We start from the raw sequence: 56,292 nt of genomic DNA, 5'->3' as shown, positions 1-56,292 counted from the left end.
ACCTCACCGTCCTCGACACGGCCTGGGTCAAGGCCTTCGGCGGGCAGATCCTCTCGCGACGCCCGCCACGTCAACCACTCACACCAGGCCAACGCGGTGCCGACGACAATCGCCCCTCTCGTCCAAATCCCCATGCCTCCATTCGACCATCCCGGTGATTGGGCGGCCGGACGTCACCCCGTCAAGAGCACGAAAACGACGCAGTGGTCGATCCGCCGTGACAACTTTGACCATTGCGTCGGTCCCGGTGGGACGCCTGCCCTGACTCTTGACCAAAATCGTATTTTGGTCAACGCTGGAGTTGTGGATGCGCGACAGGAGCGTGCTGACCGGATTCTCGACACGGCCAAGGATCTGTTGTTGCGCTGGGGCTATCGGCGGATACGGATCGACGAGGTCGCGAAACGGGCCGGCGTCGGCAAGGGCACCGTATACCTGCACTGGCGGACGCGTGAGCAGATGTTGTCGGCTGTCGGCACGCGGGAAACCGCGGAGATGGTGGACGCTGTCGTCGCGGCGTTGCGGGTCGATTCGGCGGAGGTGGCGCCGCATCGATTGATGCGGCGCATCTTCGTGGAGGCGATGAGCCGACCGGTGTTGCGGGCGATCTACACCCAGGACATCGAGACGGTGGATGCCCTGGTTACCGATGGTGCCCAGAAGGCCATGGGTGCAGCGAATTTCGCCGGGTGGCGGGAGTATCTGACGATCGTGCACGAGTACGGTCTGCTGGGCTCGGGCCTGCGACCCGAAGATGTGCATTACCCCCTTACCGCGTCGGTCTTCGGCTTCTTCGCGGCCGAGCCCATGCTGCCCGGCGAGCTCGGCCTCACCTTGGACGAGAAGGCCGACCAGCTGGCCAGCACGTTGCGCCGCGCATTCGAACCTGCACGATCTCCCGCCCGCAAGCACCTCGACGCTGCCGCCGCGAAAGTGATCGCCCACTACGAGCGGCTCGCCGAGGAATTCCGGGCGCTTACCTATGGAGGAGACCAAGATGATCCGAAGTGACAACGACAGCTGGGATTTGGCGTCAAGCGTCGGTGCGACGGCGACCGTGGTGGCAGCTCAACGCGCCATCGCGGCTCGCGGGCCGGATCCGCTCATCCACGACCCATACGCCGAACCGTTGGTGCGTGCCGTCGGCTCGGACACCTCGATACGCATGCTCGATGCTCCCACCGACGAGGAGTCGGGTGCCTACGGTCTCAAGCAGGTGGCCGAGGCGATGGCGGTCCGTACCCGATTCTTCGACAAGCTGTTCGCCGACGCGGCAGCCGCGGGCGTGCGTCAGGCCGTGATCCTGGCCTCCGGGCTGGATACCCGGGCCTACCGCTTGGAGTGGCCGGCGGGCACGGTCGTCTACGAGATCGACCAGCCGGCGGTCATCGAGTTCAAGACCAACACGTTGGCAGGCTTGGGTGCGTATCCCACCGCTGAGCGGCGGACCATCAGTATCGATCTGCGCGACGACTGGCCGAAGGCCCTGCTGGACAGCGGGTTTGACAGGAATCAACCCACGGCATGGATTGCCGAGGGGCTGCTGATCTACCTGCCGCCCCAAGCCCAGGACCGGTTGTTCGACAACATCACGCAGCTGAGCGCGCCGGGCAGCCACCTCGCCACCGAGTACATCCCCGACGCCGCGGCGTTCTCCGACACCCGGTCACGACGCGTCTCGGACGGCTTTCATCGATTCGGCTTCGACGGTCAACTGTCCGACCTGGTCTATGAGGGCGAGCGCAGCGACGTGACCGACTACCTGAGCGCACACGGCTGGGACGTGACGTCACAGACCCTCGAAGAGGTCTATGCCGCCAATGGATTCGAGTTGCCCGGTGATGACATGTTCGCCGCGTTCGCCGACGCCCGAACGGTCAGTGCGACACTCCGAGCAACTGCGTCCTAGACGAGTTGGTCTGTGGTCCTGGCGATCTCAGCATGGCGAAGCCTGGCGATGATGCCGTCGAGGTCACGGATGAACATGTCGGGCCGGAAGACGTGGCCGCCGGGCACCTCGTGCCATTCATGCGGGATGCCGGCCTGGCCGAGGCGTTCGCGGAACTCCCGCTGGCCGGCGAGCACCTGGGTCTCGTTCACGCTGTCGAACCAGTTGAGTGGGTCGGGGCTGGTGCCGGCAAGCAGGAAGATCCGTTTGTTGCGGTAACTCTCGATGCGCTCGACCGGATTGTCGGCACTTACCCTGGCCTGATCCCAGAACGGTGCGCCATAGACGGTGCCGCCGGCGAGGTCCAAAACGGCCGAGGTGATGTTCGCCCAGTGCACGACGAGTCCGAAGTCGCGGCGCAGACTCGCCGGGCCCGAATGGCTGCTCACCGAAGCGAAGTGGCCGAAGTACTTGGCCGCGTACTTCAGCGCGCCGAAACCACCCATCGAGAACCCGCACACCGCGCGGCCGTCATACTCGGCGAAGGTCCGGAAGTTCGCGTCGATCCACGGCAGCAGTTGGGCGATGTGGAATGTCTCCCAGTTGCGTGGGCCGACGAACGAGGTGACCGGGTTGGAATACCAGCCCGCGTGCCCGCCGTCGGGCATCACGACGATGATCGGTTTGCCTGCGGTCCAGTCGCGGATTCCCATGAAGTCGAAGCTGCGGAAATCCGCGTCGGGGCCGCCGCCGTGGAAGAGATAGAGGACGGGGTAGGTGCGTCCGCTGGTGCGGTAGTCGTCGGGAAGCAGCACATTGACACCGGGATTCCAGCCCACCGCGGCGGTCTGGAACCGGTAGTACCAAAGGCGCGGATCGTTCTCGTTGCGATCGACGATCCGCAGGCCGAATCCGTCACTGCGCCCAGTGAATACGACCAGTACCTGCCCGACGTTGATGACGTCGGGATTGGCGATTCCGTTGACCGTGGCCAGCAGCGGATGGAACGAGGCGTTGCCGTAGAACCGCGCCGCCAAGGCGGCCAGCGTGTCTCCTGCGACGACGCGGTGGCGCGCGATGTCCGGGATGATCAACCGCTGCCCGGCCGCCAGGGACGCGGATGTGTTGGTGCCGCTGGCGCCTGCGATGAACCGTGCCAGTGCGGTGTCGCCGTAGAACCGCTGAGCCACTGCCGACAGAGTGTCGCCTGCGCCGACGGTGTATCGCGTGAAGTCGGGGAAGACCAGCGGTTGGCCGACATTCACCACATCCGGATTGGGTATCCCACTCGCAGTGGCGATCAGCGGATACAGTTCGGCTTCGCCGTAGAAGCGCAGCGCCAGTGCCGAGAGCGTTTCCCCCGCGACGACCGTGTGTGTTCTGACCATCTCCACCCCTGAAGTTGAACCGGCAACTATCTCAATTGTGCGCCCGATCACACTCGAAGACGATCGATTCACCAATGCGACACCGGCAGTTGGGTCTTCCCCTCACCGCCCGTTGGCCGTCGCGTCGCCGAGACACCGCACGCTGACGCGCATGGCCCATACCGATCGGCGACCGATGCTGCCCCGTCGTACCCTCCTCCGCGCTTCCCTGGCCGGTGCCTTACTGGTCCCCGCCGCGGCCGCACTGCAAGCCTGCGGCACCTCGGCGACCGGAGGCCCGCAGACGACGACGGGTCTGATCACCAACCGCCCGCGTCTGACCCATGGCGTCGCCACCGGTGACCCGCGAGCCGACGGTGCGCTGGTGTGGGCCCGCTCCGACTCGACAGCCCGGATGATCGTCGAGACCTCGGCCACGGAGTCATTCTCGAACCCCGTGCGTGTCGAGGGACCGCAGTTGACTCCGGCGACCGACGGGACCGGACGCGTGCGCATCACCGGTCTCGAGCCGGGACAGGCCGTGCACTACCGCGTGACACTGGAGGGGGAGAACGGCGCCACGTCCGAACCTGTGGCGGGTGTCTTCAAAACCGTTCCCGCACAACCGCAGGACATCAAGTTCGTCTGGTCGGGCGATGTCGTCGGTCAGGGCTGGGGAATCAGCCGGCAGGGCGGAATGGCGATCTTCGGTGCGATGGCCGACCGCAATCCGGATTTCTTCGTGCACTCCGGCGATGCGATCTATGCCGACAACCCGGTGCCGGCGAGCCAGGAACAGAATGACGGCCGTATGTACGAGAGTGTCACCGCGCCGGCCAAGGACCACGTCGCGCAGACACTCGATGACTTCCGCGGCAACTATGCCTACAACCTCAGCGACGAGCATTACCGCCGCTTCAATGCCACAGTCCCGCAATTGGTTCAGTGGGATGACCACGAGGTGGTGAACAACTGGTTTCCCGGCGAATCGCTCGCCGGGCAGAATCGCAAGGGTTACACCGAAACCGACGCCGACAAGCTCGCGGGCTACGCATATCAGGCGTGGCGCGAGTGGCAGCCGGTCGAGCCGTCGGAAGCCGTCGACGGCCGACTGCACCGAAGGATCTCCTACGGCCCGCTGCTCGACGTCTTCGTCCTGGACATGCGGTCCTACAAGAACCCCAATACGCAGGCATGGGTCCAATCCGACGACGGCGGGGTCCTGGGACGCGAACAGACGCAGTGGCTGATCGACGGTCTCCGGCAGTCGAAGGCAGTGTGGAAGGTCGTCGCGAACGACCTTCCGATCAGCATCGTGGTACCGGACTCGGCCACCGATCCGGTCGACGGTCCCAAATCGATGGAGGCCGTCGCACAAGGTGAGAACGGGCGGCCGCTGGGACGCGAAATAGCCTTCTCCCGCATCCTGTCCGAGACCAAAGACGTTCAGAACGTCGTCTTCGTGACGGCCGACGTGCACTACACGGCGGCGATCTCATATCACCCGGATCAGGCCGGCTTCACCGACTTCACGCCGTTCTGGGAGTTCGTGTCCGGGCCGCTCAATGCCGGTTCGTTCCCGGAGAGCCCACTCGACGGTACGTTCGGCGCGCGGTACGAGTTCGTGCACGCGCCGGCCGAGAAGAACACGTCCCCGGCCGAGGGGTTTCAGCATTTCGGCGAGGTCGTGATCGACTCCGATTCCCGGACGCTGACGGTGAACCTGTGCGATGCCGCCGGAAAGCCGTTGTACACCAGGGAATTGCCGCCCGCATAGCGGGCGTGTGATCCGACGGTGGTGTTGCCCGCAACACGAGATGCGCGCGTACTCGGTCGTTGCATCCGTGAAGATTCCCTCACAGAAGTTGCTGGAGCGGGCGCGCGGGTGCCGCGGTGTCCGGTAACTTCTGCTCATTCTTTCGAAAGGCATGGGATGGCTAAACGCACGGCATCGGTCCTGGGCGGCGTGGCGTTGACGATGGTCGCCACGCTGGGCGTCACTCAACCCGTGACGACCGTGCAGCTCGCGGCGCTCATCATCGGCGCGAGTTCGACCAACCCGAGCGGTGACGGCGTCGAGGATTTCTACGGCGGGCTCTATCAACAGGGGCCTGGTGAAACCGTCGTCGCCAATTTCTTCACCGGACCACCTGGGATCTATCGGGCGATCTATGACAACCGGGACGACGACGACAACGTCGTGCTGACGTCGGGATGGGGCGCGGCCAACACGAGCCTGCTGCTGAGTTATCTCAAAGCGACGAACGATCCGGTGCTTGCCGACCCCAACCTGTACGTGCTCGACAACAACGTCGCCAGTCCCAATGGCGGATTCGGGACCCGGCTGCCGGCTTTCGCGGTCATCGGCGTCAATCCGATACCGACGCCGACCGATCCGGGCGTGCCCGTCGTGAACGTGGTCTACGAGTACGACATCAATTCCAATATCCCGGCCTACCTCTGGAACGCGCCCGCGATGGCGAACTCGCTGATGGCCTACTTCGAGCGGCGGCTCAACCAGGAAAGTCTGGACTTCCCGATCGATGCCGACGGGCAGGTGCGGGACTGCGACGCCGCGTGCGAGGCCACCCTGGACTCGGGCGGGACGATCGAGCGCACCATGGCCGACGGCCAGACCGTCCGCATCAGCCGCGTCGACGACACCACCTATGTCGGCTACGAATCCACGAACCTGCCGCTGGTGGCGCCGCTGCGGGCGTTAGGCGAACCGGGCAACCGACTCGCGGATGCGGTGACGCCTGCGCTCCGCGCTGCCGTCGACTATGGGTATCCCGACAACGACCCATTGGCCAACCCCGACAAGTACGTCTCAGCCCGGCTCGTGCCGACCCGGCAGGAGACCGAGCGATTCGTCGACGAATTCAGGGCCGGCATCGACGAGGGCGTCGAAATCCTTCGAGGCGACGACGAGTCATCGACAGTCACCCGACCCCGCGTCCGCAAGAGTCTCGATTTCTCACCGAAGTCTTCGCGCGATTCGAAACCGCGGCGGCCGGAGGCGGCGATGGTCGAGTCCGTTGTGGAGGGTGTTCGCGAAATGGTCGAGCGCTTGAAGGTCGAGCGACCTGACCAGTCCTCTACGCCGGCCGAATCGCCGGAGCCCTCTGCCCAACCGGCCGGAGACTGAAGAGGATCTGAGGCTCTCGCTGCCGCCCCGCCTGCCTGCTTCGCAATGACATTGGAGTACTTGTACTTTCGTGATGAATGGCATCGTCACTGTTTCCGATTGCAAATATTGATTAGTCAATTAGTTGCTAAGGTCGCCTCAGCTATTGATCTTGAATAACGCTACTCGCTGGAGAGCGACACTAAAGCGACAGTTGTTCCAGATGAGGCGCACGTTCAGTGTTCGAAGCGTCGGTTTTCAAGATCGAGGTGAACATTCGTGGCAAATGCATAGTTTCCCTCGAATTGCGGCGTAGGTTTCTCGCTACAAATCGTTGTTTTCCAATAAGGGGGACGGGTTCATGGCATTTCGGCCGGGTATAACGACGAGCGTCGCAGCTCTTGTTGGCGCAGGCGCCATCGTTGCCGCGACACCAGTGATTGCGCCGCCGCTTACTCCGCGGGATCTGCAAGTTGCCGCAGACGTTCAGACCGAGCTGACTGCTGCTCAGACGGATCTTCTCCGATCGGCGCAAGCGATGACCGTCTCGCCAGAGGAATTGGCCAGCGCGCTGCGGACCGTTTCCACATTTCGCGCGATCTCTGGAAGCTCGACCACCGGTGGCGAAGTCGGTCCGTTGCTCGTCGGTGAGCCCGCCACTTCCATCGACGACATAGTCGACGACTTCTTCGAGGGCGGGTTCACGCAGGCCATCGGAAGTGTGTTGTTGGCGATCAGCCTCGCGATCTTCGATGGTGGTGTGGCGCCTGGGCCGGGCCAGACAGCCTCGCTGCCATCAACTCTCGTGGATGGCTTCTTCTTCGGATATCCGACCGGCGACGACGCAGCCGGGTTTGTGGCGGTGGCGCGCATCTTGTGGGACGCCACTTTCGGCGGCGGACTTGAACCCAGCGAGCCCGCGCCTGATCCGGCGCCACTCGTCCCGCCAGCCGATGGCGAGGTAGCTCCGATGCTGGTCGGCGACCCCACCAACAACATCGACGACGTAGTCGACGACTTCTTTGAGGGCGGGTTCACGCAGGCCATCGGCAACGTGTTGTTGAGGGTCAGTCTTGAGATTTTCGACGGCGGGGTGGAGCCCGGGCCGGGCCAGACCGCCTCCCTGCCCACGACGCTCGTGGATGGGTTCTTCTTCGGATATCCGTCCGGGGACGACGCTGCGGGGTTTGTGGCGGTGGCGCGCATCTTGTGGGACGCCACCTTCGGCGGCGGCATCGAGCCCACACCCGTCGAGGAAGAAATCCTTGCCGCAGACGACCTTGCGGAGCAGACACCGGCGCGGTCCGGACTCTTCGGCGCGGACCAGACCGACAACCCCGCGGCCGGCAGTTTCCAATTGCCGACGCCCAAGAATCTCCTCGAACGGCTTGTGCCGCGCCAGTCCTCGCCCGCTGAAGAACCTGCTGAAGAACCCGCTGAAGAAACAGAGACCGACGTTGCGACCGAGTCGCCCGCCCCGGAGGGGCAGGAGGAGCAGGCGCCACCCACATTTGGTGCGAGGGTGCAGGAAGGAATCGCCGACTTCCGTGAAGCGGTCGCTGATCAGCGCGAGAAAGTCCGTGAGTCGTTGAACTTCTCGCCCGGAAACTCCGATGACACCGAGCTGACCGTTGACGGAACGACTGGTTCTGAGGAAGCCAAATCGGGATGGAAACCCGGTGATGGCTTGAAGAAGCTTCGTGATCGATTAGGGAAAGCCGGGAAGTCGAATGACGGGCAGACCGGAAGTTCCGAGCAGGGAAGTGACGACGGCGAGTAACCGCGGAACTGCATGACGAACAGCAGTGCCTGGCAAACATTGTCACTGTTTGATTGGTTGCCAGATCGGCGATCGTGATCGATCCCAGCACGAAATTAACCTGACGGACAACGGGAGGTGGTTGCCGCAACATACGGGATGTGGTTAGTGGACGGACTTTGCCTGGATTTCTTGGGGAAACCCGCACCACGGACATAAGTGGCCCTGGCCCGCTTCCAAAGGCGGATGGGGTTTTTGAGGCTCGGACGGCAGCCGAAACCGTGCGCGTTTTCGGCTTGCCGGGGGGCAAACTTGCCTTTACGATCTCTCAGGAACTTCTAAGTTGCGTCAGTCGAAGCGCTTAATCCACTGTCGCCCCGTCCCCCAGGGAGTACTGCATGGCACTTAAGCCATACATCACCACCGGCACCGCGCTTCTGAGTGCCGCCGCAGTCGTCGCGGCGACCCCGTCGCTGTTCGTTCCGAATGAAGAAGTTGCGATCGCGGCTCCTTCCGCCGCGCCGGCGCCAACGACCAACAAGCTGAGTGTCGAGCAGTACAACCTGTTGGCGTTCAGCCTGGCGGGTGCCTGGGACGCGTTCTTCGAAGGCTACGGCGGCTACTACTACCAGGGTGTCGTGCCCGAGGTCGACGAGAATGGGGAGCCCGTTCTCGATGAAGACGGCAACCCCGTCTACGTCGCAGATCCCGGTAACTGCAGTGCAACTGGTGCTGTGTGCCACCAGGGCTTCACCGGCCTTGCGTACTACGCGAGCAATGAACTGCTGCCGTTGGGCCCGATCGACGACATCTTCTTCGAGGCCGGATTCACCGAGTTCGCGCGGATCGCCTCCGTCACCGTCGCCGCAACGATCGACGCGCTCGATCCGACCGGTCGTCTCGACCTGACCCGTCGTGTCGAGGACCTGTTCGCCGGCGGTGCCGCCCTGGTTGTTCAGAACCTGATCAACGACAACCTGCCTGACACTCCGCTGGGTGAGTGGACCAAGGGCCTCAACAACGCGTTCTTCGAAGAGGGCGTCGTCGGAGCGTTCAACTACGTCGTCGGTAACCCGTTCGAGGTTCCCGATGAAGAGGAAAGCAGCTTGGTCTCCACGCTCGTCGCCAATGTTGAAGGCGCCGAGGAGACCTCGACGGAAGACCCCGGCGTTGCGAAGCTCAACCTCGGCAAGCTGGTGTCGCTGAAGGCCGAGCCCGAGACCACCCCTGAGGCCACCCCGGCTGACAAGGTTGTGGAAGAGGCCGAGACGCCGGCCGAGACCGTCAAGGAAAACGTCGAGAACGCCGCCGCCACGGTCCAGGAGAACATCGAGAAGACCACGGCCGCGGTCCAGGAACAGGTCGACAAGACGGCGACCGCCGTCGAGGAGACCACCAACGAGATCCAGAAGACGGCCGAAGAGCGTCGGGCCAAGTTCCAGGCGCGCGTCGCGGAGCGTCGTGAGAAGGTTCGCGAGTCGCTCGGCCTGTCCTCGCCCAAGGACTCGGAGTCGGAGAGCGCCACGTCCGGTTCGGAGACCAAGGACACGGCAACCAAGGACGCCGACACCAAGGACGCTGGGTCGAAGGAAAGCAAGCCGGAGAAGAAGACCGAGAAGAAGGCCGACACCAAGAAGGCTGAGAAGAAGAGCGACTCTGGCGACGAGTAATCAATAGCCAAAACAGCGGCCCCCTCCAAAATGGAGGGGGCCGTTGTGTTTTGGAGGATTGTGAAGTCGCTGTGGGTTGGCTGTCTGAATTTGTGAGCGACGGCGGAACACCGAATGAATATCGCTACCAGTACCTTTCGCGAACTCACCCAGTGCCATACGTTTCCTCCGGGCCAGCGGCAATGTCGCCGTTGGCCCCAATACGACTGTGGCGCAACGCCAATCATGAGAGGCAACGGGCATGGCAAAACATCGGAAGATCTCCGAGCGGTCGGTGCGGACCCGGACGTTGGTGGGCGGTGTTCTCGCGGGCGGTGCGTTGGCAGTGGCCGGTCCGGCGGGTGCGGCATTCGCGGTGCCGACCAACACCGGCAACCCGTCCGCTGACGCCGTGGGCAGGGCGTCGCTGGACAACCCTGCGCCGGGCGTCCGTGCGGCACAGGCCATCGGGGATCACGTCTTCAACCAGAACACCCCGGTCAACAAGGCTCTCGACGACAGCGGGCTGGGCCGCGTCTACCACCTCAACTTCGGGACCACGAGCGCAGACGGCATCACCCCGGGCAAGAACGGTGTCGTCGTGGGCGAGCTGAACGTCAACGCCGGCAAGTACTACTACGACCAGGCACAGGCCGCGGGGCTGCCGCTGCCGGGTGAGAAGGATCTGCCCGGTGTCGTGCCGAAGGTGCTCAGCGGCAACGCAAAGGCCGCCAAGACGGGCTCCGCGGAGAAGGTGTCGAACACCTGCACCGCGTCGACCGCCAAGACCAAGGTCAGCGCTCAAGCCGCCAGCTGCTGACGTCCTCGAACAAAGATGGGCGGGCCCTCGGGCCCGCCCTTTTCGTCCGCTCCTGTCGAGCTAGCCGATCTGCTTGCGGCGTTTCTTGCGCTTGACGCCGACGCTGCCCCACAGGGAGAACCCGCGGACGTGGACGCGGGGGGCGCCGGGCGTGCCTTCGCCGTTGACGCTGTGGTCGAAGTTCCCCATGACGCCGACGCCGTGCACGTCCACGTTCACCTCCGGCGGCACGAGGATCGTCTGGCCACCGCAGATCGAATAGGTGCGGATCTCGACGTCGGTGGCGGTGAAGTCGGCGTAGCGCAGATCGACCACGCCACCACCGAAGAGCGCGAAGGTCGTCAGTTTCTTCGGCACGTTCCAGCGGCCGCGACGTTCGAAACCGCTCATGATCGCCAGCAGCAGCGTCGAGGGACAGGGGCGGCCGGCACCGCGGGAGTAGTTGACGGCACCGGGTAGGTCCGCGCTGATTCGGGCGAGATCGCCGTAGGTCTCGGCCGAATATGCCTTTGCTAGCCGGTCCTCGTATTCGGTCATCGGCAGCCGGCCCGCAGCGGCAGCATCAGTGAGCAGCTGCGCCACCTGAATTCGATCGGTGTCAGCAGCCCGCAACGACCCATTCTGCGACGCTGAAGTGCTCATCACTGATGAGCCTACGACTATCGCTGGCACATGCAAGGCCGATGGCCGAACTGTGGCGCTACCTTGACGCGGCGAACCCAGTAGGCGGCCAAAGTTTATGCGGTAGAACCCAGATAATCCTGGAAAGTTGTGGTGCCAACGCTGTTCTCCGGGGTCAGATTGGCTCCAGATCTGTAACCCGCGACGATGCGCCCAGGCATCGTGAAACTGACCACGTGTCGCCCGCTATTGTGCGCTGAGAGATACAAGTGTCCCAATTCTGAGTGAGGGCGAACCTCCGGTCCGCCTATATCGGCGACGCGTCCGGACGGTTCTGTATCGATTAACTCGACGAGTCGGCGCGCGACATCACGAGTGTCGATCGGCTGGAATCTCACGTCGCGCAATGCCCACAAAACGGGGGAGAACCGCTGGATCGAGAAGATCATTTCGATTAGCTCGTGGAACTGCGTCGCGCGCAGCACGGTGTAACCCAAACCCGACGAAGCGAGTAACTGCTCGACCCGCAACTTGGTCTTGTAATACGGCAACGGAATGTCGTCGATCCCCACGATCGAGATGTAGATGAGGTGCCCGACGCCGGCGCGGCGGGCGGCCTCGACCAGGTTCCGGGTGGCCGTGACGTCCTTGCTCCCCGTGGGCTGGGTCGCACAGTGCACGACGACGTCGACGCCGTCGAGCGCGCCATCCAACCCGTCAGCTGCCAAGAGGTCACCACGCTGCCAGTGCACACCGGTGTAGCCCACGCGGTCCCGGCGGCTGAGCGCCTTGACGTGATGACCGGCTTCGGTCGCCTCGGGCACCACGTGATGGCCGAGGGTGCCGGTCGCGCCAGTGACGAGCACAGTGCGTGGCATGTGCGCCACGCTACCGATGCATCACCGATGCTGTCAGGTACTTCGGGTGGTCAGCCGATCACTGGCTGACCGGCGAGCGCAACCACACGAGTGTGTTGCCGCGGCCGACGTAGCTCAGTTCCAGCCTGTCCTTGGCGACCTTGAGCGGTACGTAGACGAAATCGCGATCGCCTGCGCCGTCGGTCCACTGCAACCACAGCACGCACGTGTCGGCGGCGGACTCGGGTTGGCGGTCCTTTGCCGGTGTCTCGTCCCAGCGAGTGAAACGCCAAGTGCCGAAGTCGATTACGCCGTCGGCGTCGGACTTCAGCGCGCCGTGCGCGCCCAGCGAGATCGTGGTGGGACTGTCCTGCTCCTGCCAGTCGCCGATGAACTGCTCGACGGTGAATCCGGCGCCGGGGCACTGTTGATTCGCGGACGTGGACGGAGTCTCTGGCGCGGGGCTGTCGCAGCCCGGGATCACCACCGTGACGAGTGCGATCGCCAACCAGATTCCGCGTTGCCACCGGCGTTCGCTCATGCGACTCATCGTCCACGGCCCGGCGGGAACGTGGGTGCGGGTCTTCTCGATTCAGACGGAATCTTTACGGCTAGGCCGCTGCCTTGTCCTTCGAGGTCTCCTTGGCCGGCTTCTTCGACACCGAATCCTTGGCATCGTTGGCCGCCTTCTCGACCTTCTTCACCACGTCCTTGCCAGCCTGCTCCACCTTGTCGACGGTGTCCTTCACTTTGTCCACCGTCTCTTGCACCGACTTCTTGACCGGATCGCCCGCGTCGGCGGCGTGCTTGCCGGGTGATGCCTTGAACGACTCCGTGATCTTCTTCAAGCCCTTCAGCGGCTCGCGCTCCTTCAGCGAATCCGTCTCGGCATCAAGGTCTTTCACAGCGCCCTTGGTCGGTGTCACCTTCGTGTCTTCAGTTGGCGCTTCAGTTGTCTCATCGGTTTTCTCGTCGACCTTCTCGACCACGGGGCCGACGTCCTCGGCCGACACGTTGAGGGTGCGCAGCGTGTTGTCGTCGGACGGAACGGAAGTGGCCGACAGCGGGCTTGCCGGTCCGCCAGGCGCCGGCTCGTTGACCTTGAACACATTGTCGAGGGCCGCGGTGACCTGCGCGTCGACCTGGTCGAGCACACCGGTGACCGGTGCCAGCCCGGTCTCGACGGCGTCGAACATCGGGTTGGCCGCGTCTTGCATAGCTTCCAGCGCGGCCGAAAGCGCCGCTGCCGCAGTCTCGGTGAGCGGGTTCTCGAAGACCGGCGACAGGTCTATGCCGGGGATCGTCGGGGTCCACTTCTGCGGGTCCAGCGCATTCTCCTGGATACCGTCGATCAGCGCGTTGAAGATCGTCTGCCTCGCCGCGAGCTTCTGCGTCGGGGTGAGCGGCGAATCATAGAAATACGCTTGTTCACCCGCCATGTCGAAGCCCCGTTCGAGCGTCACCGGGTCGACATCCTGGTAGCCCATGTTGACCATCATCCGCAGTGCTTCTTCGAAGCTGTCGGTGATCGGCGTGGGAATGTCGACGCCAGGGAGCAGGCTGACGAGCCGTGGCACCATCCGGAACGGCTCGAGCAACGGCAGATTGCCTGAGTCGTAAGTGATGTACGTTGCGGTGCCGGGGAACTTGGTGGCGTTGGCGACCGCTTCCAACGCTTCATCCAGTCCAAGGTCGAGGATGTCGAGATCGTCGATGACATTCACGATCTCGTTCCAGCCCGGCACCATCTCCAGTCCCTGCCCGCCGGTGATGTCGACCATGACTTTCAGCCCGTCGAGGATCCCGGCCACTGCTTGCGGCAGCACATGGCTCGCGATGTTGTTGCCCTCGCTCGGGATCAGGTATGTCAGGAACACTGCGCCGGTTGCTGCGTTGGCCCACGCCAACGGATTCAGCGTCGTCGGTGCATCCGACAGGATGTTGTAGGCCCAGCTGATGTCGAGGATCGAGGTGTTGAGGACCTTGGTGATGTCGCCGTCGGCGTCCTCGTTGGTGTAGCTACCTGCCGGTGGTGTCGAGAGGTTCAACCCGAACAAGTTGGTAATCGGGGTGGCCAACGCGAAGAGACCGCCGCCGGGACGGCTCGGATTGTTGAAGAAGATCAGCCACTGACCCGTGACACCCTCGCCCCAGTTCGGGTCGTTCGATTGCACCGCTTTGATCATGTCGCGGTACGCGAGCGATGTGGTCAGTCCACCAAGGCTTTCCGAAAAGATGATCGCACGGCGCTGGTTGAGGATGGGTGCCTCGTTGATGATCTCGGCAACGAGACCATCTATCGCACTCCAGATGAGGTCGCCGACGATCGGAATCGCTTGGATCGGTTCCCCGAGGATCTCGGTGACGCCGTCCAGCGTGTACTCGAGGCCGTTGACGGCGTTGTACACATCGCTTGGCAGCGGACCTTTGATGCCCGCCTCGACAGGCGAGATCGCGTCGAGCAGTTCCAGGAGGCCGGTTACCGCACCGGCGACTTCGCTGCCGCCGAGTACGCCGGCCGCGGCCTGGATGACATCCGTCGGGGTGAGGCCCAACAGCTGAGCGGCCCAAAACACCGGCCCCACACCGTAGATGCCGACGAGGTCGGGCACGTTCAGCAGGTCGTCGAGGCCAGGCACTGCGGGCAACGCCGCCAACGCAACCTCGGCCTCGACCGTCCGCTTGTGGGCCAAGTAAGCCTCGGGCGCCTGTGAAGCGGCCCCGGCAGTGAGCGCAGCGGTCGTCGCGACGACGGCAGCGGTGACTGCGGCTGCTTTGGCTTTCTGGAGACGGGGAGGGGTTGGCTTGGACATTAAGCGCGCCGCCTTCGGTATGAGCTGGCCAACAGTGCTTGCACACGGTAGCAATTCGTACTCAGCGAAATCTCAGGTTTGCGGAGAAAACTTTCCGTGGCGTCAATCTGTGCAGTTCGGCCTGAGGAAGCACGGATGTCGGCACGCGGATACGCGAGATACTGCGTCCGCGGGTGCGCGATTTCTGAACTCGCCTGGGCGATCTCGCGGTGACCCCGAGTGTGCGTCAATCGCGTCCGGAGTTCTGGCCGGCGCGCCAAGCGCGCGAGGCGATAGTGGCAGTCTCTGCCAAGTTCGTTGCGAGATTCGCATGATCTTGGTGCGTCGCGAACCGCGCGCGATTGTCGATTCAAAAAACTCTGGCCACTTTGGTTGCGCGGATTAACTTCATGTACAGCTGTCACAACGCGGGCCGTGAACGCACGCCGACTTGTCGGTCCTTCGCACTAATGTTCGAATCATGAGCGCGACCGCCGAGCGAATGGATCGCGAAACGCTGCTCGCGCTCTATCAAGTCTTCGAAGAGACCGGTGCCCTCATCGCCGCGGCATCCCACGACACACTGACGTTGCCCGACCTGATGCGGGTGGCGATGCTTCGTGAACGGATTCAACGCGCGCACGGCGCGGTGGACAACGTGATCATTGCCCGTATGACCGCCGAGGTGACACCTCAAGCCATGGGCGGCCATTCGATGCGGGATGTGTTGGTGAACTGCCTGCGTATCAGCCGCGCCGAAGCTGGCAGGCGGATCGCCGATGCCGCTGACCTTGGGCCGCGATGGGCAGTGAATGGCGAATCGCTGCAACCGAAGCTGCCCAAGACGGCGGCCGCGCAGTTGCGCGGTGAGGTCGGCACCGAACACGTCCGGGTGATTCGTAAGTTCTTCGCGAGCTTGCCGGGATGGGTCGGCGCCGATGACCGGGCCAAGGCCGAGACGATCCTCGCTCGGTCCGCTCCGAGACTGTCGCCCGACGAGTTGCGTCAGGCCACCGACCGGATGCTGATGACGATCGACCCGGACGGAAAACCGCCGTCTGATGCGGACCGGGCCCGGCGTCGTTACCTGTACGTCGGCAAGCAGGATCCCGACGGCATGAGCGAGGTCAAGGGCCTGCTCGACCCGGAGGCCCGGGCCGTGTGGGACGCGATCTCAGCCAAATGGGCCGCGCCCGGCATGTGTAATCCCGACGATGAAACTGCTTGTGTCGACGGCGAACCCGACAAAGAGGCCGTCGAACGGGACAGCCGTACCCAGATCCAACGTAACCACGATGCGTTCAAGGCGGTCGGCCGCGCCATGTTGGCTTCCGGTGAGTTGGGGCAACACAACGGGTTGCCGTGCACGGTCGTCGTCACCACCACACTCGCCGAGATCGAGTCGGGGGAGGGCTGGGCTGTCACCGGCGGCGGCAGCATGCTCCCGATGGCCGACGTCATACGGCTGGCCAGCCACGCCCACCACTATCTGTGCGTCTATGAATCGCACACCGAGGTCCCGATGTACCTCGGCCGCACCAAACGCGTCGCCTCACCGGGCCAACGGATTGTGTTGTACGCCAGCGACCGCGGCTGCACGCGGCCGGGATGCACGGCGCCGCCGTACTGGTGCGAGGTTCACCACCGCGACAAGGACTGGATCGCCGGGGGCCATATCAACGTGGACGAGCTGACCTTGGCGTGCAAGCCCGATCATCGACTGCTCACCAACAAGGGGTGGAAAACGCGAATACGCAAAGATGGCCGCACGGAATGGATTCCACCGCCTCAGCTGGACACCGGCCAGGCGCGGGTCAACGAATGCCACCATCCGGAGCGGTACTTCGACGGACCCGAATGCGCCTGAAGCATGCTTGCGCGCCCGAGATTGGGCGAGCGCAGGCGAATGGGCGCGCGTGTGGACGGTTGCGTACCCGGCCGGAGAGGATGCGAAGGACGAGCAAGGGATCCCGCAGCTTGGTCGGCGGGTCGACGAGGTTGTTGACGCGAAGCAATTGCTCCGCGACCCGGGCGTCAGAACGGGCGGCGATGAGCGCGGAGGCGACAAACCATTTCTGAAGACGCTCGCCGAGTTTCGGGCGCTCCGTGGCCGGTGGCGGGACGCGGTCGTTGGCGACGTTCCGTGCCCAGGTTGGGCCGATGTGTTCGGCTGCCCGGGCGAAGAAGCGTCGCCACAGATCATTTGGGCCGGCCTGCAGGCAGTCGCGCAGCGCGAGGGCTTCGAGCGCGGCCATCGTCATTCCCTGCCCATATAGCGGATTGAGGCTGCACAACGCGTCACCGATCACCAGATAACCCGCAGGGAACCGGGGCATCAGGTCGAAGCGCCGCCACACCGAGTCCGTCTTGCGGAACACCGCCACGTCGCCGACGGGTTGTGCACCGCGCAGCCCGGCTGCGATCCGCGCGGGGAAGGCATCCGCGACCGACGCGAGCATGCCTGCGAAATCCGATGGTGGCGCGCCGAACCGGCCTGACCTTCCGACCGCCAGCATCCATCGGCCGTGCTCGTAGGCCACCAGCAACACTCGTGGCTTGTGATCGCCATTGTTGGCCATGAGCAACCGCTCGGCGAACCCGGGCTGCGGCAGTGTCATCAACTGACTCGAATAGGCCCACTCCGACACGCAGGTCTCCTCGGGAGGCGGGCCGTAACCGTGGTCGTCGAGAAATGCGGGCAGTCGCGCGGTGCGCCCTCTGGCGTCGATCAACAGATCGCAGTGCAGTACCGACTCGGTGCCGCTGGTGCGGTTGAGTACGCGCACGCCCGATACCGCAGCATCCGCTGTGACGACCGGCTCGAGCATGTCGTAGCCGTCCAGGAACCTGACATTGTCGAGCGCCTGAGCGCGCCGGCGAACATGCAGTTCGATGAACGGCCGACTGCCGAGGTACAACCGCAATGCCGCCGGATCGGCGAGCCGGCCCGACTGGTTGAACTCATGCCGACCGATGCGGGCATAGATGTGCGACAGGATGTCGTCGTCGACCACGACCGCTCCCGCGGCGCCAAGTTCATCGAGCAGGCCCGGGAAGAACTCCTCGAGCACTTGGGGTCCGCGGCTGAGAAAGCTGTGCAGGTGTCGACCCTGTGGCACGCCCTTGCGTACTACCGCGTTGTCCGGCAACGGATCTCGCTCGACGACGGTAACCGATCGGAAGAACTGCGAGGCGGCTCCGACCGTGAGCAGGCCTGCCATTCCGGCACCTACGACTACTGCGTGTTCGCCAACGATGCTCATGTTCCCCCTCGGCGTCGTACCGACACCGTACCTCGAGTTTAAGAAAAATAAGACAAAAATAAGGTCAAGTTAAGAAGAATCCATTGGGCAGAATCGGAGTATGAGCTTCACGTCTCCCGGCCAGGTGGTGCTTCTCAACGGGGTGTCCAGTTCTGGGAAGTCGACAATCGCTCGCCAACTACTGGCCGACTTCGAGAGCCCGTGGTTCCACATGGCCGTGGACATGTTCGGCGCGATGCGCGCCGAGCAGCGCACACACGAATGCAGCCCCGCTGATCTGCGAGAGGTGCTGCGCCGCACTCGCGCCGGATTTCACCGCGCGGTCGCCGGGATGGCGCGGGCCGGCAACGACATCGTGATGGACCACGTCCTCAGCGAACCTTGGCGATTGCGTGATCTGCTGAAGGTCATGGCCGGTATCGATGTCGTATTCGTCGGCGTGCACTGCGCAGTCGCCGACGCACATGAGCGCGAAGGTCGCAGACGCGACCGATCGTTGGGAACCGCGATCGGTCAGATCGCGACCGTCCACGCCCACCGGATCTATGACGTCGAGGTGGACACCAGCACCGACTCCGTCGAAAGCTGCTCGGCGCAGATCCGCAACTATCTGCGTCATCCCGCGCCGAGAGCGCGCGCGTTCGACCGCCTGCGTGAATCAGCCGCTGGGCGTTGACGGACAGCGTCGCGTCACTCAGGTGTGAGCCGCCTGCGGCCCCGTCGGGACGAGCCCCAATTGCTGCAACATCCCAAGGGTGTCCCAGGTGACCCACGATTCTTCGATCTTGCCGTCGACGATGCGGTCGGTCTGGGTGATCTGAATCCTGCTGTGCCTGCCGGTGGCCGGCCGACCCATGAGCTCGCCGGTGTTGTCGCCTTGCGCTTCGAGCAGTGTGCACACGTAATCGCCCTCGGAGATTTGCAGCTTGACATCGAAGCGCATGTTGGAGAAGGCATTTCGATACATCTGGATGAGGTTTCTCATGTGCTCGGGTCCGCGCTGGCTCCCGAACGGATCTTGCGTGTCGTGAAAGGCGGCTCCCGGTGCGACGACATCGTCGAGCGCGTCGAGATCGCCGGAGGCGAATATCTCCCAAGCGCGCCGAGCCACAGCTTTGTTCTGGTGTTCGGCCATGATTCCGGCCTTTCGGTGAAACCGCGCGGCAGAGGATGTCCGCACAAAAAACGGTATGTCGCGCGCCACCGCTGCGACAGATGCGACGTGTCAAGTTCTGCCGCTGGCAACAATTAATACACCGCAACTACCTATGCTGAGCTGCATAAAGTGCGCAGATACTTACTCGTCAGCATACGGAACTCGCACCAGTTCGCGGTCCGTCCGGCCAGGCGCATCTGATTCGGACTGGTCGAAGGCCCGGCCCCGCCGCTCAGCCTCGGGATTGCCGGTGAACAGTCCGGAATCGGCCTGGGGCCGTCCGACAGTTGTTGTGCGCCTTGGCGGTTCGACTGGCTGCTCACGAGGAATTTCCAGCCGTTGGCGCGGCAGTGCGCCGGGATGGGTCCGTTGCAGCCACTCGACCATGCCCTCGCGGACGTCGCAGCGCAGGTCGAACAACGCACCCGCATTAGATGCGCTCACCAACATCCGCACCCGGACCAGGCCACCGACCGCGTCGGTCACCTGGAGCACGCCGACCCGCTCATCCCACAACGGATTGGCACGCAGCAGCCGGTCGAGCTCTGCGCGCATCTCGTCGAGCGGGACCGTGAAGTCGACGTCGAGTTCGGCCGTGCCCAGCAGTTCGGTGGCGTTGCGGGTCCAGTTCTGGAATGGCGTGGTGGTGAAGTACGTACACGGCAGCACGAGGCGCCGCTCGTCCCAGAGATGGACGACGACGTACGTCAGCGTGATCTCCTCGATGCGGCCCCACTCCTTTTCGAGGACGACGACATCGCCCACGCGAATCGCATCCGAGAACGCGATCTGAATGCCTGCGAACGCGGCGCCCAGCGACGTCTGTGCCGCCAGGCCGGCGACAACCGACAGCACGCCCGCCGATGCGAACAGCGTCTTGCCGATGTCGCTGAACGACGGGAACGTCATCAACGCCGCTGCGGCGCCGAGGACGGCGACGATCGCGATCACGATCCGGCGCAGCACTGTCACCTGAGTGCGGATCTTGCGCCAGTGCCGATCGGCGTCGGTCAGGCCGGTGTCGCCGCCGGCGAAGCGGGCAATCGCGCGCCGCTCGGCGACCACGACCAAACTCGCGACGAGCCACGTGATCGTCGCGATCAGTGCGATGACCAAGATGTGGTCGAGCCAGCCACGCCAACTCGCCTGCGCATCCGAAGTCCGTTGCAGCGCCACCGTTGCGGCGATGACCATGAGCGTGGCGCGCACCGGCCGTCGCGTCAGCTGCGCGATGTCGTGCAGGACCGCGCTGCGCCTGCCGAGGCGTTGCATCACCCACGACAGTGTCAGGCCAACCCCATATGCGAGGGCGACGGCAGCGGCTACCCACGCCGCCGTGATGGCGAAATGGGTGGCGGACTCGAGCTCGATCGTCTCAGGCACGTACCGTGGCCTTCCCACGGCTCCCGGACGGCCAAACCGGATATCGACGCCAATTGCTATTTGAGAGTCAGATCACACCGTCGTCCAACTCGGCGGCCGCTTCTGGAGGAATGCCATCATTCCTTCGCGGGCCTCGTCCGACACGAACAGCCGCGCCGACTGCTGAGTGAGGTCCTCGGCGTGTTCATCGAAACTGCGCAGGATCGACGCAGTGGTCAACGCTTTCGACGTGGCCAGCCCTTGCGGTGAACCCTTGGCGATCTCGCCCGCCAATGCCGCCACAGCGGCGGAGACGTCGTCGGCGGCCAGGGTGATCAGGCCGATCGCAGCCGCCTCGGCGGCCCCGAACTTCTCACCGGTGACGAAGTAACGCCCTGCCGAGCGGGGCGTCATCTTCGGCAACAGGGTCAGCGAGATGATCGACGGTGCAACGCCGATGCGTGCCTCGGTCAACGCGAACGTGCTGTTGGAGCCGGCCACCACCAGGTCGCAGGCGCCGACGAGACCGAGGCCACCGGCGCGGACATGCCCGTCGATCGCGCCGATCACCGGCAGCGGCAGCTCGAGGATCGTGCGCAGCAGCTTGGTCATCTCCCGTGCCCGGTCGACGGCGACATCGCCCGGATCCCGGCCCGCTGCTTCGCTGAGATCGGCTCCGGCGCAGAATGTTCCGCCGGTATGGCCGAGCACCACCACCCGCACGCCGGGTTCGGCGGCGGCGCCGGCGAAACCCTCGTGCAATTGCTCGACGAGTGCGGTCGACAGTGCGTTGCGGTTGTGCGGTGAGTCGAGGGTCAGGCGAGCGACGGCGCCGTCGACCGTGTACTGAACGAGCTTGGACATCAGTACGACCGGGGCAGGCCCAGCGACGTCTGCGCGACGAAGTTGAGGATCATCTCGCGGCTGACCGGTGCGATGCGCGCGAGCTTGGACGCCGTCACCGCTGCCGCGATGCCGTACTCCTTGGTCAAACCGTTGCCGCCCAGGGACTGCACGGCCTGGTCCACCGCACGCACCGACGCCTCACCCGCGGCGTACTTCGCCATGTTGGCAGCCTCGGCCGCGCCGAAATCGTTGCCCGCGTCGTAGAGCGTCGCGGCCTTCTGCATCATCAGCTTGGCGAGTTCGATCTCGATGTGGTTCTGCGCCAACGGATGTGACAAGCCCTGGTGGCTGCCGATCGGAACCTTCCACACCTGGCGGTTCTTGACGTACTCGACGGCCTTGTTGATGGCGAACCGACCCATGCCGACTGCGCTGGCCGCACCCATGATGCGTTCGGGGTTCAGGCCGGCGAACAACTGCGCGATAGCGGCGTCCTCGGAACCCACCAGCGCATCGGCCGGAAGCCGGACGTCGTCGAGGAACACCTGGAACTGGCTTTCCGGGCTCACGATCTCCATGTCGATCTTGGTCCAGCTCAGGCCAGGGGTGTCGGTCGGGACCACGAACAGCGCGGGCTTGAGGTTGCCGGTTTTGTGGTCTTCGGTGCGGCCCACGACCAGCACGGCCTGGGCCTGGTCGATACCCGAGATGAATGTTTTCTGGCCCTTGATGATCCAGTCGCTGCCGTCTTTGCGGGCCGTGGTCGTGATCCGGTGACTGTTGGAGCCGGCGTCGGGTTCGGTGATGGCGAACGCCATGGTGATCGATCCGTCGGCGATGCCGGGGATCCAGCGTTTCTTCTGCTCTTCGGTACCGAACTTCGAGATGATCGTGCCGTTGATCGCGGGGGAGACCACCATCATGAGCAGCGCGCAGCCCGTGGCCGACATCTCCTCCATGACCAGGCTGAGCTCGTACATGCCGGCACCGCCGCCGCCGTACTCCTCGGGCAGGTTCACCCCGATGAAGCCGAGTTTGCCTGCCTCGTTCCACAACTCGGTGGTGTGCTCACCGGCGCGGGCCTTCTCCAGGTAATAGTCCTGACCGTAGTTGGCGGCCATCGCTGCCACGGCCTGACGCAGCGCCTGCTGTTCCTCGGTCTCGATGAAGCCACTCATGACTGTTCTCCTTCAGGGGTTTGGACGCGGGCAAGTACGGCGCCGACTTCGACTTGTTGACCGGCTTCGACATTCAGTTCGGCGAGCACCCCGTCCTCGGGTGCGGCGATCGTGTGCTCCATCTTCATGGCCTCAAGCCAGATGAGCGGTTGGCCCGCGGTCACGGTGTCGCCGACAGCGGCGCCGACGCGCACCACCGAGCCCGGCATGGGCGCCAGCAGGGAACCATGCGCGACGGCGGCGTCGGGGTCGGGGAAGCGCGGTTGGGCCACCAATTGCACTGCACCGAGCGGCGAATCGACGAACACGTCCGCGCCGTAGCGAGCGACCTCGAACGGCCGTTCCACTCCGTCGACGGCGAGCACGACGTGCTCGGGCGTCGCCGATACCAGCGCGACGGCGGCGTTGTCGGGCAGATCGACACCTGTTCGGGTGAACCGGTACCGCACCGACAGATCCTCGCCGGCGCTGTCGCGGAACAGCCGGGACTGATAGCCCGACGCCAGATTGCGCCACCCGCTCGGGGCGGCACCGAAAACTCGTGCGGTGGCGCGGTTGTGCGCGGCATCGGCGAGTGTGGCGGCGACGGCCGACAGTGTCACCGCCGCCGGATCGGTCAGTGGTGCCGCAAGGGCGTCCAGCCCATGTGTGTCGAAGAACGCGGTATCAGTGGCCCCGTCGAGAAAAGCGGGATGCCGCAGCACGTTGACCAACAGATCCCGGTTGGTGCGCACCCCGTGGAGCTTGGTGCGGGCCAGTGCATCGGCCAGGACACCGGCGGCCTGGCGGCGGGTCGGCGCATACGAGATGACCTTGGCCAGCATCGGGTCGTAGAAGATCGACACCACCGAGCCGTCGACGATGCCCGTGTCGACGCGCACGTCACCGGGAACATCGAAGCGGTGCACCGTTCCGGCCTGCGGCTGCCAATTCTTCGCGGGGTCTTCGGCATACAGCCGCGCCTCGATGGCGTGGCCCCGCGACGGCGGTGGTGCGGGATCGAGCCGTGCGCCCTCGGCGACCCGCAGCTGTAGCTCGACGAGGTCGAGGCCGGTGGTCGCCTCGGTCACCGGGTGCTCGACCTGCAGGCGTGTGTTCATCTCGAGGAAGAAGAAATCGCCATGATCGTCGGCCATGAACTCGACGGTGCCGGCACCGGTGTAGCCGATGGCCTCTGCAGCCAGTCGTGCCGCCTCGAACAGCTTGTCGCGCATGCCCGGTGTGCGTTCCACGAGAGGTGAGGGAGCCTCTTCGATGATCTTCTGGTGACGGCGCTGAATGGAGCATTCACGTTCGCCGACCGCCCACACCGTGCCGTGCGCATCGGAGAGCACCTGCACCTCGACGTGGTGGCCCGCGGCGAGGTAGCGCTCGCAGAACACCGTCGGGTCGCCGAACGCCGACTGTGCCTCGCGCTGCGCCGCGGCGACTTCGGCAGGCAGCTCGGCCAGTTCCCGCACGACGCGCATACCGCGGCCACCGCCGCCGGCCGAGGCCTTCACCAGCACCGGCAGCTGATCTGCCGTGACGGTGTCCGGGTCGAGCTCGGCCAGCACCGGGACACCGGCCGCGGCCATCATTTTCTTGGCCTCGATCTTGGAACCCATGGCCTGCACGGCCGGCACGGGCGGGCCGATCCAGGTCAGGCCCGCGTCGATCACCGCGGCCGCGAAATCGGCGTTCTCCGAGAGGAACCCGTAGCCGGGATGTATCGCATCGGCGCCGGCGGCGCGGGCCGCGGCGATGAGTTGGGTGGCATCGAGGTAGCCGTTGCTGCCATCCAGGCGCACGCGGGCGTCGGCCTCGGCAACGTGCGGTGAACCGGCGTCGGGGTCGGTGTAGACCGCGACGGTGCCGATACCGAGACGACGGCAGGTGGCGAACACGCGGCGGGCGATCTCCCCGCGGTTGGCGACCAGCACTCTTGTGATCATCGAGCCGCTCACATCCTGAAGACGCCGAAGTTCGACGTCCCCTCGATCGGGCCATTGGCGATGGCGGACAAGCACATTCCAAGCACGGTGCGGGTGTCGCGGGGGTCGATCACGCCGTCGTCGTAGAGCCGGCCGGACAGGAACATCGGCAGGGACTCGGCTTCGATCTGCGCCTCGACCGCGGCCCGCAGCGCGGCGTCGCCCGCCTCGTCAAAGGCCTGCCCGCGCGCCTCGGCGGCCGCGCGGCTCACGATCGAGAGCACACCCGCGAGCTGCGCCCCGCCCATCACCGCGGACTTCGAACTCGGCCAGGCGAACAGGAACCGCGGATCGTAGGCCCGCCCGCACATGCCGTAGTGGCCGGCTCCGTAGGAGGCGCCGATCAGCAGCGAGATGTGCGGCACCGTCGAGTTGGACACCGCGTTGATCATCATCGAGCCGTGCTTGATCATGCCGCCCTCTTCGTACTGCTTACCGACCATGTAGCCGGTGGTGTTGTGCAGGAAGAGAAGTGGGGTGTCGGCCCGGTTGGCCAGTTGGATGAACTGCGTGGCCTTCTGGGATTCCTCGCTGAACAGCACACCGCGCGCGTTGGCCAGGATGCCGACGGGGTAGCCGTACAGCGTGGCCCACCCGGTCACCAGTGACGACCCGTAGAGCGGTTTGAACTCGTCGAAATCCGAGCCGTCGACGATGCGGGCGATCACGTCGCGCGGGTCGAACGGGATCCGCAGGTCGGCGGGCACGATGCCGATCAGTTCTTCCGGGTCGTACAACGGCTCGACGACGGGCGCGGGCACCGGGCCCTTTTTGCGCCAGTTGAGGCGGGCCACGATGCGGCGGCCGATGCGAATGGCGTCGTGCTCGTCGTTGGCCAGGTAGTCGCCGAGACCCGAAGTGCGGGCGTGCATTTCGGCCCCGCCCAGCGATTCGTCGTCGGATTCCTCGCCGGTGGCCATCTTGACCAGCGGCGGTCCGGCCAGAAACACCTTAGACCGTTCCCTGATCATCACGACGTGATCGGACATGCCGGGAACGTACGCGCCGCCGGCTGTCGAGTTGCCGAACACCAGCGCGATGGTCGGAATGCCCGCCGCCGACAACCGGGTCAGGTCGCGGAACATCTGCCCGCCCGGGATGAAGATCTCTTTCTGCGTCGGCAGGTCGGCGCCGCCCGACTCCACCAACGAGATCACCGGAAGCCGGTTCTCCATCGCGATCTGATTGGCGCGCAGAATCTTCTTGAGTGTCCACGGATTACTGGTGCCGCCCTTGACCGTCGGGTCATTGGCCACGATCAGGCATTCGACACCTTCGACCGCGCCGATACCGCAGACCACACTGGCGCCCACGGCGAAATCGCTGCCCCAGGCGGCCAGCGGGCTCAACTCCAGGAACGGTGCGTCGGGGTCGAGCAACAGTTCGACGCGCTCGCGTGCGGTCAGCTTGCCGCGGGAGTGATGGCGTTCCACGTACTTTGTGCCGCCACCGGCCAGGGTCTTGGCATGCTCGGTCTCGAGTTCGGCCAGCTTGGTGGCCATGACCTCGGCGGCCTCGGCGAACGCGGGGGAGCCGGGATCGATGGCGGACTTGAGGGTGGTCACGACTGGAATCCCAACGTCTTTGCCGCCAACGAGGTGAGGATCTCGGTGGTGCCGCCGCCGATGCCGAGGATGCGCATGTCGCGGTACTGCCGCTCGACCTCGGATTCGGCCATATAGCCCATGCCGCCGAACAACTGCACGGCCTGATTGGCCACCCATTCGCCGGCCTCGACCGCGGTGTTCTTCGCAAAGCACACTTCGGTGATCAGGTTGGTATCACCCGCGAGCTGACGCTCGACCACGTTGCGCGTGTACACGCGTGCGACGTCGATGCGCCGGGCCATCTCGGCCAAGGTGTTCTGCACCGACTGCCGCGCGATCAGCGGCTTGCCGAAGGTCTCGCGGTTGCGACACCACTCGACAGTCAGGTCCAGACACCGCTGCGCGCTCGAATACGCCTGTGCGGCAAGGCCCACCCGTTCGGAGACGAAGGCCGCGGCGATCTGCAGGAAGCCCGAGTTCTCCGCCCCGACCAGATTCGCGACCGGAACCCGCACGTCGGTGTAGGACAGCTCGGCGGTATCGCTCGATCGCCAACCCATCTTGTCGAGCTTGCGGCTGACCTCGAATCCCGGCGTGCCCTTGTCGACCACGATCAGCGATACTCCGGCCGCGCCGGGGCCACCGGTGCGGGCCGCGGTGACGACGTAGTCGGCGCGGACGCCGGACGTGATGTACGTCTTGGCGCCGTTGAGGATGTAGTCATCCCCGTCCCGCACTGCCTTGGTGGTGAGGTGGCCGACGTCGGAGCCCCCGCCGGGTTCGGTGATGGCCAAGGACCCGATCTTCTCCCCGCGCAGCGTGGGCTTCACATACGTCTCGATCAGCCGCTCGTCACCCGAGGCGATCATGTGCGGAACCGCGATGCCGCACGTGAACAGCGATGCGAACACGCCGCCCGGTGAACCGGCGTGATGCATCTCCTCGCAGATGATCACCGCGTCGGCGCCGTCCCCGCCGCCACCGCCGACCGATTCGGGAAAACCCGCGCCGAGCAGGCCGGCGTCGGCGGCTTTGCGGTGCAGTTCGCGCGGCAGTTCGCCGGTGCGTTCCCACTCGTCGACGTTGGGCAGCACCTCGCGTTCGGCGAAGGCGCGCACGGTCTTACGCAGCGCTTCGCGCTCGGGTGTGGTCCAGATGCTCATCCGATGAGTTCCTCCGGGATGTCGAGATGACGGCTGCGCAACCATTCGCCCAGCCCTTTCGCCTGCGGATCGAATCGGGCTTGATAGGCCACGCCCTGGCCGAGAATGCCTTCGATCACGAAGTTCACCGCCCGCAGGTTCGGCAGCACGTGTCGTGTCACCGGCAGTTCGGCGGCCTCGGGCAGCAGTTCACGAAGTTTGTCGATCGTCAGCGTGTGGACCAGCCACCGCCACTGCTCGTCGGTACGTACCCACACCCCGACATTGGCCGAGCCGCCCTTGTCGCCGCTGCGCGCGCCGGCAATCAGGCCGAGCGGTGCGCGGCGGGTGGGCCCGGCCGGAAGGGGCTCGGGCAGCGGTGGCTCCGGAACCGTTGAGAGTTCGAGGGTTTCGGTCGCAGGCGCGATGTCGGTGCGCGTGCCGTCCGCGTGCACGGCGACGTGCGGCACCTCGGTGGCATCGACATACCCGGGTGTGAAGACCCCGTAGACCTGCCCGTCGCCGGGCGGCGCGGTCGCGGTGAAGCCCGGGTAGCTGGCCAGCGCGAGTTCGACTGCGGCCGACGAGAAATGACGGCCCACGTTGTTCGGGTCCGGGTCGCGGACCACACAGTGCAGCAGTGCGCTGGCGGCCTCTTCGGTGTCGGCGTCGGGATGGTCGGTGCGGGCCAGTGTCCATTCCAGCTCGGCCGGTTTGACTTTCAGCGCGCCCTCCAGTTGGTCGCGCACCAACTGTGCCTTGGCCTCGATGTCGAGGCCGGTCAGCACGAACGTCGTCGCATTGCGGAAACCGCCGATGCTGTTGAGCGACACCTTGTACGTCGGCGGCGGAGCTTCGCCTTTGACCCCGGAGATCCGCACGCGGTCATCGCCGTCCTGACTGAGCTTCAGGGAGTCGACGCGCAATGTCACGTCGGGGTTCGCGTACCGCGCGCCGCCGATCTCGTAGAGCAGTTGCGCGGTCACGGTGCCGACGCTGACCTGTCCGCCGGTGCCGGGATGTTTGGTGATGACCGACGAGCCGTCGGCCGCGATCTCGGCGAGCGGGAATCCGGGGTGACGTAGGTCCGGAACCTCGGTGAAGAACGCGTAGTTTCCGCCTGTCGCCTGCGCGCCGCATTCGATCACGTGCCCGGCGGCCACCGCGCCGGCCAGCGCGTCGTAATCCGTTCGGCCCCAGCCGAAATGCGCAGCGGCCGGCCCCACGATCACCGACGCGTCGGTGACCCGGCCGGTGACCACGACGTCGGCGCCGTCGTTGAGGCAGTCCACGATTCCCCACGCGCCCAGGTAGGCGTTGGCGGCCAGCGGGTTGCCCAGGCCGAGTTCGTTCGCGCGGGCCACCAGATCGTCGCCCTCGACATGGGCGACGTTGACGGTCAGGCCGAGCCGTTCGGCGAGGGCCCGGACCGCGGCGGCCAGCCCGCCGGGGTTGAGGCCGCCCGCGTTGGCGACGATCTTCACGCGTTTGTCGAGCGCCAGTCCCAGCGATTCCTCGAGCTGGCGCAGGAAGGTCTTGGCGTAGCCGCGGTCGGCGTCCTTGGCGCGGTCACGAGCCAGGATGAGCATGGTGAGCTCGGCGAGGTAGTCGCCGGTGAGATAGTCGAGATCTCCGCCGGTGAGCATCTCGCGCATCGCGGCGAGCCGGTCACCGTAGAAGCCCGAACAGTTCCCGATACGGACCGTCACGCACACTCCCGTCGTCGCTGACCTCGGTACCCAACCAACCGGTAGGTTAGCGGGTACCGCCGGTCTCACGTCAAGGGGCGCTTCGGCGCGCCGAGCGGGGCGGCAGGCTGCGCATGTGGTCGCGAGCCCGGGTCATGATGTCGCCGAGGGTACGCAGATCCCGCTCGCTCAATGGGTCGAACAGCAGACTGCGCGTGACATCGATGTGCCCGGGCAACACCTTGGCCACGAGCGCTCGTCCGCTCTTGGTGATGCTGACCAGGGTGGCGCGCTGATCATCGGTACTGTGCCGCCGCTCGATGAGCCCGGCTTTCTCTAAGAGTCCGGCCTGATGCGTCAATCCGCTGCGGCTGTAGACGACCCCGTCGGCGAGTTCGGTCATGGTCAGCGGTTTGTCGGCGTCGACGAGTTTGGCCAGCAGCTGGAATTGCACGTAGCTGAGGTCTCCCTCGGCACGCAGCTGTTGCGCGACCGCGTGCTGGAGCAGACTCACGGCCTCCATCAATGCGAAGTACGTGTGTAGCTGCTCCGGCTCCAGTGCTTCGGCCACCGGTTCAGAATATTCGGCCGGTCCGGGAATTGCTTCGACATCGAAGCGGTTGTGCAGACCGTAGATGCTTCGAACTCGAAGCAAATCAATGAAGGAGGAACCATGAAGGCAGTGCGTTACGACCGATACGGCGACAGCAGCGCCCTGGTGTACGGCGACGCCGACCGCCCGGTACCCGGTGCCGGCCAAGTGCTGATCGAGGTGGCGGCCACATCGTTCAATCCGGTCGACGCCGCGATCCGCGCCGGCTACCTCGCTGACGCGTTCCCGCTCGACTTTCCGCACGTGCCCGGCATCGATGTGGCCGGGTCCATCGCACAGCTCGGCGACGGAGTGTCGAACTGGCAGGTCGGCGCATCCGTCGTGGGCTTCCTGCCCATGAATGCCGACGGCGCCGCCGCCGAGTACGTCATCGCACCCGCCGACGTGCTCGCCGCCGCGCCGGACACCGTGCCGTTGGCCGACGCGGCCGTCCTGCCCGCCGTCGGCCTGACCGCATGGCAGTCCTTGTTCGAACACGCCGGGCTCAAGGCCGGTCAGACGATCCTGATCAACGGTGCCGGGGGAGCGGTCGGTGGTTATGCGGTGCAGCTCGCGAAACAGGCCGATGCCGTCGTGACCGCGACAGCCGGGGCGCGCAGCGCCGACCGGGTGAAGGCATACGGGGCCGACCGCATCATCGGCCATCTCGACTACGCGGCTCTAGCCGTCGACGGTGTGCCGTTCGACGTCGTGCTCAACCTGGTCAACACGACACCCGACGAGACGGCCGCACTCGTCGAGCTGGTCAAAGATGGTGGTGTTCTCGTCAGCACCACAACCCCGGCGCCGGAGAATCGTCGGGTCCGCACCGTGCGGGTGTTCGCCAGAAGCGACGCCGCGCAGTTGGGCGGCCTCGTGCACCGGGTCGACGCGGGGCAGTTGCGCATCGACGTGGCCGACCGCCGCCCGCTGACGGAATTGGCCGCGGTGCACGCCGAGGCTGACGCCGGGCGATTGGCCGGAAAGACGATCCTCGTCCCCTGATCGTGTGACGGACCTGCGTCGGTACCCCGACGTTTTGGAGCCGACGCAGGTCAACCGTTACTCTGTAGTGCAATCGTCGCCGCCGGCGAGAGAACACGTTCGCGCGGCCGCACCACCCCAAGCAAGGAGATGCACGTCATGGCTGTGCCCAAGCGCAGAATGTCGCGCGCGAACACCCGTAGCCGGCGCGCGCAGTGGAAGGCGGAGGCCACGGGTCTCGTCAGCGTCAATGTCGCGGGTCAGCAGCGCAAGGTGCCGCGTCGCCTGCTCAAGGCCGCTCGCCTCGGTCTGATCGACCTCGACAAGCGCTAGCCTTCCGCACGCAACCGAAAAGCGCTATCACGGGTGATAGCGCTTTTTCGCGTGTGCGGATTCGGCGGGCTTTCGACGTGCGGGCACAAATGTTGGGTCAATTTGCGGCGCGCCTCTCAGGCCACTCTCAGATAGCAGGTTGAGACTGTGCCTGTGCGCATTCTTGTCGTTGATGACGATCGCGCTGTGCGCGAATCTCTGCGCCGGTCGCTTTCCTTTAATGGTTACTCGGTCGAGCTTGCCCAAGACGGTGTCGAAGCCCTCGATCTGATCGCGAATGACCGGCCCGACGCCGTGGTATTGGACGTGATGATGCCGCGGCTCGACGGGCTGGAAGTCTGCCGGCAGCTCAGGAGCACCGGCGACGATCTGCCGATTCTCGTCCTCACGGCCCGCGACTCCGTTTCCGAGCGGGTGGCCGGGCTCGACGCGGGGGCCGACGATTACCTGCCCAAGCCGTTTGCTCTCGAAGAACTGCTCGCCCGGATGCGGGCGTTGCTGCGTCGCACGGTCTCCGATGACGGCGCGGATTCGCAGATCATGTCGTTCTCCGATTTGACGCTGGACCCGGTGACGCGTGAGGTCACGCGCGGTCAGCGCCAGATCAGCCTCACCCGCACCGAGTTCTCGCTTCTCGAGATGCTGATCGCGAATCCGCGTCGGGTGCTCACCCGTAGCCGCATCCTCGAGGAGGTGTGGGGATTCGATTTCCCGACCTCGGGCAATGCTCTCGAGGTGTACATCGGATACCTGCGCCGTAAGACCGAAGCGGAAGGCGAGCCCCGGCTGATCCACACCGTGCGCGGGGTCGGCTACGTGCTGCGCGAAACCCCACCCTGATCGGTGATGGCCCTCAACTCCAATTTCTGGCGGCCCACCACCGCGCTGCCGAACACCAGCTCACTGTCGCTGCGCTGGCGCGTGATGATGCTCGCGATGTCGATGGTGGCAATGGTCGTCGTCCTGATGGCGGTGGCCGTCTACGCCGTCGTATCCCGCGCGCTCTATGACGACCTCGACAACCAGCTGCACAGCCGGGCGCGACTGCTCATCGAGAGTGGATCGCTGGCCGCCGACCCCGGCAAGGCGATCGAAGGCACGGCCTACTCCGACGTCAACGCGATGCTCGTGATCCCCGGCCGGTCCATCTACACGGCCAACCAGCAGGGGCAGATGCTGCCGCTCGGGCAACCCGAGAAAGACGTCATCTCCGGGGAGCTGTTGATGTCGTTGCGCACCGCCAATCATCAGCGGGTGCTCGCGGTGCATCTGGCCAACGGCAGCTCGCTGCTGATCTCCAAGAGTCTGGCGCCCACCGGGCAGGTGCTGCGACGGCTCGGCACGGTGCTGCTCATCGTCGGCGGGATCGGCGTCGCGGTGGCGGCGATGGCAGGTGGTGCGGTCGCCCGGGCGGGCCTGCGCCCAGTCGGCAGACTCACCGAGGCCGCCGAACGGGTGGCGCGCACCGACGACCTGCGGCCGATCCCCGTCGTGGGCAGCGACGAACTCGCCCGGCTGACCGAGGCGTTCAACCTGATGCTGCGCGCCCTGGCCGAATCCCGCGAACGGCAGGGCCGCCTGGTGTCGGATGCCGGCCACGAACTACGAACACCGCTGACCTCACTGCGCACCAACGTCGAGCTCCTCATGGCCGCACAGGAGCCTGGCGCGCCCCGGCTCCCGGAAGAGGAGATGGCAGGGCTGCGTGCGGACGTGATCGCCCAGATCGAGGAATTGTCCACTCTGGTCGGCGATCTGGTGGACCTGACGCGTGACGACGCCGGCGGCATCACACCGGAACCGGTCGACATGACCGACGTCGTGGACCGCAGCCTCGAACGGGTCCGGCGGCGCCGCAACGACATCGAGTTCGATGTCGACGTGATCGGCTGGCAGGTGTTCGGCGACGGGCCCGGGCTCGGCCGGGCAGTGCTCAACCTCCTCGACAATGCCGCCAAGTGGAGCCCGCCGAACGGACGCGTCGGTGTGCGGCTGTACCAGATCGACCCGGTGCATGCCGAGCTTGTCGTGTCCGACCACGGACCCGGCATACCCCCACAGGAACGGCGCCTGGTGTTCGAGCGGTTCTACCGTTCGGCCGCGGCACGCGCGATGCCCGGCTCCGGTCTCGGGCTCGCCATCGTGCAGCAGGTCGTGCTGAAACACGGTGGTGCCCTTCGCATCGACGAAACCGTGCCGGGCGGCAACCCGCCGGGCACGTCGATCCACATGATGCTGCCGGGCCGACCGATCCCCGCGGGCGGCACGACACATGATCACAGCGACCATGACGAGGACACTGTCGGCGCCGAGAAAAGGTGAGACAGTTAACTCAGCCGGGGGGCGGTTCATGGGTAGGGCCGAATGATCTCTAAGTGGATTCTCAGTCCACCTATGCAACCTGATGGCCAGCACCTTCGTTGGACGTAGTGAGCACGACACAATCGCAGGACCCTTTAGAAGAGAGAGAAGCACCGCAGCGAGATGACGAACCATCCGAGGTACACACAGCAGCCGGACCAGCGTCCTGGCGCCGCGCCCGGTTACTCGGGTGGACGCCCTGACCCGTATCAGCAGCACTATGACTGGCGCTATGCCCAGCAGGCCCATCAGACGCAGCAGCAGGCTTATCGCGCGCCCTACGATCCGTACCGGATCCCGGCAAGCCCACAGCCGCCGGTCGTAGTGGCCAAGAAGCGGTCCAAGGCCGGACTGGCCGCCGGTGCGCTGGCCGTCGCGGTGGTCTCGGCCGGTGTTGGCGGCGGGGTCGCGACGCTCGTGCATCAGGACAGCCCGCGCCTCGGATCGTCGAGCAGTGCGGCGCCGACGGTTCCCGCGGCCGCCCTGCCGGCCGGCTCGGTCGAGCAGGTCGCGGCCAAGGTGGTGCCGAGCGTGGTCAAGCTCGAGACCGACCTGGGCCGGGCCTCCGAGGAGGGTTCGGGCATCATCCTGACCGCTGACGGGCTGATCCTGACCAACAACCATGTCGTCGAGGCCGCCAAGCCGGGGCCCGGTGCGCAGACGGCCGCGCAGACCAAGGTGACGTTCTCGGACGGCAGCACCAAACCATTCACCGTCGTCGGCACGGATCCCAGTAGCGATATCGCGGTGGTGCGGGCACAGGATGTGTCGGGTCTGACCCCGATCACGCTCGGCTCGTCGGCCAACCTGCGAGTGGGCCAAGACGTGGTGGCCATCGGATCGCCGCTCGGCCTTGAGGGCACCGTCACCACGGGCATCATCAGTGCGCTGAACCGCCCGGTCGCCGCGGGCGGCGACACCCGCAACCAGAACACCGTGCTCGACGCCATCCAGACCGATGCCGCGATCAACCCGGGCAACTCCGGCGGTGCGCTCGTCAACATGAATGGCGAACTTGTCGGCATCAACTCGGCGATCGCGACCATGGGCGGCGATTCGCCGCAGGCGCAGAGCGGATCGATCGGCCTTGGCTTCGCGATTCCCGTCGACCAAGCCAAGCGGATCGCCGACGAACTCATCCAGAACGGCACCGCATCGCATGCCTCGTTGGGCGTTCAGGTGGCCAACGACCGAGCCACTGACGGCGCCAAGATCGTCGAGGTCACCAACGGCGGCGCCGCTGCCGCTGCCGGTCTGCCAAGTGGCGTGGTGGTTACGAAAGTCGACGACCGCGTGATCAGCAGTGCCGACGCGCTCGTGGCCGCGGTCCGGTCCAAGGCTCCCGGTGAGAAGGTCACGTTGACCTACCTCGATCCGGCTGGCAAACCACAAACTCTGGAGGTCACCTTGGGTAGGGCCGAGCAGTGAGCACACTGACACCGGGCCGTGGGACGGTCACGTTGCGAGTGACATCAACGGTGGATGGGCCGCTGTCCGTCCCCACATATACGGTTGCAGACATGGAACAGCCAGGGGAGTTGGTGGGGCGCGCGCTCGTCGTCGTAGTCGATGACCGCACAGCGCATGGCGAAGAGGACCACAGCGGTCCGTTAGTCACCGAGTTGTTGGGTGAGGCCGGATTCGTCGTCGACGGCGTCGTGGTCGTCGCGGCCGACGAGGTCGAGATCCGCAACGCGCTGAACACTGCCGTTATCGGTGGAGTCGATCTCGTGGTGTCCGTCGGCGGTACCGGCGTGACTCCCCGCGACGTCACCCCGGAGGCGACCCGCGACATCCTCGACCGTGAGTTGCTCGGGATCTCCGAGGCGCTTCGTGCCTCGGGGCTGTCGGCGGGCATCGTCGACGCCGGGGTGTCCCGCGGATTGGCCGGCATCTCCGGAAGCACGCTCGTGGTGAACATCGCCGGATCGCGGGCCGCAGTCCGCGACGGCATGGCCACGTTGAGTCCGCTCGCGGTCCAGATAATCGGCCAGCTATCAAGCTTGGAGATCTAACCAAGACGAAACGGCGGCCAAACGGCCGCCGTTTTCGTAGGCGTGGCGAATGAGAAAGGAGCGGGGTGCTTGTGGTTACCAGCAGGTTAACAAGTGCCGCGCTCGGCGCTATGGTCGAATGTGATCTTCGTCACAAAGGGGAATGTCGATGACAGATCCGGACAAGCCGAGCCGCCACGCAGTTAACAAGATCTTCGGTGAGGAACTGCCGGGGATCGCGCCCGACGAACGTGACACAGCTTCGCCAGACGACGACGCCGACCACGACCGGTGGTTGCGGAGCAATATTCCGCCTCATCACGATTGAGCTGCGACAGGGCAGTGAACGCCTAAAACGCATGGTCACGGCCTGTGACTTGCGTCGCTCGTCTTTAGCAAAGCGAACTACGTCACATCATTGCCAGGTGGGCCAAGTCGCACCGTGACGCTGCAGTAAGTGATCTCTCAGCGCAATCTCAGCAAAGTTCTTCCGAATGGCCATACAGGTCCACGCATGTGTGTCCTTGCGTTGCCGGTCGGATGCCTCCCCGTTATGTTCCTCGTGTCAACGATGAGCGAAACGTAAGAGCAGCATGTGGAGTCTTTAATTCGCACCACATGAGGGTCTTGCAGGGTGTGTGGTCTGCATAGGGCCGGGCACCAAACAACAAAATCGGTGGACCTCCGGGATCCGCCGGCGACATAGCTAGGGAGAACATGAAGGCAATCAGTCGGGTGCTGATCGCGTTGGTTGCGGCCATCGCGGCTCTGTTTACGAGCACTGGCACCTCTCACGCAGGTCTGGATAACGAGCTGAGCCTGGTTGATGGTCAGGACCGCACCCTGACCATCCAGCAGTGGGACACCTTCCTCAACGGTGTGTTCCCCCTGGACCGCAACCGCCTGACCCGTGAGTGGTTCCACTCCGGTCGCGCCAAGTACATCGTCGCCGGCCCCGGTGCCGATGAGTTCGAGGGCACGCTGGAGCTCGGCTACCAGATCGGCTTCCCGTGGTCGCTGGGCGTTGGCATCAACTTCAGCTACACCACCCCCAACATCCTGATCGACGACGGCAACATCACCCAGCCGCCGTTCGGTCTGGAGTCGGTCATCACCCCGAACCTGTTCCCCGGCGTGTCGATCTCGGCTGACCTGGGCAACGGCCCCGGCATCCAGGAAGTCGCCACCTTCTCGGTCGACGTCTCCGGTGCGGCCGGCGGCGTGGCGGTCTCCAACGCCCACGGCACCGTGACCGGTGCGGCCGGCGGTGTGCTGCTGCGTCCGTTCGCTCGCCTGATCGCCTCGACCGGTGACAGCGTCACCACCTATGGCGAGCCCTGGAACATGAACTGACATCTCCCAGGCAAAAAACAGCCCCCGGCTTCGGCCGGGGGCTGTTTTTGTGTGCGCCGTATTCGGTCAGGTGCGGTCGGCGCTCGTGTGCTTCGCGGTATCCGGGCTGGGCCCGGTGCCGGGGCCGGTGACGTGCTTGCCAGTGGGTCCGTTGCCGTTCTCGGCGAGCAGATCGCGGATCTCGGTGAGGATGCTCAACTCGGTGTCCTGCGCCTGTTCGACCTCGCCGCGTTCGCGCAGTTTCTTGTAGGGCAGCACGATGACGAAGTACACCACCGCGGCGACGATGATGAAGTTGATCAACGCCGACAACACGGCGTTCAGGTCGACGAACTGCTCCGGATCGCCGCCGAGCGGAATCTTGAGAATGCCGTACTCGCGGTCACCTCCGGCGCCGACGCGATCGACCAGAGGCTGGACGACTTTCTCCGTGAACGCCGTGACGAGTCCGGTGAAGGCCGCACCGATGACCACAGCAACCGCAAGGTCGATGACGTTGCCCCGGGAGAGAAACTCTTTGAAGCCCTTTAACATGCGGGGACCCTTCCTGCAGTAACGAGTGAGTTGGTGGGACAAGCGAACACTAACCGAGTTCGGCGTGCGGCATCAGGATTGGACTGCTACGGTCTTCGCGGACTTCCAATTGAGTTGTGTGCCAGTGATATCGGAACGGAGGCGAGATGAGCCCACGTAAAGCCCGCACGGTTCTCGCGGGGTTGGCGGTGGGGTTCGGAATCACGCTCGCATTCGCACCCGCCGGCTGGGCGGAGCCTGCCACGCCCACGACGCCTGCCGTGCCGTCGGAGACGTCGACGACCGACGAGCTGACGGACATGGTGCTCGACGCGCTGGAGCAGGGTCCCGCGACGAGCACCGCGCCGGCGCCCCGGCCGGCTCAGTGAATCGTCAGCGTAACCGCCTGCACGAGGCTCGCGGCGGCCACCTCATTCGCTGAGCGAGCGGGCAGCGCCACGAGCGCGACTCGATTGCCGCCGGTTCCCTTGGGCTTGTCCGATACGAGCACGACCACCGCGTCGGTGGCCACCACCACCGGCCGCGCGGGCTGCGCGCCGGCCTGCTCGGCGCTCTCCGTCACAGTCAGTACGTCGACCACGTCACCCGGACGGATGAGGTCGAGCAATGCGGCATCGCCGAGCTGTAGCGGCACGATTCGCGCGTCGGGCCCGGCGGCGGATTCGGCCAGCCGCGGGCCGAGTACTCGGACGTCGGTCAGCACCTCGCCGCGGCGGACCGGCCCGGCCAGGGTGGCGCCGACCAGGTCGGCCAGATCGCTACGGGTGCCGTCGGGCAGGGTGGCCGCGCTGCGGCTCTCCAGCTGTACGTCCGCAGCGGTCAATTCGGTGCCTGGGGCCAGGTCACGCGTGGCCACCGCGATTTCGGCGTGATCGCCGCGCGGGTCCGACCGAACCGCGGCAACAGCGGCAAGCACGACCAACCCGGCGGCGACTGCTCGGCGCGCGGCAGCCGTGCGGGTCCAATCCGGGCGAAGGGCAGCAGTCAGCCGATGCAGTGCCGACGGATTGAGGGATTCGGCCATGGCGTCACCGTAGGCGCAACCGCGCCCGGCCAGAACGGTGAAATTGCCGGCCTGTGGATAACTCGGCTGTCAGCTCGAGGCGGCAGCGGCGGGCGTGGAGCTGGAGCTGCTCGACGAGCTGTCCGATGAGGAGGACGACGAAGACGAGGACTTCTCCGACGATCCGCTCTCCGAGCTCTTGGACGACGACCCGTTGGACGAGCTCTTGCTCGAGTCCCTGTTGTCAGTGCGGTAGAAGCCGCTGCCCTTGAACACCACTCCCACCGAGCCGAAGAGCTTGCGCAGCTTGCCGGAGCACTTGGGGCACGTCGTCAGCGCATCGTCGCTGAAGGCCTGCACCGCGTCGAACCGATTTCCGCACTCGGTGCACGCATAGGAATAGGTAGGCACGAAAACCTCCGAGTTCGTCAAACTTGTTAGCACTCTACCGGCTCAAGTGCTAGAACCGCTACGTGGGCCATGTCATTCCCGCGGGCCGGCGGCGCAGGCGCTCCCGAAGAGTAGCGGTACTGGCAGTGGTCGCGGTCATCCTGGCCGTCGTCGCGCTACTGGTTCTGGCCCGCGCACGCGAAGTCGATACCCCGGCCGCACCCCAGCCGTCGACGGCGGCCCGGCCGCACGACCCCGGCTATGACCATGCCCGCGCGTTGCTTGCCCAACTTCCGGTCAAGGGATGGGACCGGCACACCGACTACTCGCGCGCACTGTTCGGCGAAACCTGGAGCGACGACGTCGACGTCGAGTTCGGGCGCAACGGATGCAACACTCGCGACGACATCCTGCGCCGCGACCTGGCCGATCTCGTGGTGCGACCGGGCACGTGTTTCGCCGATCGGGGCCTGCTGCACGATCCGTACACCGGCACCGCCATCGGGTTCGTCCGCGGGCCCGACACGTCGGGTGCCGTGCAGATCGATCATCTGGTGTCGCTGTCGGACGCCTGGTACAAGGGCGCTCGTGAATGGGGCCCGCAGCGGCGCAAGGATTTCGCGAACGACCCGCGCAACCTCGTCGCGGTGGCCGCACAACCCAACTTCGACAAGGCTTTTCGCGACGCCGCGAGCTGGCTGCCACCCAACCCGGCTTTCCGCTGCGAATTCGTGGCAAGGCAAGTCGCCGTCAAAGCCGCCTATCGACTGTGGATTTCTGCCAAGGAGAAGCAGGCCATGACGGCGGTGCTGGCCGGCTGCTAGGCCCAGCCGGTCACGTCGGGTAGCGCGGCACGATCATCACCGGCACCGGCGAGTGCCGCAGGATCTTGGCCGCGGCCGAACCGAGGAACACGTGTGCGGTCTGTGCGGCGGCCCCCGAGCCGAGCAGCAGCATGTCGCCGGTCTCCCACGTCACGTCTTCCACTGCCGAGTGCCAATCCGGCCCGCTGCCGACGACCACGTCGACGTCGGGCACCGACGCGCGTTCACGAACACTGTTGAGCAGCTTGACGATGTCGTCGTACGTCCGACGCGACCACTGCTGTACGACCAAGTCCTCGGCCGCCGATTCGATCGTGCCGCTGAACGCCGCCACGTTGCGCACCGTGAAGGACACGATGCGCAGCGTCGCCGACCAGGACTTGGCCAGGTCGACGGCCGCCGGGATGAGCCCGTTGACGTCGGATTCGCCGCCGTAGGCCGCGGTGAGCCGTCGGATCCGCCCGGAACTCTGCGCATATCCGCGGGGCGCGATCGCGACCGGTACTTCCGCGGTGTGCACCAGGCGCTCGGTCACGCTGCCGAGCGCCACCCGGCCCAGCAGACCCGACGAGGACGATCCGACGACCACCAGGCTCGCCCGGTGTGCCGTGGTCAGCTCCGCCAAACCCGTTGGGACAGATGTGGCTTCGTGGATGAAGGTCGGGATCTCGACATCGCGGGGCAACGCCCGGCGCAGCGCCGACTCGGTCTGGGTCGTGATGTATCGCAGGTATTCCTGTTCGACCGGATCGCCCCTCGGCGGCCACGGCCGTTCGATCACTGCGGCCGCGACGACCGTGTCGCCGGTGGCGCGCGCGATCTGAGCCGCCAGGTGCAGCGGCGCGCTGCCCTGCCTGCTGGCACTGAACGCCGCCAGGATGGTCATGATGCGTGCTCCTCCGTGCGGATCCGTGAAACCACGTGGGTCACCGGAATCTTATGCTCGGCACGCGCCCGGTCGACGACGTCGAAGCGCTGCCACACCGACTCTGCCGGCGGCAGTGTGGATATCACGATCTGGTCGGGACGGAATGTGTTGACGGCCGTGGCCAGAGCACGCAGCGGCCGGTAATCACCCACTTCGCCGTTCGCCTCGAGATCGTCCGAGCGCAACGTGGCCAGCGTGTGTTCGAGCCGGCGCTGTGCGGCCTGCTGGGTGGCTTCGGAGATGTCGAGCGGTCCGTGCGTGGCGGCCACGCCGGTGTCGATCGGGCTTGCGGGCACCACCACGTGATAGGTGGATTCGCGATCGGCGCCGATGCGGCGAAGCTCGTCGAGCAACTCGTCCGAGTGCACGGTCTGGTTGGCCAGCACGAGGACCCGGTGCGGGTGCGGTGTCGGCGCGACACCGGCCACCTCGGGCCGGCGTCGGATGAACCACCGGTTCGCCAGGAACAGCGCGATCACCACCGCCCACGAACACAGACTCAGGATCAACGCCTTACGGTTCTCGCCGCCCTGTAGGAACATCTGCACCAGGATCGCCCCGATCGCCAGCGCGGTGAGCACCGACAGCACCGGGAACAACCACATCTTCACCTTGAGCTCGGAATCCGGTGTGCGGTAACGCAACACGATCTGCGAGACCGCGATCAGCAGATAGACGAACAGGATCACCGCGCCACTGGAGGCCAGCAGGAACGCGAAGATCGTGTCCTCGAAGAACGCGGCGGCGATGACGCAGATGAGACCGATCACCGACGAGGTCAGGATCGCCGCCGCAGGGACGCCGCGCCGGGTCACCGCGACGAGTTGGGCCGGCGCCTCACGACGCGCGGCCAGCACGAACAGCATCCGCGACGCGGTGTACATGCCCGAGTTCAGGCAGCTCAGCACGGCCGTGAGAACCACGGCGTTCATGATGTGGTCGGCGTAGGGGATGCCCATCTCGGTGAACGCCGCGACGAAAGGCGATGCGGCGGTCTGCTCGCTGTTCCACGGCAGGATCGTCACGAGCAGGAACGCCGAGCCGACGAAGAAGATCGCGATGCGCAGGATCACCGAATTGGCGGCCTTGGCCACGGCGCGCTCGGGATCCGATGACTCCGCGGCGGCGATCGTCGCGATCTCGGCACCGACCATCGAGAAGATCACGGTGACGACGCCGACCGTGATGGCCGTGACGCCCAGCGGGAAGAACCCGCCGTGCGCGGTCAGATTGGAGAAATCCAGGCTCTTCTGAGGCCACAGGCCGAGGACGAACAACGAGCCGAGCCCGATGAACACCAGGATCGCGGCGACCTTGACCCCGGCGAACCAGTACTCGAACTCGCCGAACGACGCGACCGAGAACAGGTTGGTCGCGGTCATCGCGATCAGCAGGATCAGCGCCGTCAGCCACAGCGGCACATCCATCCAGTACTGGATGATCTTCGCGCCGGCGATCGCCTCGAAGCCGACCACGATGACCCAGAAATACCAGTACAGCCAGCCCACCGAAAAACCTGCCCAGTTGCCCATGGCGTTGCGTGCGTAGTCCGCGAAGGATCCGGTCGAGGGATTGGCCACGGCCATCTCGGCCAGCATCCGCATCACCATGATGATCAGCACGCCCGCGAGCGCATAGGTGATGAAGGTTCCCGGCCCGGTGTCGCCGATCACCACACCGGAGCCGACGAACAGGCCCGCACCGATGACCCCGCCGATCGCGATCATGCGCAGCTGCCGTTGGCTCAGCGCCTTCTTGAGTCCCAGGGTTTCGCCCATTTCGGTCACCGGCCCTCCGTGAGAAGTGATTGAAGTCACATACCCACTTCGGGGGCTTTGCTCACAGGGCTCTTCCGTGGCCGACGCGTTTCAGCGGCCGAGCGGCACGATTCCGCCGTCCGGCGTCAGCGCATGCGTCATGCGGACGTCGTGCGGTTCGGCGGGCAACTCGTCGAGCAGTTCCTCGTCGCGCACCACCGCGACCAGTCGCGCGTCCGGCGCGACGCAGCCCAGCGTGCGGTCGTAGAAACCGGCGCCGCGCCCCAGGCGGGAGCCCGACCGGTCGACGGCCAGCGCGGGCACGAGGATGACGTCGGCCTCGCCTGCCGCCTCGGCGGGCAGCCACGGCGGCGGTGGCTCGCGCAGTCCGAACTCCGCGTCGAGCAGACCGCCCGGCCGGTAAGTGCCCCACTGCATGGGCATCGGCACGCCGTCGGAGTTGTGGCGGGCGATCGGAAGCAAAACTCGCACACCGAGATTCAGCAAGGTGTCCAGCATTGCCGGCGAGCCCGGCTCGGAGCCGACCGGTACGTACGCGCAAACCGTCTGGCCATGGGCGACCAGCGCGGGCAGCCAGCCGCGCAGGGCGGTGGCCTCTGCGTCGCGGATGTGCTGAGCCAGCCCGCGCCGTTTTCGCAAAAGCGCAGCGCGTAACTGGTTCTTCGTCCTTTGCACCACGACCTCCACCATTTCAAATTGGGCGTTAATGTGTGAACGATGACCACGCCTCCAAAGGCACCTGAGGTGCCTATTCCCTACACAGCGGTCGTCCCGGCTGCGGGTCTGGGGACGCGTTTTCTGCCGGCGACCAAGACCGTGCCCAAGGAACTGCTGCCCGTCGTCGATACGCCCGGCATCGAACTCGTGGCCGCCGAGGCCGCCGAGGCCGGTGCCGAGCGTCTGATCATCATCACCTCGGAGGGTAAGGACGGGGTGGTCGCCCACTTCGTCGAAGACCTCGTGCTCGAGGGCACGCTCGAAGCCCGCGGCAAGAAGACGATGCTCGAGAAGGTGCGACGCGCGCCGGCCCTGATCAAGGTCGAATCGGTGGTTCAGGCCGAGCCGCTTGGCCTGGGCCACGCCGTCAGCTGTGTCGAGCCTGCCCTGTCGCCCGACGAGGACGCCATCGTCGTATTGCTGCCCGACGATCTGGTGCTGCCGACCGGCGTGCTCGAGACGATGTCGAAGGTACGGGCCAAGCGCGGTGGCTCGGTGCTGTGCGCGATCGAGGTGCCTGGCGACAAGATCAGCGCCTACGGCGTGTTCGACGTCGAGCCCGTGCCCGACGCGGCCAATCCGAACGTGCTGCGGGTCAAGGGCATGGTCGAAAAGCCCAAGGCCGAGGATGCGCCGTCGCCGTACGCCGCGGCCGGCCGCTACGTCCTCGACCGGGCGATATTCGATGCGCTGCGCCGCGTTTCGCGCGGTGCCGGCGGCGAGATCCAGTTGACCGACGCCATCGCGCTCCTCATCGAAGAGGGCCATCCGGTGCACGTCGTCGTGCACCGCGGCGCTCGACACGACCTGGGAAATCCCGGCGGCTACCTGAAGGCTGCGGTTGACTTTGCCTTGGAACGGGATGACTACGGCCCTGAACTGCGGCAGTGGTTGGTCGAACGACTGGGTCTGGCCGAACGTGAAGTAGGCGGTAGCACTAGCCAGTAGTGCACTACCCCTGGCCGCGCGCCGGACCCGGCTGACGGGTAGAAAGGCGTGTTGTGCGTTCGGTGGAGGAGCAGCAGGCTCGGGTGGCGGCCGCCGCGGTGGCACCAAGGCCGGTGCGGGTGGCCATAGCCGAATCGCAGGGTCTGATGTGCGCCGAGGAGGTTGTCACCGAGCGGCCCATGCCGGGATTCGATCAGGCCGCCATCGACGGCTACGCGGTGCGCAGCGTGGATGTCCTCGGCGTGGGGGACGCCGACTCCGAGGACGGCAGCGGCGAGATCAGCCTGCCGGTGATGGGGGCGATCGAGGCGGGCGCGCGCACACCGAGCCGGCTGCAACCGCGTCAGGCCGCGCGTGTGCAGACCGGGGCGCCGATGCCGACACTTGCCGACGCGGTGCTGCCGCTGCGGTGGACCGACGGGGGCCAGAACCGGGTTCGGGTGCTGCGTGGCGTGCGGTCGGGCGCCTACGTCCGGCGCACCGGCGACGATGTGCAGCCCGGTGACGTCGCGGTACGGGCCGGAACGATCATCGGCGCGGCACAGGTCGGTCTGCTCGCGGCGGTCGGGCGCGATCGGGTGCTGGTGCATCCGCGGCCCCGGCTGTCGGTGATGTGCGTTGGCGGTGAACTCGTCGACGTATCCCGCACGCCCGGCACCGGGCAGGTCTACGACGTCAACTCCTACGCGCTAGCCGCGGCGGGCCGCGATGCCGGCGCCGAGGTCAACCGCGTCGGCATCATCAGCACCGATCCCGGCGAATTGCGCGAAACCGTTGAGGGCCAAGTCAATCGCAACGAGATCGTGGTGATCGCGGGTGCGGTCGGCGGCGCGGCCGCCGAGTCCGTGCGTACGGTGCTGTCGGAGCTCGGCGATATGGAGGTCACCCGGATCGCCATGCATCCGGGTTCGGTTCAGGGTTTCGGACAGCTCGGGCGGGACCGGGTGCCGGTCTTCCTGTTGCCCGCCAATCCGGTCAGCGCGCTCGTGGTGTTCGAGGTCATGGTGCGTCCGCTGATCCGGCTGTCGTTGGGTAAGCGGCAGCCGATGCGGCGCATCGTGCAGGCCCGCACGCTGGCCCCGATCAGCTCGGTGCCGGGCCGCAAGGGCTATCTGCGTGGTCAGCTGATGCGCGACCAGGACACCGGGGAGTACCTGGTGCAGGCGCTCGGCGGTGCGCCGGGTGCGTCCACCCATCTGCTCGCCACACTCGCCGAGGCAAATTGTCTGGTCGTGGTTCCCAGCGAGGTCGAAGAGGTCCGCACCGGCGAGACCGTTGATGTTGCTTTTCTGGCCCAACGGGGCTGAAGCGTCATGGGTCTCTTCCGCGCCGAGGGTCCGCATCCGGGTTGGCCCGATTGTGTGGGTCCACTGCGCGTACCCGCCGGTGTGGTGCGGTTGCGTCCCGTCCGGTTACGCGATGCGGCGACGTGGAGCCGGATCCGGCTCGCCGACCGGGAACACCTTGAGCCGTGGGAACCGGTCACCGGAGCGGAATGGACTGTGCGCCATGCGGTTTCGTCATGGCCGGCGGTCTGTTCGGGCTTGCGTTCGGAAGCCAGACGGGGGCGGATGCTGCCGTATGTGATCGAGCTCGACGGGCAGTTCGTCGGTCAGCTGACGATCGGCAACGTCACGCACGGGGCGCTGCGGTCCGCGTGGATCGGCTACTGGGTGGCCAGTTCGAAGACCGGTGGCGGCATCGCGACGGCCGCGCTCGCACTCGGGCTCGACCACTGTTTCACCGGTGTCCGGCTGCATCGGGTCGAGGCCACGGTGCGGCCCGAGAACGCGCGGAGCCGGGCGGTGCTCGCGCGCGTCGGATTCCGCGAAGAAGGCTTGCTGCGACGCTATCTCGAAGTGGACGGGGCGTGGCGCGATCACCTGCTCGTGGCGATCACCGTGGAGGAGTTGTCGCAGCCGGCCGCGCATGCGCTCGTGCAGGCCGGCCGCGCCAGGTGGGCGTGAGCTTCACGGCGCGCCGAGCGCCGAAATTGCACTCACGGTCGTGATTTCTCCGGATATACAGCCCTGGAAGCAAATTCGGCGGGAAGCGATTTCCGAAGCTGTTACAAATGTGACATTTGTGACTGGTGGTGCTTGTCTCCAGCGAATTACAGGTGTGTAATTGTCCTCGGCGCGCCTCCATGGATGCGCTGGTCACAGACCTAGCCTGGAGGGGAAAGGAGCAGGCGTCATGCCAAGCATCCCCCAATCATTGCTGTGGATCTCCCTCGTCGTGCTCTGGCTCTTCGTGCTGGTCCCGATGTTGATCAGCAAGCGTGACTCGGTTCGTCGCACCAGCGACGTCGCCTTGGCGACGCGCGTGCTCAACAGCGGGCGCAATGCGCAACGGCTACGGCGCGGTCCCGCCGCCGGCCATCACAGCGACCCGCACTGGCAGCCCGAGGCAGACCACCTCGACGAGGACCTCGACGGCGAACTCGACGACGTCGACGACGAACCGCGCCGCACCGTGGTCGTGGCGGCAGCCGTCGCCGAGGAGCCCGAGCCCGACTACCTCGATGTTGACATCGTCGAGGAGGATTCCGGAGCCCTTCCGGTCGGCGCGACTGTCGCTGACTCTGAACCCGAGCCCGAGGCTGCGGTCGAAGAGGTCGCCGAGGCCGAAGAGGCCGAGCCCGTCGCTGAGGCTCAATCAGACCAGCTGCCACTGGATCTCGATGACCCCGAGGATCTCATCGATGACAGTGATGAGCATGAGGACCGTTCCGACCCGACGGACGACGAATACGAGTACGTCGACGACTCGTCGGGTCTGGAGGCCGAATCCGATGGCGACGACCGCGATCAGCGGACGGAGACTCCCGTCGCGTCGCTGAGCGCCAACCGGCAACGCCGCTACGAATCCAAGACCGCCGCCCAGGTGAGCGCACGCAAGTACAAGTTCCGCAAGCGCGTGCTCGCGGTGTTCGCGGTCGTGCTCATGGTGTCGGCGGCCATGGCGTTCCTGGTGAACCCCACGGCGTGGTGGGTGTGTGGCACCGCGGCCACCCTGACGGTGCTGTACCTGGCGTATCTGCGCCGCCAGACCCGCATCGAGGAACAACTGCGCCGCCGCCGCGCGCAGCGGATGATGCGGTCGCGGCTGGGCGTCGAGAACACCGACGATCACAAGCTCGACGTCGTGCCGGCACGGCTGCGCAGGCCCGGTTCGGTGGTCCTTGAGATCGACGACGAAGACCCGATCTTCGAGCATCTGGACTATGCGCCGTTCTCACGTGAATACGATCTACCACGGGCTTCCGGGCAGTAGGCCGGTCGGTTTCTGTAGTTGGGCACTGGGCTGGTAGCCTGTGCTACCGGTATCAGGGGCTATGGCGCAGTTGGTAGCGCGACTCGTTCGCATCGAGTAGGTCAGGGGTTCGATTCCCCTTAGCTCCACTTCAGTTCGACGTTCGCGGCGGCTCGGCTACGGCCGGGATGGAAACGCCCGCCGTGCGATTACGACCACGGCAAGTCCCGCGGAGATCAGCGTGATCGCACTGATCGGCAGGGCGCCGATCCCGGCGACGTTCAGCAATCCGGCGCCGATTGCCGCACCACCCGCGATGCCCAGGTTGGCGCTCGCGTTGACCCACGCGCCCGCGAGTTCCGGAGCGACGGCGTGGCACCGGACGGCGCAGGCTTGATAGATCGACGCCATACCGCCGAACGCGCCGTTCCACAGTGCGACCGCGAGCAGCACCCACGTCAGTGCCGGGTACGTGAGGGCCAGTATGGCGAGCCCGCCGATGACGATCAGCAGGACCGCGGTGGCCGTTCGCCGTGGATTGCGGTCCAAAGCCTTTGCGCTGCAGAACAGTCCGATTACCCCGCACGCGCCGCAGACCAGGAGCGCAGGCCCGACGAACGCCGAGCCGAGTCCGGACGACAGCAGCACCACGCTGATGTAGGTGTAGATGCTGAACTGCCCGAGCCACGTCAGCGCGTTGGCGCCGACGACCGCGGCCAGGCTGGCCCGGCTGCCGCGTGCCGTGCCTGCCGGGTGGTCGCCGGAGACGCTCGGAAGCAGGCGTGTGACAAGCGCCAGGATCACCACCGCGACGCAGGCGAGTACGGCGAACGACACCCGCCAGCCGAAGGCCGTCCCCAGTGACGTGGCGAGTGGCACGCCGAGAACGATTCCCACCGATGCGCCGCCGCCCGCGATGGCGAGCGCGCGACCGACGTAAGCCGACGGCACGAGTCGCGGCGCGTAGCCGATGCACAGCGAGAAGAACAGGGCATGGCTGATGCCCCCGATCACGCGCCCGGCGGCAACCAGCGCGAACACCGGTGCCGCGGCAACCATGACGTTGCACACCGCGTAACCGAGAAGCGTGAGCAACAGCAGCGGTTTGCGGCCGAATCGTGCGGTGACGACCGTCAGCGGCACGGCCAGCGTGGCGACCATGGCCGCGTAGAGGCTGACGAGCAGGCCCGTCAGCGATGCCGACACGCCGAACGTCGTCCCGATCTCGGGCAGTAGCCCGACCGGCAACAACTCGGTGGTGACGGCCAGGCAGGACGCGGCGGCCAACGACAGCAGGCCAGGCAGATTGGCCCGCAGACCCGACGCCGATCGCGTGGATTCGCCCTGTGTCAGAGGCGTTGCCGTCATGGTGCCGAATATACTCAGAGGTCGAGTTAAATCAAGTGGGATATTTGTTCAATGCCGACCGAGCGCCGACCCGCATCTCAGCTGCGCTGGTACAGCGCGGCCAAGATGATCGGGTTGGTGCGGTCTCAGCCGGGTATCACCCGAGCCGTCGCCGCCCAGCGGCTTCGTATGAGCAGCGGCGGCGCGACCGATCTGCTGGCCCGATTGCGGCGCGTACACCTGCTCGACGAGACTCCGGCGCCCGCACAGGGCCGGGGAAGGCCGACGACCGTGCTGGGTCCGCATCCCGACGGGCCACTCGTTCTTGTCGCCGACCTACGCCCGGGGGACTGGCGGCTCGCGCAAGCCGGGTTCGACGGCGTGCCGCACATCGTGGCCGAGGGGAGATCGGGCGAGCAGGCGCGGCTGCTCGACGACATCGCAAGCGAGATCGCCAAGGCCCACCGGAAACACGCCGGCCGAGTGCGAGCCGTTGCGGTCGCGGTGGCGGGGACGGTAAGCGATTCGAGGCTCGTGCAATTCACGCCACGCGGCTGGAGCGGCATCGACCTCTCGGCGATCATGTCGCGGCTACCGGCCCGGACCAAGCCGCCGCTGCTGCTCGGCAACGACGCGACACTGGCGGGGCTGGCCGAGGCACGCGCCGGATCGGCCCGCGATGCGGGCACCGCGCTGCACCTGATCATCACGGTCGGTATCGGCGGCACGCTGATCGTCAACGGCGAGCCCGTCACCGGTTCCCACGGTGCCGCAGGCGAATACGGACACATACCGTTCGGTGACCCCGGCCTCCGCTGCCCGTGCGGCGCCCGCGGCTGCTGGGATCAGACGGTCGACGGACGCGCGCTGGCACGCCATCTCAAGCTGCCGCAGCCCCGCGACCCCATCGCGTTCGCCTATGAACAGCTGAAGGCCGACCCGGTGCCGCCGAAGCTGCGGGCCGCGTTCGGTGCCGTGGCGACCGCGCTCGGCCGCGGCGTCGCGGGGCTCGTCAACATCCACGATCCCGACATCGTCACACTGGGCGGCCTGGCACCCCCGCTGCGCGCGGCCGCGCCAGAAGCGTTCGAAACGGCATACCGCGACGGATTGATGACGTTCCGGAAGGCTTCGGCGCCCCCGGTCCGCGACGGACTCCTCGGCGAGGACGCCCCGATGTACGGGGCCGCGGCGCTGGCCATCGATCACGTGACAACCGAAGCGGCACTCGCGGATTGGGCCGAACTGCACTCGTAGACCACCGAGGTGGCCGACTCGGCGGGCCAAGCCGAGGCTAGTGTCCTCACATGGCATCTCCACCGCGGGTGCTGATCGTCGGAGCCGGCATCGCCGGTCCCGCTGTCGCGTACTGGCTTGTGCGGCACGGATATCAGGTCACGCTCGTGGAACGCACGGCCGAACTGAGAACCGGCGGGCATGCGGTCGACATCCGCGGCACCGCGCTCGAAGTCGTCGAGCGGATGGGCCTGGCGTCAGCGGTACGCGATCATCGCACCAATATCCAGACGCTTTCGGCGGTGCGGGGCGCCGGCTCACAGGCTGGCTCACGCACGTACGACGTCGCGTTGCGCCCGCTGCACGACGCGCGTGGCGATCGGGAGATCGAGATCATGCGTGAAGATTTGGTGAGAATGTTGTACTCCGCGGTACGCGATGACGTCGAGACGGTATTCGGCGATTCCGTGCGTGCCATATCTCAGCCTGCCGATCGGCCGGCAGCGGTCGAGTTCGCCAGTGGGCGCCGCGGCGAGTTCGATCTCGTGATCGGTGCGGACGGGCAACATTCGTCCGTCCGGTTGCTGGCCTTCGGCGACGAGGACCGATTCATCCGTCCGCTCGGGGCCTATGTCTCCATATTCACGATCGACAACGTGCTCGGATTGTCCGATCGCGCCATTCTCTATAACGAACCCAACCGTGCCGCGGCGGTGTTCACGGTGCGCGGCAATCAGCGGGCCAAGGCGTTGCTGCTGTTTCGGTCCGAACCCCTGGATATCGACCTTCGTGACGACGCGGCGCACAAGGCGCTGCTCGCGCGGCGGTTCGCGTCGATGGGCTGGCGCACCGCGGAACTCATCGACGCCATGGCGGGCGCCTACGACTTCTACTTCGACGAGATGAGTCAGGTTCACTTGCCGCAGTGGTCGACTGGGCGGGTGGCGCTGCTGGGCGATTCGGCGTTCGGCCCGTCGCCGCTGTCCGGTCAAGGTACGTCCCTGGCGTTGATCGGCGCGTACCTCCTGGCACATGCCCTGCGGGAGGGGTCACGCAGTGTAGCCGCATTCATGCGGTGGGAGCGGGGTTTTCGGCCCAATGTGATCGAGAATCAGCGCCTGGCCGCATCCGGCATGCGCATGCTGCTTCCGTCCACTCGTCGCGCGATCGTGGCACGGAATCAGGCGTTGCGTGCCATGCCGTTGTTGGTGCGTTTGGGCCGTGGTTTCGGCAGCCGTATCGAGCGGGCGTCACGTGCCGTCCGGCTGCCCAGCGAATGAAATCGTGCCGGAATTTGCTGCTCGACGCCGTTATGGCGGGCAGGCGACACACTAGCTTTTGCCAGATTTGACGGTTCGTGTTGAACTGACGCGCCCGACAATGATTCGGCGAATGCGATCTGCGCCATGATTCTCAAATGCCGGACCCGGCAACTGATCTGCCATTTTCATTGCTGGAGATTTCGCAGTATTTTCGGAGCAGAATCAATACCCCCCTTAGTAGGGGAACGGGGTGCCGGTGGAGTAGCCTGCCTTGAGCAGATTGGCCAGTTGGGGGATTGTGGTGGCGAACGATCTGAGAGTCGACCCGGGCGGGCTCAGGGCAGGCGCTATAAGCAGCGAGATGATCGCTGCCGAATTGACGACGGCGTCCGTCGGTGTCGCCTCGGGCAGCCCTACCCACACGGGTGTGTCGGCGATGGACGCCGCCGTGTCCGCAGTCCGGATCCGCCAATCCACACGCGTGAGTGCACAGGCCGGAGACATGCTGGCCGGCGCCAGCCGGTTCGAGGCCGTCGATGAGGAAACCGCTGGGGGCCTGGCGGAGTTGATGTGAGCTCGACTGACAACGCTGGGTCATCCGATGAAGAACTGACCCGCTCCCGGATAGAGGCCTGGGACACAACGCATCTCGACGACGCGGCGGCTCGCTGGCGTCAGATGGCGGCGCAGTCCGAGGAGTTGTTCGAGTGGCACCGGCAGAACGTGGCTGCCCCCGGTGGGACCGAATGGTCCGGTGACGCCGGGGAGTCCGCGTTGAATAGGGTCACCACCGATGCCGCCGTCGTCCGCAAGCAGGGCGACATTCAACGTGAGGCCGCCAACATCGCCGAGGATGGCAGCAGGGACCTTCGGCTCGCCGTGGGCCAGGTACTCGACGCCATTGCCGCGGCCGAGGCCGACGGGTTCGAGGTCGGCGAGGACCTGTCGGTCCGGGATACCCGCCGCATCGACGTCTCCACGATGGCCAAGCGCTACACCGCTTCCCGTGAACATGCCGAGGATATTCGGTGGCACGCCGAACGGCTCGTGCAGACCGACATCTATCTCGGCCAACGACTTCAAGGAAAAGCGCTCGAGCTCGACGGGATGCAGTTCGAGGCCTGAGCGGCTTGACCTGAACGTTCATTGAGGTTCTAAGTTTCCCATCATGAACACGATGGGCCCGTTCGGGATAGCCGTGGATGTCGGCGCCGAGTACTTGGAAACCGCTCCGGAGATCGAAGCTCTCGGCTTCGGCACGCTGTGGGTCAACGGCGGTCAACTGGATCGTCTCGATCGGCTGCGTGAACTCATCGAGGCTACGACCCGAGCGGTGGTCGCCCCGGCGGTCGTCATGCCGGACGGCTACCGCCCGGGCGAACTGGGTGAGTTCTATCGCCGGGTCGAAGACCGCACTCCGGGTCGTCTGGTGATGGGATTGGGGCCGCTCGCCGGGGCGCACGCGTCGAGCCGGTTGGCCCAATACTTCGGCGATCCGGAGTTCTCCATCCCGCCGAACCGCCGGCTGCTGGCGGCCTTCGGGCCGAGCCGGCTCGCGCTGGCGCGCGAGTATTGCGCCGGTGCGGTGCCGATGCTGTTCACCCCGCAAGGCACCGCCGCGGCGCGACGACGGCTCGGTCAGGACCGCATCCTCGCGCTGGGCCAGTACGTCGTGATGGACGAGAACCCCGAGACCGCCCGCGACACCGCGCGCGTTCCGCTGCGCTTTCTGTTCTCGATGCCCAGCTACGTCAACTCCGCTCTGCGGCAAGGCTTTACCGAGGATGATGTCAACGGCCTGAGCGATCGGCTGGTGGATTCGCTGGTGGCGTGGGGGACATCCGGCCAGATCGCGGAACGGCTGCGCGAACAACGGACCGCCGGTGCCGATCACGTCTACGCCACGGTGCTGCATGACGGCCAACAGCCCGGAGTGTTGGACGCGGCGAGAGCGTTGGGGCCGTTATTGTTCAGCAAGTGATCCGTACCTGCGGATCTATGTGCGGCATACGTCCGCAGATGCGGTTGTATCGGGCCCGCTGGCTCGCTACGCTGACGCGGTGCCGGAGATCAGGGTCCGCGACGCGGCCGAGTTGCTCGGAGTCAGCGATGACTCGATTCGGCGCTGGATCGACGACGGCGTGCTGCCCGCGCATCTGGACTCCTCCGGGCGCAAGGTGATCGAGGGTGCGGCGCTCGCGGCCTTCGCGCGCGCCCATGCCGCCGCCGCACCCAAAGACCCGCTGCGTATCGGAAGTTCGGCGCGGAATCGGTTCGCCGGTCTGGTCACGAACGTCGTCGCCGACGAGGTCATGGCCGAGGTCGAGATGCAGTGCGGCCCATTCACCGTCGTGTCGCTGATGAGCAGTCGGTCGGTACGGGATCTCGGTCTCGAACCCGGCAGTGTCGCAGTGGCGGTGGTCAAAGCCACCACCGTGATCGTGGAGACCCCGAAAGGACAGTCATGACCCGTGCGCGGGCCGGTGCGGCGGTGCTCGCCGCGATAACGCTCGTCAGTGCTTGTGCATCGGAGCCGTCCCCGCCTGCCGGAGATTCGATCGTGGTGTTCGCCGCCGCGTCGCTGAAACCCGCGTTCACCGAGATCCGCGAACAGTTCGAGGCGGACAACCCCGGTGCGAAAGTCGAGTTCTCGTTCGCGGGTTCCTCGGACCTGGTCACCCAGCTGACCCAGGGGGCCGACGCCGACGTGTTCGCCTCCGCCGACACCCGCAACATGGACAAAGCCGCACAGGCCGGTCTTGTTGACGGCGATCCCGTCAACTTCGCGACCAACACCCTCACGATCGCCGTCGCGCCGGGAAACCCCAAAGGCATCAAGAGTTTTCACGATCTCGTCAAGCCCGGGGTGGCCGTCGTGGTGTGCGCGCCGCCGGTGCCGTGCGGCGGTGCGACCGAAAAAGTCGAGAAGGCTACCGCGGTGACCTTGTCACCCGTGAGCGAGGAGACGTCGGTCACCGACGTCCTCAACAAGGTGACCAGCGGACAAGCCGACGCCGGCATCGTTTACGTCACAGATGCTGCGGACGCCGGTGACAAGGTCACCAGCGTTCCGTTCCCCGAGGCCGCCCAGGCCGTCAACACGTATCCGATTGCGGTGCTCAAGGACTCGCAGAACTCCGAGCTCGCGAACCGCTTCGTCGATCTCGTCACCGGCGAAGCGGGCCAAAAGGTGCTCGCCGAAGAAGGATTCACCAAGCCCTGACCGAACGGGCGGTCGCGCCGTAGCCTGGGGGACGTGGCCGAACTGACCGAGGCCAGCGCCGCCGACCTCGCTGCTCTGGAGTTCTTCGCCGGATGTCGGCCGTCCAGTCTGGTGGAGCTCGCCGCCCAGCTACGTCCGCTGCAGGCTGCTGCCGGCCAGGTGCTGATCCGGCAAGGCGACCAGGCAGTGACCTTCATGCTGATCGAATCCGGTCGCGTCCAGATCAGTCATGCGGTCCCGGACGCCGAACCCGTGGTCCTCGACATCGAACCCGGCCTCATCGTCGGGGAGATCGCCCTGCTGCGCGACGCCCCGCGCACCGCCACCGTCATCGCGACCGAGGCCGTCACCGGCTGGATCGGTGACCGCGATGCGTTCGACACCATCCTGCACCTGCCCGGGATGTTCGACCGGCTCGTGCGGATCGCCCGCCAGCGGCTCGCGGCGTTCATCACGCCCATCCCGGTGCAGGTGCGCAACGGCGACTGGTTCTATCTGCGTCCGGTGCTGCCCGGCGATGTGGAACGTACTCTCAACGGTCCGGTCGAGTTCTCCAGCGAGACCCTGTACCGCCGTTTCCAGTCGGTGCGCAAGCCCACCAAGGCGCTGCTGGAGTACCTGTTCGAGGTGGACTACACCGATCACTTCGTGTGGGTGCTGACCGAGGGTGCGCTGGGACCGGTGATCGCCGACGCCCGGTTCGTGCGGGAGGGCCACGACGCGACGACGGCCGAGGTCGCGTTCACGGTGGGTGACGACTATCAGGGCCGCGGAATCGGCACCCTGTTGATGGGGGCTCTGGTGGTCTCGGCGGGATATGTTGGTGTCCAACGTTTCTCCGCACGCGTACTGAGCGACAATTACGCCATGCGAAGGATTCTCGATCGGCTCGGCGCGACGTGGCAGCGCGAAGATCTCGGGGTGGTGGTGACCGAGGTGGACGTGCCGCCGGTCGACACCGTTCCGTTCTCGCCCGATCTGATCGGCAAGATCCGCGACGCCACACGCCAGGTCATCCGGGCGGTGAGCCAGTGAGGCCGCAACTCAACAAGGACACCAAGGTGTGCATCTCGCTGGCCGCACGGCCCAGCAACATCGGCACCCGGTTCCACAACTACCTCTACGAACAGCTCGAGCTGGACTTCTTGTACAAGGCGTTCACGACCACCGACATCGCCGCCGCGATCGGCGGGGTCCGCGCGCTGGGAATTCGGGGCTGTTCGGTCTCGATGCCGTTCAAACGGGACGTGATGCGCCTCGTCGACGACATCGAGCCGTCGGCTCGTGCGATCGACGCCGTCAACACGATCGTCAACGACGACGGACATCTCACCGCGTCGAACACCGATTACGTCGCCGTGCAGACGCTGATCGACGGCCTCGATCCGAGCGACGCCGTAATCATCCGCGGTAGTGGCGGTATGGCGAATGCGGTGGGAACCGCTTTCCGGGACAAGGGGTTTCGTAGCGGCGTGATCGTCGCGCGGAATCGTCAGGCGGGTCCCGCGCTCGCCGAACGCCTCGGCTACGACTACGCGCCCGAGGTCAGTGACCTGACCGCCCCGGTCGTCGTCAACGTCACCCCGATCGGAATGGCCGACGGCCCCGACGAGCACCGCAGCGCATTCGAGGCGGACACGATCGAGGCCGCGCACACCGTGTTCGACGTGGTCGCCATGCCGGCCGAAACGCCCCTGATCGTCGCCGCCAGGGCAGCGGGCAGGCGCGTGATCACCGGCGCCGAGGTGATCGCATTGCAGGCCGCCGAGCAGTTCGAGCGCTACACGGGCGTGCGGCCGACTGCCGAGCAGGTGGCCGCCGCGTCGGAGTTCTCCCGCTCCTGAGTTTGCCGCCGAGCTGACGGATTGTGCTGCGCGACGTGGCGCGACGCGGTTGGATGCTGGAGGAGTTACCCCGTGTGCCGCCTGCCGAACCGATCGGAGCCTGATGCACTATCTGCTCTTGGGCCCGATGTCGGTCGTGCGGGACGATCAATTGGTCGGGTTGGGCGGCCTTCGCCAGCGGGGTGTCCTGGCCGCTTTGCTGTTGGCCGGGGGACGGACGATCGACACCGACGCGTTGGTCGACATGGTGTGGGGTGACACCCCGCCGCCCAAGCCGATCGCGTCGCTGCGGGCCTACATCGCGAACCTGCGCCGCATCCTGAGCGGCGACCGGCTCGTCACCGATCACAA

56 protein-coding genes and 1 tRNA gene (2 of these 57 running past the window's edge) are annotated in these 56,292 nt (G+C 65.9%); 34 read left to right on the top strand and 23 right to left on the bottom strand.

The window, feature by feature from the left end; all coding sequences use genetic code 11:
- Positions 1-134: the 5' portion of a YdcF family protein gene (locus tag AWC31_RS10390; protein WP_110775013.1), read on the bottom strand. The gene continues 469 nt to the left of window position 1, outside the view; 134 of the gene's 603 nt are visible here — the first part of the coding sequence; it begins with the start codon at positions 132-134; its stop codon lies off the left edge, out of view.
- Between the two features lie 169 nt (positions 135-303).
- On the opposite strand from AWC31_RS10390, the gene AWC31_RS10385 reads away from it, so the two are divergent.
- On the top strand, positions 304-1,011 hold the full coding sequence (locus tag AWC31_RS10385) for a TetR/AcrR family transcriptional regulator (protein ID WP_084356434.1): 708 nt from the start codon (positions 304-306) through the stop codon (positions 1,009-1,011).
- On the top strand, positions 998-1,909 hold the full coding sequence (locus tag AWC31_RS10380; protein WP_085144319.1) for a class I SAM-dependent methyltransferase: 912 nt from the start codon (positions 998-1,000) through the stop codon (positions 1,907-1,909). Before AWC31_RS10385 ends, AWC31_RS10380 begins: the two co-directional genes overlap by 14 nt.
- Here AWC31_RS10380 and AWC31_RS10375 read toward each other — a convergent pair.
- Entirely contained in the window at positions 1,906-3,276 is a 1,371-nt protein-coding gene (locus AWC31_RS10375) for an alpha/beta hydrolase-fold protein (RefSeq protein WP_085144318.1), read from the bottom strand. The two genes, AWC31_RS10380 and AWC31_RS10375, sit on opposite strands and share 4 nt — an antisense overlap.
- A gap of 151 nt (positions 3,277-3,427) precedes the next feature.
- Here AWC31_RS10375 and AWC31_RS10370 point away from each other — a divergent pair, with 151 nt between their 5' ends.
- From AWC31_RS10370 to AWC31_RS10350, 5 genes are all read left to right on the top strand, one after another.
- Positions 3,428-5,032 (top strand): alkaline phosphatase D family protein, encoded by a 1,605-nt coding sequence (locus AWC31_RS10370; protein ID WP_085144178.1) that lies wholly within the window; start codon positions 3,428-3,430, stop codon positions 5,030-5,032.
- 156 nt (positions 5,033-5,188) lie between these two features.
- On the top strand, positions 5,189-6,403 hold the full coding sequence (locus tag AWC31_RS10365) for a PE-PPE domain-containing protein (RefSeq protein WP_085144177.1): 1,215 nt from the start codon (positions 5,189-5,191) through the stop codon (positions 6,401-6,403).
- 313 nt (positions 6,404-6,716) lie between these two features.
- Positions 6,717-8,162 carry a hypothetical protein gene (locus AWC31_RS10360; RefSeq protein ID WP_165765937.1) on the top strand — a complete coding sequence of 482 codons (1,446 nt, stop codon included), beginning with the start codon at positions 6,717-6,719 and terminating at the stop codon, positions 8,160-8,162.
- Positions 8,163-8,539: 377 nt separating this feature from the next.
- Complete coding sequence (locus AWC31_RS10355; protein WP_085144175.1) at positions 8,540-9,811, top strand: hypothetical protein; 1,272 nt, start codon at positions 8,540-8,542, stop codon at positions 9,809-9,811.
- Positions 9,812-10,052: 241 nt separating this feature from the next.
- Positions 10,053-10,610: a hypothetical protein gene (locus tag AWC31_RS10350; protein WP_085144174.1), complete on the top strand. Its 558-nt coding sequence runs from the start codon at positions 10,053-10,055 to the stop codon at positions 10,608-10,610.
- Between the two features lie 60 nt (positions 10,611-10,670).
- Here AWC31_RS10350 and AWC31_RS10345 read toward each other — a convergent pair whose 3' ends face one another.
- The 4 genes from AWC31_RS10345 to AWC31_RS10330 all read right to left on the bottom strand — a co-directional run bounded on the left by AWC31_RS10345 (position 10,671) and on the right by AWC31_RS10330 (position 14,901).
- A complete protein-coding gene (locus tag AWC31_RS10345; RefSeq protein WP_067844173.1) occupies positions 10,671-11,252 on the bottom strand; it encodes a DUF1707 SHOCT-like domain-containing protein in 582 nt (193 codons plus the stop codon).
- A gap of 95 nt (positions 11,253-11,347) precedes the next feature.
- On the bottom strand, positions 11,348-12,109 hold the full coding sequence (locus AWC31_RS10340) for an SDR family oxidoreductase (protein ID WP_085144173.1): 762 nt from the start codon (positions 12,107-12,109) through the stop codon (positions 11,348-11,350).
- Between the two features lie 58 nt (positions 12,110-12,167).
- Complete coding sequence (locus AWC31_RS10335) at positions 12,168-12,629, bottom strand: hypothetical protein (protein WP_085144172.1); 462 nt, start codon at positions 12,627-12,629, stop codon at positions 12,168-12,170.
- A 70-nt stretch (positions 12,630-12,699) separates the two neighbouring features.
- A complete protein-coding gene (locus AWC31_RS10330) occupies positions 12,700-14,901 on the bottom strand; it encodes a PE-PPE domain-containing protein (RefSeq protein WP_085144171.1) in 2,202 nt (733 codons plus the stop codon).
- A gap of 481 nt (positions 14,902-15,382) precedes the next feature.
- Here AWC31_RS10330 and AWC31_RS10325 point away from each other — a divergent pair, with 481 nt between their 5' ends.
- The gene (locus tag AWC31_RS10325; RefSeq protein WP_374213948.1) at positions 15,383-16,747 is read left to right on the top strand and encodes an HNH endonuclease signature motif containing protein; all 1,365 of its coding nucleotides are present in this window, start codon (positions 15,383-15,385) and stop codon (positions 16,745-16,747) included.
- Here the strand turns inward: AWC31_RS10325 and AWC31_RS10320 are convergent.
- Positions 16,695-18,101, bottom strand: coding sequence for an NAD(P)/FAD-dependent oxidoreductase (locus AWC31_RS10320; RefSeq protein WP_110775012.1), 1,407 nt, complete (start codon positions 18,099-18,101; stop codon positions 16,695-16,697). The genes AWC31_RS10325 and AWC31_RS10320 overlap by 53 nt on opposite strands.
- A 142-nt stretch (positions 18,102-18,243) precedes the next feature.
- Between AWC31_RS10320 and AWC31_RS10315 the strand changes: the two genes are divergently transcribed.
- Positions 18,244-18,819, top strand: a complete 576-nt coding sequence (locus AWC31_RS10315; RefSeq protein ID WP_085144169.1) for a chloramphenicol phosphotransferase CPT family protein — start codon at positions 18,244-18,246, stop codon at positions 18,817-18,819.
- 18 nt (positions 18,820-18,837) lie between these two features.
- Here AWC31_RS10315 and AWC31_RS10310 read toward each other — a convergent pair whose 3' ends face one another.
- The 9 genes from AWC31_RS10310 to AWC31_RS10270 form a co-directional block, all read right to left on the bottom strand.
- Positions 18,838-19,278: an ester cyclase gene (locus tag AWC31_RS10310; protein WP_067844193.1), complete on the bottom strand. Its 441-nt coding sequence runs from the start codon at positions 19,276-19,278 to the stop codon at positions 18,838-18,840.
- 162 nt (positions 19,279-19,440) lie between these two features.
- Complete coding sequence (locus AWC31_RS10305) at positions 19,441-20,682, bottom strand: mechanosensitive ion channel family protein (RefSeq protein ID WP_085144168.1); 1,242 nt, start codon at positions 20,680-20,682, stop codon at positions 19,441-19,443.
- Between the two features lie 72 nt (positions 20,683-20,754).
- Positions 20,755-21,525, bottom strand: a complete 771-nt coding sequence (locus AWC31_RS10300) for an enoyl-CoA hydratase family protein (protein ID WP_085144167.1) — start codon at positions 21,523-21,525, stop codon at positions 20,755-20,757.
- The gene (locus tag AWC31_RS10295) at positions 21,525-22,685 is read right to left on the bottom strand and encodes an acyl-CoA dehydrogenase family protein (protein ID WP_067844203.1); all 1,161 of its coding nucleotides are present in this window, start codon (positions 22,683-22,685) and stop codon (positions 21,525-21,527) included. The genes AWC31_RS10300 and AWC31_RS10295 overlap by 1 nt, the downstream gene beginning before the upstream one ends.
- On the bottom strand, positions 22,682-24,619 hold the full coding sequence (locus AWC31_RS10290) for an ATP-binding protein (RefSeq protein WP_085144317.1): 1,938 nt from the start codon (positions 24,617-24,619) through the stop codon (positions 22,682-22,684). Before AWC31_RS10290 ends, AWC31_RS10295 begins: the two co-directional genes overlap by 4 nt.
- 8 nt (positions 24,620-24,627) lie before the next feature.
- Positions 24,628-26,223: an acyl-CoA carboxylase subunit beta gene (locus AWC31_RS10285; RefSeq protein WP_085144166.1), complete on the bottom strand. Its 1,596-nt coding sequence runs from the start codon at positions 26,221-26,223 to the stop codon at positions 24,628-24,630.
- Positions 26,220-27,368: an acyl-CoA dehydrogenase family protein gene (locus AWC31_RS10280; protein WP_085144165.1), complete on the bottom strand. Its 1,149-nt coding sequence runs from the start codon at positions 27,366-27,368 to the stop codon at positions 26,220-26,222. The genes AWC31_RS10285 and AWC31_RS10280 overlap by 4 nt, the downstream gene beginning before the upstream one ends.
- Positions 27,365-29,062 (bottom strand): acyclic terpene utilization AtuA family protein, encoded by a 1,698-nt coding sequence (locus AWC31_RS10275; RefSeq protein ID WP_110775011.1) that lies wholly within the window; start codon positions 29,060-29,062, stop codon positions 27,365-27,367. Before AWC31_RS10275 ends, AWC31_RS10280 begins: the two co-directional genes overlap by 4 nt.
- A 64-nt stretch (positions 29,063-29,126) precedes the next feature.
- A complete protein-coding gene (locus tag AWC31_RS10270; RefSeq protein WP_085144316.1) occupies positions 29,127-29,606 on the bottom strand; it encodes a MarR family winged helix-turn-helix transcriptional regulator in 480 nt (159 codons plus the stop codon).
- Positions 29,607-29,708: 102 nt separating this feature from the next.
- On the opposite strand from AWC31_RS10270, the gene AWC31_RS10265 reads away from it, so the two are divergent.
- The 8 genes from AWC31_RS10265 to AWC31_RS10235 all read left to right on the top strand — a co-directional run bounded on the left by AWC31_RS10265 (position 29,709) and on the right by AWC31_RS10235 (position 36,652).
- Entirely contained in the window at positions 29,709-30,632 is a 924-nt protein-coding gene (locus tag AWC31_RS10265; RefSeq protein ID WP_085144163.1) for an NADP-dependent oxidoreductase, read from the top strand.
- A gap of 138 nt (positions 30,633-30,770) precedes the next feature.
- Complete coding sequence (gene rpmF, locus AWC31_RS10260) at positions 30,771-30,944, top strand: 50S ribosomal protein L32 (RefSeq protein WP_067844880.1); 174 nt, start codon at positions 30,771-30,773, stop codon at positions 30,942-30,944.
- A 153-nt stretch (positions 30,945-31,097) separates the two neighbouring features.
- Positions 31,098-31,784: a response regulator transcription factor gene (locus AWC31_RS10255; protein ID WP_067844218.1), complete on the top strand. Its 687-nt coding sequence runs from the start codon at positions 31,098-31,100 to the stop codon at positions 31,782-31,784.
- Between the two features lie 6 nt (positions 31,785-31,790).
- A complete protein-coding gene (locus AWC31_RS10250; RefSeq protein ID WP_067844221.1) occupies positions 31,791-33,266 on the top strand; it encodes a HAMP domain-containing sensor histidine kinase in 1,476 nt (491 codons plus the stop codon).
- A 162-nt stretch (positions 33,267-33,428) separates the two neighbouring features.
- Positions 33,429-34,733: a S1C family serine protease gene (locus AWC31_RS10245; RefSeq protein WP_085144162.1), complete on the top strand. Its 1,305-nt coding sequence runs from the start codon at positions 33,429-33,431 to the stop codon at positions 34,731-34,733.
- Positions 34,734-34,825: 92 nt separating this feature from the next.
- The gene (locus AWC31_RS10240; RefSeq protein ID WP_067844227.1) at positions 34,826-35,320 is read left to right on the top strand and encodes a MogA/MoaB family molybdenum cofactor biosynthesis protein; all 495 of its coding nucleotides are present in this window, start codon (positions 34,826-34,828) and stop codon (positions 35,318-35,320) included.
- 148 nt (positions 35,321-35,468) lie between these two features.
- Complete coding sequence (locus tag AWC31_RS36800) at positions 35,469-35,627, top strand: hypothetical protein (RefSeq protein ID WP_110775033.1); 159 nt, start codon at positions 35,469-35,471, stop codon at positions 35,625-35,627.
- 389 nt (positions 35,628-36,016) lie between these two features.
- Positions 36,017-36,652 carry a porin MspA gene (locus AWC31_RS10235; protein WP_067844230.1) on the top strand — a complete coding sequence of 212 codons (636 nt, stop codon included), beginning with the start codon at positions 36,017-36,019 and terminating at the stop codon, positions 36,650-36,652.
- 66 nt (positions 36,653-36,718) lie between these two features.
- Here AWC31_RS10235 and mscL read toward each other — a convergent pair whose 3' ends face one another.
- Positions 36,719-37,186 carry a large-conductance mechanosensitive channel protein MscL gene (gene mscL / locus AWC31_RS10230; RefSeq protein WP_085144161.1) on the bottom strand — a complete coding sequence of 156 codons (468 nt, stop codon included), beginning with the start codon at positions 37,184-37,186 and terminating at the stop codon, positions 36,719-36,721.
- Positions 37,187-37,332: 146 nt separating this feature from the next.
- On the opposite strand from mscL, the gene AWC31_RS10225 reads away from it, so the two are divergent.
- The gene (locus AWC31_RS10225) at positions 37,333-37,554 is read left to right on the top strand and encodes a hypothetical protein (protein WP_085144160.1); all 222 of its coding nucleotides are present in this window, start codon (positions 37,333-37,335) and stop codon (positions 37,552-37,554) included.
- Here AWC31_RS10225 and AWC31_RS10220 read toward each other — a convergent pair.
- Together AWC31_RS10220 and AWC31_RS10215 are read right to left on the bottom strand one after the other, a co-directional pair.
- Positions 37,548-38,210, bottom strand: a complete 663-nt coding sequence (locus AWC31_RS10220) for an SAF domain-containing protein (RefSeq protein WP_085144159.1) — start codon at positions 38,208-38,210, stop codon at positions 37,548-37,550. The genes AWC31_RS10225 and AWC31_RS10220 overlap by 7 nt on opposite strands.
- Before the next feature lie 69 nt (positions 38,211-38,279).
- Positions 38,280-38,600, bottom strand: a complete 321-nt coding sequence (locus AWC31_RS10215) for an FmdB family zinc ribbon protein (protein WP_084356438.1) — start codon at positions 38,598-38,600, stop codon at positions 38,280-38,282.
- A gap of 62 nt (positions 38,601-38,662) precedes the next feature.
- Here AWC31_RS10215 and AWC31_RS10210 point away from each other — a divergent pair, with 62 nt between their 5' ends.
- On the top strand, positions 38,663-39,403 hold the full coding sequence (locus tag AWC31_RS10210) for an HNH endonuclease family protein (protein WP_234816792.1): 741 nt from the start codon (positions 38,663-38,665) through the stop codon (positions 39,401-39,403).
- Between the two features lie 10 nt (positions 39,404-39,413).
- On the opposite strand, the gene AWC31_RS10205 is transcribed toward AWC31_RS10210, so the two are convergent.
- The 3 genes from AWC31_RS10205 to AWC31_RS10195 form a co-directional block, all read right to left on the bottom strand.
- Positions 39,414-40,289 (bottom strand): universal stress protein, encoded by an 876-nt coding sequence (locus AWC31_RS10205; RefSeq protein ID WP_085144158.1) that lies wholly within the window; start codon positions 40,287-40,289, stop codon positions 39,414-39,416.
- Complete coding sequence (locus AWC31_RS10200) at positions 40,286-42,109, bottom strand: amino acid permease (protein ID WP_085144157.1); 1,824 nt, start codon at positions 42,107-42,109, stop codon at positions 40,286-40,288. The genes AWC31_RS10205 and AWC31_RS10200 overlap by 4 nt, the downstream gene beginning before the upstream one ends.
- Positions 42,110-42,199: 90 nt before the next feature.
- Positions 42,200-42,799, bottom strand: coding sequence for a 5-formyltetrahydrofolate cyclo-ligase (locus tag AWC31_RS10195; RefSeq protein WP_085144156.1), 600 nt, complete (start codon positions 42,797-42,799; stop codon positions 42,200-42,202).
- Between the two features lie 27 nt (positions 42,800-42,826).
- On the opposite strand from AWC31_RS10195, the gene AWC31_RS10190 reads away from it, so the two are divergent.
- The 5 genes from AWC31_RS10190 (at position 42,827) to AWC31_RS10170 (ending at position 47,178) form a co-directional block, all read left to right on the top strand.
- Positions 42,827-43,774: a UTP--glucose-1-phosphate uridylyltransferase gene (locus AWC31_RS10190; protein ID WP_085144155.1), complete on the top strand. Its 948-nt coding sequence runs from the start codon at positions 42,827-42,829 to the stop codon at positions 43,772-43,774.
- 53 nt (positions 43,775-43,827) lie between these two features.
- Positions 43,828-45,081: a molybdotransferase-like divisome protein Glp gene (gene glp, locus AWC31_RS10185; RefSeq protein WP_067844253.1), complete on the top strand. Its 1,254-nt coding sequence runs from the start codon at positions 43,828-43,830 to the stop codon at positions 45,079-45,081.
- A 6-nt stretch (positions 45,082-45,087) separates the two neighbouring features.
- Positions 45,088-45,741, top strand: coding sequence for a GNAT family N-acetyltransferase (locus tag AWC31_RS10180; protein ID WP_067844256.1), 654 nt, complete (start codon positions 45,088-45,090; stop codon positions 45,739-45,741).
- A 229-nt stretch (positions 45,742-45,970) separates the two neighbouring features.
- Positions 45,971-47,050: a divisome protein SepX/GlpR gene (gene sepX / locus AWC31_RS10175; RefSeq protein WP_085144154.1), complete on the top strand. Its 1,080-nt coding sequence runs from the start codon at positions 45,971-45,973 to the stop codon at positions 47,048-47,050.
- A 55-nt stretch (positions 47,051-47,105) separates the two neighbouring features.
- Positions 47,106-47,178 (top strand) — tRNA-Ala (locus AWC31_RS10170).
- Between the two features lie 28 nt (positions 47,179-47,206).
- Here AWC31_RS10170 and AWC31_RS10165 read toward each other — a convergent pair.
- Positions 47,207-48,397, bottom strand: a complete 1,191-nt coding sequence (locus AWC31_RS10165; RefSeq protein ID WP_085144153.1) for an MFS transporter — start codon at positions 48,395-48,397, stop codon at positions 47,207-47,209.
- A gap of 51 nt (positions 48,398-48,448) precedes the next feature.
- On the opposite strand from AWC31_RS10165, the gene AWC31_RS10160 reads away from it, so the two are divergent.
- From AWC31_RS10160 to AWC31_RS10115, 10 genes are all read left to right on the top strand, one after another.
- A complete protein-coding gene (locus tag AWC31_RS10160; RefSeq protein WP_110775008.1) occupies positions 48,449-49,633 on the top strand; it encodes an ROK family protein in 1,185 nt (394 codons plus the stop codon).
- Between the two features lie 50 nt (positions 49,634-49,683).
- Complete coding sequence (locus AWC31_RS10155; protein ID WP_085144152.1) at positions 49,684-50,892, top strand: FAD-dependent oxidoreductase; 1,209 nt, start codon at positions 49,684-49,686, stop codon at positions 50,890-50,892.
- Between the two features lie 343 nt (positions 50,893-51,235).
- Positions 51,236-51,448 (top strand): hypothetical protein, encoded by a 213-nt coding sequence (locus AWC31_RS10150; protein ID WP_234816791.1) that lies wholly within the window; start codon positions 51,236-51,238, stop codon positions 51,446-51,448.
- The gene (locus AWC31_RS10145) at positions 51,445-51,999 is read left to right on the top strand and encodes a hypothetical protein (RefSeq protein WP_067844274.1); all 555 of its coding nucleotides are present in this window, start codon (positions 51,445-51,447) and stop codon (positions 51,997-51,999) included. The genes AWC31_RS10150 and AWC31_RS10145 overlap by 4 nt, the downstream gene beginning before the upstream one ends.
- A 43-nt stretch (positions 52,000-52,042) precedes the next feature.
- Complete coding sequence (locus tag AWC31_RS10140; RefSeq protein WP_085144151.1) at positions 52,043-52,855, top strand: TIGR03620 family F420-dependent LLM class oxidoreductase; 813 nt, start codon at positions 52,043-52,045, stop codon at positions 52,853-52,855.
- A gap of 79 nt (positions 52,856-52,934) precedes the next feature.
- Positions 52,935-53,342 (top strand): TOBE domain-containing protein, encoded by a 408-nt coding sequence (locus AWC31_RS10135; protein WP_085144150.1) that lies wholly within the window; start codon positions 52,935-52,937, stop codon positions 53,340-53,342.
- Positions 53,339-54,097 carry a molybdate ABC transporter substrate-binding protein gene (gene modA / locus AWC31_RS10130; RefSeq protein ID WP_085144149.1) on the top strand — a complete coding sequence of 253 codons (759 nt, stop codon included), beginning with the start codon at positions 53,339-53,341 and terminating at the stop codon, positions 54,095-54,097. Before AWC31_RS10135 ends, modA begins: the two co-directional genes overlap by 4 nt.
- A gap of 33 nt (positions 54,098-54,130) precedes the next feature.
- Positions 54,131-55,132, top strand: coding sequence for an acetyltransferase Pat (locus tag AWC31_RS10125; RefSeq protein WP_085144148.1), 1,002 nt, complete (start codon positions 54,131-54,133; stop codon positions 55,130-55,132).
- Positions 55,129-55,941 (top strand): shikimate 5-dehydrogenase, encoded by an 813-nt coding sequence (locus AWC31_RS10120; protein ID WP_085144147.1) that lies wholly within the window; start codon positions 55,129-55,131, stop codon positions 55,939-55,941. The genes AWC31_RS10125 and AWC31_RS10120 overlap by 4 nt, the downstream gene beginning before the upstream one ends.
- 103 nt (positions 55,942-56,044) lie before the next feature.
- Positions 56,045-56,292 carry the start of an AfsR/SARP family transcriptional regulator gene (locus tag AWC31_RS10115; protein ID WP_085144146.1) on the top strand. Its footprint extends 613 nt past the window's final position, so only the first 248 of its 861 coding nucleotides appear in the window; it begins with the start codon at positions 56,045-56,047; the stop codon falls past the right edge of the window.

The organism is Mycolicibacterium wolinskyi (assembly GCF_002101965.1).
GTDB classification, from domain to species: domain Bacteria; phylum Actinomycetota; class Actinomycetes; order Mycobacteriales; family Mycobacteriaceae; genus Mycobacterium; species Mycobacterium wolinskyi.
The sequence above is the reverse complement of the archived record's forward strand: the minus strand, read 5'-3'. Positions and strand labels throughout refer to the sequence as shown.

Excerpts from the sequence above, each read along its gene's own strand:
- AWC31_RS10380 (WP_085144319.1), top strand. The coding sequence starts at position 998 with ATGATCCGAAGTGACAACGACAGCTGGGATTTGGCGTCAAGCGTCGGT.
- AWC31_RS10375 (WP_085144318.1), bottom strand. The coding sequence starts at position 3,276 with ATGGTCAGAACACACACGGTCGTCGCGGGGGAAACGCTCTCGGCACTG.
- AWC31_RS10370 (WP_085144178.1), top strand. The coding sequence starts at position 3,428 with ATGGCCCATACCGATCGGCGACCGATGCTGCCCCGTCGTACCCTCCTC.
- AWC31_RS10365 (WP_085144177.1), top strand. The coding sequence starts at position 5,189 with ATGGCTAAACGCACGGCATCGGTCCTGGGCGGCGTGGCGTTGACGATG.
- AWC31_RS10355 (WP_085144175.1), top strand. The coding sequence starts at position 8,540 with ATGGCACTTAAGCCATACATCACCACCGGCACCGCGCTTCTGAGTGCC.
- AWC31_RS10350 (WP_085144174.1), top strand. The coding sequence starts at position 10,053 with ATGGCAAAACATCGGAAGATCTCCGAGCGGTCGGTGCGGACCCGGACG.
- AWC31_RS10345 (WP_067844173.1), bottom strand. The coding sequence starts at position 11,252 with ATGAGCACTTCAGCGTCGCAGAATGGGTCGTTGCGGGCTGCTGACACC.
- AWC31_RS10340 (WP_085144173.1), bottom strand. The coding sequence starts at position 12,109 with ATGCCACGCACTGTGCTCGTCACTGGCGCGACCGGCACCCTCGGCCAT.
- AWC31_RS10335 (WP_085144172.1), bottom strand. The coding sequence starts at position 12,629 with ATGAGCGAACGCCGGTGGCAACGCGGAATCTGGTTGGCGATCGCACTC.
- AWC31_RS10330 (WP_085144171.1), bottom strand. The coding sequence starts at position 14,901 with ATGTCCAAGCCAACCCCTCCCCGTCTCCAGAAAGCCAAAGCAGCCGCA.
- AWC31_RS10325 (WP_374213948.1), top strand. The coding sequence starts at position 15,383 with ATGGATCGCGAAACGCTGCTCGCGCTCTATCAAGTCTTCGAAGAGACC.
- AWC31_RS10320 (WP_110775012.1), bottom strand. The coding sequence starts at position 18,101 with ATGGCAGGCCTGCTCACGGTCGGAGCCGCCTCGCAGTTCTTCCGATCG.
- AWC31_RS10315 (WP_085144169.1), top strand. The coding sequence starts at position 18,244 with ATGAGCTTCACGTCTCCCGGCCAGGTGGTGCTTCTCAACGGGGTGTCC.
- AWC31_RS10310 (WP_067844193.1), bottom strand. The coding sequence starts at position 19,278 with ATGGCCGAACACCAGAACAAAGCTGTGGCTCGGCGCGCTTGGGAGATA.
- AWC31_RS10300 (WP_085144167.1), bottom strand. The coding sequence starts at position 21,525 with ATGTCCAAGCTCGTTCAGTACACGGTCGACGGCGCCGTCGCTCGCCTG.
- AWC31_RS10295 (WP_067844203.1), bottom strand. The coding sequence starts at position 22,685 with ATGAGTGGCTTCATCGAGACCGAGGAACAGCAGGCGCTGCGTCAGGCC.
- AWC31_RS10290 (WP_085144317.1), bottom strand. The coding sequence starts at position 24,619 with ATGATCACAAGAGTGCTGGTCGCCAACCGCGGGGAGATCGCCCGCCGC.
- AWC31_RS10280 (WP_085144165.1), bottom strand. The coding sequence starts at position 27,368 with ATGAGCATCTGGACCACACCCGAGCGCGAAGCGCTGCGTAAGACCGTG.
- AWC31_RS10265 (WP_085144163.1), top strand. The coding sequence starts at position 29,709 with ATGAAGGCAGTGCGTTACGACCGATACGGCGACAGCAGCGCCCTGGTG.
- rpmF (WP_067844880.1), top strand. The coding sequence starts at position 30,771 with ATGGCTGTGCCCAAGCGCAGAATGTCGCGCGCGAACACCCGTAGCCGG.
- AWC31_RS10250 (WP_067844221.1), top strand. The coding sequence starts at position 31,791 with ATGGCCCTCAACTCCAATTTCTGGCGGCCCACCACCGCGCTGCCGAAC.
- AWC31_RS10245 (WP_085144162.1), top strand. The coding sequence starts at position 33,429 with ATGACGAACCATCCGAGGTACACACAGCAGCCGGACCAGCGTCCTGGC.
- AWC31_RS10240 (WP_067844227.1), top strand. The coding sequence starts at position 34,826 with ATGGAACAGCCAGGGGAGTTGGTGGGGCGCGCGCTCGTCGTCGTAGTC.
- AWC31_RS36800 (WP_110775033.1), top strand. The coding sequence starts at position 35,469 with ATGACAGATCCGGACAAGCCGAGCCGCCACGCAGTTAACAAGATCTTC.
- AWC31_RS10235 (WP_067844230.1), top strand. The coding sequence starts at position 36,017 with ATGAAGGCAATCAGTCGGGTGCTGATCGCGTTGGTTGCGGCCATCGCG.
- mscL (WP_085144161.1), bottom strand. The coding sequence starts at position 37,186 with ATGTTAAAGGGCTTCAAAGAGTTTCTCTCCCGGGGCAACGTCATCGAC.
- AWC31_RS10225 (WP_085144160.1), top strand. The coding sequence starts at position 37,333 with ATGAGCCCACGTAAAGCCCGCACGGTTCTCGCGGGGTTGGCGGTGGGG.
- AWC31_RS10220 (WP_085144159.1), bottom strand. The coding sequence starts at position 38,210 with ATGGCCGAATCCCTCAATCCGTCGGCACTGCATCGGCTGACTGCTGCC.
- AWC31_RS10205 (WP_085144158.1), bottom strand. The coding sequence starts at position 40,289 with ATGACCATCCTGGCGGCGTTCAGTGCCAGCAGGCAGGGCAGCGCGCCG.
- AWC31_RS10200 (WP_085144157.1), bottom strand. The coding sequence starts at position 42,109 with ATGGGCGAAACCCTGGGACTCAAGAAGGCGCTGAGCCAACGGCAGCTG.
- AWC31_RS10195 (WP_085144156.1), bottom strand. The coding sequence starts at position 42,799 with ATGGTGGAGGTCGTGGTGCAAAGGACGAAGAACCAGTTACGCGCTGCG.
- AWC31_RS10190 (WP_085144155.1), top strand. The coding sequence starts at position 42,827 with ATGACCACGCCTCCAAAGGCACCTGAGGTGCCTATTCCCTACACAGCG.
- AWC31_RS10180 (WP_067844256.1), top strand. The coding sequence starts at position 45,088 with ATGGGTCTCTTCCGCGCCGAGGGTCCGCATCCGGGTTGGCCCGATTGT.
- sepX (WP_085144154.1), top strand. The coding sequence starts at position 45,971 with ATGCCAAGCATCCCCCAATCATTGCTGTGGATCTCCCTCGTCGTGCTC.
- AWC31_RS10165 (WP_085144153.1), bottom strand. The coding sequence starts at position 48,397 with ATGACGGCAACGCCTCTGACACAGGGCGAATCCACGCGATCGGCGTCG.
- AWC31_RS10160 (WP_110775008.1), top strand. The coding sequence starts at position 48,449 with ATGCCGACCGAGCGCCGACCCGCATCTCAGCTGCGCTGGTACAGCGCG.
- AWC31_RS10155 (WP_085144152.1), top strand. The coding sequence starts at position 49,684 with ATGGCATCTCCACCGCGGGTGCTGATCGTCGGAGCCGGCATCGCCGGT.
- AWC31_RS10150 (WP_234816791.1), top strand. The coding sequence starts at position 51,236 with ATGATCGCTGCCGAATTGACGACGGCGTCCGTCGGTGTCGCCTCGGGC.
- AWC31_RS10140 (WP_085144151.1), top strand. The coding sequence starts at position 52,043 with ATGAACACGATGGGCCCGTTCGGGATAGCCGTGGATGTCGGCGCCGAG.
- modA (WP_085144149.1), top strand. The coding sequence starts at position 53,339 with ATGACCCGTGCGCGGGCCGGTGCGGCGGTGCTCGCCGCGATAACGCTC.